This is a genomic window from Alteromonas sp. ABE4_545, assembly GCF_056161325.1.
The window spans coordinates 57672-115342 of the sequence record NZ_JBSWYY010000008.1 but is presented as its reverse complement, the minus strand read 5'-3'; the positions used below and the strand labels follow the sequence as shown (position 1 = coordinate 115342).

Annotated in this window: 47 protein-coding genes and 1 tRNA gene (1 of these 48 only partly in view); 10 read left to right on the top strand and 38 right to left on the bottom strand. The window is 45.3% G+C overall.

The window, feature by feature from the left end; translation table 11 throughout:
- From sucA to sdhC, 5 genes are all read right to left on the bottom strand, one after another.
- Positions 1-1580, bottom strand: partial view of a 2-oxoglutarate dehydrogenase E1 component gene (sucA, locus tag ACXAH6_RS09995; protein WP_474876521.1) — the 5' portion only. The gene continues 1240 nt to the left of window position 1, outside the view; 1580 of the gene's 2820 nt are visible here — the first part of the coding sequence; the start codon lies at positions 1578-1580; its stop codon lies off the left edge, out of view.
- 148 nt (positions 1581-1728) lie between these two features.
- A complete protein-coding gene (locus tag ACXAH6_RS09990) occupies positions 1729-2439 on the bottom strand; it encodes a succinate dehydrogenase iron-sulfur subunit (protein ID WP_474876520.1) in 711 nt (236 codons plus the stop codon).
- A 15-nt stretch (positions 2440-2454) separates the two neighbouring features.
- Positions 2455-4227 carry a succinate dehydrogenase flavoprotein subunit gene (gene sdhA / locus ACXAH6_RS09985; protein WP_474876519.1) on the bottom strand — a complete coding sequence of 591 codons (1773 nt, stop codon included), beginning with the start codon at positions 4225-4227 and terminating at the stop codon, positions 2455-2457.
- A 1-nt stretch (position 4228) separates the two neighbouring features.
- A complete protein-coding gene (gene sdhD / locus ACXAH6_RS09980; protein ID WP_474876518.1) occupies positions 4229-4576 on the bottom strand; it encodes a succinate dehydrogenase, hydrophobic membrane anchor protein in 348 nt (115 codons plus the stop codon).
- On the bottom strand, positions 4570-4944 hold the full coding sequence (sdhC, locus tag ACXAH6_RS09975) for a succinate dehydrogenase, cytochrome b556 subunit (protein ID WP_474876517.1): 375 nt from the start codon (positions 4942-4944) through the stop codon (positions 4570-4572). The genes sdhD and sdhC overlap by 7 nt, the downstream gene beginning before the upstream one ends.
- A 443-nt stretch (positions 4945-5387) precedes the next feature.
- On the opposite strand from sdhC, the gene ACXAH6_RS09970 reads away from it, so the two are divergent.
- Positions 5388-6668: a citrate synthase gene (locus ACXAH6_RS09970; protein ID WP_474876516.1), complete on the top strand. Its 1281-nt coding sequence runs from the start codon at positions 5388-5390 to the stop codon at positions 6666-6668.
- Positions 6669-7084: 416 nt separating this feature from the next.
- Positions 7085-7495 (top strand): DUF3429 domain-containing protein, encoded by a 411-nt coding sequence (locus tag ACXAH6_RS09965; RefSeq protein ID WP_474876515.1) that lies wholly within the window; start codon positions 7085-7087, stop codon positions 7493-7495.
- Between the two features lie 76 nt (positions 7496-7571).
- Here the strand turns inward: ACXAH6_RS09965 and ACXAH6_RS09960 are convergent, their stop codons facing one another.
- The 5 genes from ACXAH6_RS09960 to lhgO all read right to left on the bottom strand — a co-directional run bounded on the left by ACXAH6_RS09960 (position 7572) and on the right by lhgO (position 13613).
- Positions 7572-9032: a phosphohexomutase domain-containing protein gene (locus tag ACXAH6_RS09960; RefSeq protein WP_474876514.1), complete on the bottom strand. Its 1461-nt coding sequence runs from the start codon at positions 9030-9032 to the stop codon at positions 7572-7574.
- Between the two features lies 1 nt (position 9033).
- The gene (locus ACXAH6_RS09955) at positions 9034-10446 is read right to left on the bottom strand and encodes a mannose-1-phosphate guanylyltransferase/mannose-6-phosphate isomerase (protein ID WP_474876587.1); all 1413 of its coding nucleotides are present in this window, start codon (positions 10444-10446) and stop codon (positions 9034-9036) included.
- An 87-nt stretch (positions 10447-10533) separates the two neighbouring features.
- Positions 10534-11382 (bottom strand): pirin family protein, encoded by an 849-nt coding sequence (locus ACXAH6_RS09950; protein WP_474876586.1) that lies wholly within the window; start codon positions 11380-11382, stop codon positions 10534-10536.
- Positions 11363-12319, bottom strand: coding sequence for a glutathione S-transferase family protein (locus tag ACXAH6_RS09945; protein WP_474876513.1), 957 nt, complete (start codon positions 12317-12319; stop codon positions 11363-11365). The genes ACXAH6_RS09950 and ACXAH6_RS09945 overlap by 20 nt, the downstream gene beginning before the upstream one ends.
- An 85-nt stretch (positions 12320-12404) precedes the next feature.
- On the bottom strand, positions 12405-13613 hold the full coding sequence (gene lhgO, locus ACXAH6_RS09940) for an L-2-hydroxyglutarate oxidase (RefSeq protein WP_474876512.1): 1209 nt from the start codon (positions 13611-13613) through the stop codon (positions 12405-12407).
- Positions 13614-13685: 72 nt separating this feature from the next.
- Between lhgO and tcdA the strand changes: the two genes are divergently transcribed.
- Positions 13686-14462, top strand: a complete 777-nt coding sequence (tcdA, locus tag ACXAH6_RS09935; RefSeq protein ID WP_474876511.1) for a tRNA cyclic N6-threonylcarbamoyladenosine(37) synthase TcdA — start codon at positions 13686-13688, stop codon at positions 14460-14462.
- Between the two features lie 73 nt (positions 14463-14535).
- Positions 14536-14943, top strand: coding sequence for a hypothetical protein (locus ACXAH6_RS09930; RefSeq protein ID WP_474876510.1), 408 nt, complete (start codon positions 14536-14538; stop codon positions 14941-14943).
- Positions 14944-14994: 51 nt separating this feature from the next.
- On the opposite strand, the gene ACXAH6_RS09925 is transcribed toward ACXAH6_RS09930, so the two are convergent.
- From ACXAH6_RS09925 to ACXAH6_RS09915, 3 genes are all read right to left on the bottom strand, one after another.
- Complete coding sequence (locus ACXAH6_RS09925) at positions 14995-16599, bottom strand: PepSY-associated TM helix domain-containing protein (protein ID WP_474876509.1); 1605 nt, start codon at positions 16597-16599, stop codon at positions 14995-14997.
- Positions 16599-16886, bottom strand: a complete 288-nt coding sequence (locus tag ACXAH6_RS09920) for a hypothetical protein (protein ID WP_474876508.1) — start codon at positions 16884-16886, stop codon at positions 16599-16601. Before ACXAH6_RS09920 ends, ACXAH6_RS09925 begins: the two co-directional genes overlap by 1 nt.
- 409 nt (positions 16887-17295) lie before the next feature.
- Positions 17296-17760, bottom strand: coding sequence for a DUF2919 family protein (locus tag ACXAH6_RS09915; protein WP_474876507.1), 465 nt, complete (start codon positions 17758-17760; stop codon positions 17296-17298).
- Positions 17761-18001: 241 nt separating this feature from the next.
- Between ACXAH6_RS09915 and rimO the strand changes: the two genes are divergently transcribed.
- Positions 18002-19462 (top strand): 30S ribosomal protein S12 methylthiotransferase RimO, encoded by a 1461-nt coding sequence (gene rimO, locus ACXAH6_RS09910; RefSeq protein WP_474876506.1) that lies wholly within the window; start codon positions 18002-18004, stop codon positions 19460-19462.
- 63 nt (positions 19463-19525) lie between these two features.
- Here the strand turns inward: rimO and ACXAH6_RS09905 are convergent, their stop codons facing one another.
- The 6 genes from ACXAH6_RS09905 to ACXAH6_RS09880 all read right to left on the bottom strand — a co-directional run bounded on the left by ACXAH6_RS09905 (position 19526) and on the right by ACXAH6_RS09880 (position 26403).
- Positions 19526-20185 carry an SDR family oxidoreductase gene (locus tag ACXAH6_RS09905; protein WP_474876505.1) on the bottom strand — a complete coding sequence of 220 codons (660 nt, stop codon included), beginning with the start codon at positions 20183-20185 and terminating at the stop codon, positions 19526-19528.
- Between the two features lie 20 nt (positions 20186-20205).
- Positions 20206-20958 (bottom strand): 3-deoxy-manno-octulosonate cytidylyltransferase, encoded by a 753-nt coding sequence (gene kdsB / locus ACXAH6_RS09900; RefSeq protein WP_474876504.1) that lies wholly within the window; start codon positions 20956-20958, stop codon positions 20206-20208.
- Between the two features lie 8 nt (positions 20959-20966).
- Positions 20967-21161, bottom strand: coding sequence for a Trm112 family protein (locus tag ACXAH6_RS09895; RefSeq protein ID WP_474876503.1), 195 nt, complete (start codon positions 21159-21161; stop codon positions 20967-20969).
- Entirely contained in the window at positions 21151-22191 is a 1041-nt protein-coding gene (lpxK, locus tag ACXAH6_RS09890; RefSeq protein ID WP_474876502.1) for a tetraacyldisaccharide 4'-kinase, read from the bottom strand. Before lpxK ends, ACXAH6_RS09895 begins: the two co-directional genes overlap by 11 nt.
- The gene (gene msbA, locus ACXAH6_RS09885; RefSeq protein ID WP_474876501.1) at positions 22191-23939 is read right to left on the bottom strand and encodes a lipid A export permease/ATP-binding protein MsbA; all 1749 of its coding nucleotides are present in this window, start codon (positions 23937-23939) and stop codon (positions 22191-22193) included. The genes lpxK and msbA overlap by 1 nt, the downstream gene beginning before the upstream one ends.
- An 82-nt stretch (positions 23940-24021) precedes the next feature.
- Complete coding sequence (locus ACXAH6_RS09880; protein WP_474876500.1) at positions 24022-26403, bottom strand: DNA internalization-related competence protein ComEC/Rec2; 2382 nt, start codon at positions 26401-26403, stop codon at positions 24022-24024.
- A 39-nt stretch (positions 26404-26442) separates the two neighbouring features.
- On the opposite strand from ACXAH6_RS09880, the gene ACXAH6_RS09875 reads away from it, so the two are divergent.
- Positions 26443-26973 carry a DUF2062 domain-containing protein gene (locus tag ACXAH6_RS09875; protein ID WP_474876499.1) on the top strand — a complete coding sequence of 177 codons (531 nt, stop codon included), beginning with the start codon at positions 26443-26445 and terminating at the stop codon, positions 26971-26973.
- A 25-nt stretch (positions 26974-26998) separates the two neighbouring features.
- Here the strand turns inward: ACXAH6_RS09875 and ACXAH6_RS09870 are convergent, their stop codons facing one another.
- The 4 genes from ACXAH6_RS09870 to smc all read right to left on the bottom strand — a co-directional run bounded on the left by ACXAH6_RS09870 (position 26999) and on the right by smc (position 36903).
- On the bottom strand, positions 26999-29887 hold the full coding sequence (locus ACXAH6_RS09870) for a ligand-binding sensor domain-containing diguanylate cyclase (protein WP_474876498.1): 2889 nt from the start codon (positions 29885-29887) through the stop codon (positions 26999-27001).
- 160 nt (positions 29888-30047) lie between these two features.
- Positions 30048-32087, bottom strand: a complete 2040-nt coding sequence (gene ligA, locus ACXAH6_RS09865; protein ID WP_474876497.1) for an NAD-dependent DNA ligase LigA — start codon at positions 32085-32087, stop codon at positions 30048-30050.
- Between the two features lie 57 nt (positions 32088-32144).
- The gene (zipA, locus tag ACXAH6_RS09860) at positions 32145-33416 is read right to left on the bottom strand and encodes a cell division protein ZipA (RefSeq protein WP_474876496.1); all 1272 of its coding nucleotides are present in this window, start codon (positions 33414-33416) and stop codon (positions 32145-32147) included.
- 19 nt (positions 33417-33435) lie between these two features.
- Positions 33436-36903, bottom strand: a complete 3468-nt coding sequence (smc, locus tag ACXAH6_RS09855) for a chromosome segregation protein SMC (protein ID WP_474876495.1) — start codon at positions 36901-36903, stop codon at positions 33436-33438.
- A 256-nt stretch (positions 36904-37159) separates the two neighbouring features.
- On the opposite strand from smc, the gene cysZ reads away from it, so the two are divergent.
- On the top strand, positions 37160-37900 hold the full coding sequence (cysZ, locus tag ACXAH6_RS09850) for a sulfate transporter CysZ (protein ID WP_474876494.1): 741 nt from the start codon (positions 37160-37162) through the stop codon (positions 37898-37900).
- On the opposite strand, the gene ACXAH6_RS09845 is transcribed toward cysZ, so the two are convergent.
- On the bottom strand, positions 37897-39384 hold the full coding sequence (locus ACXAH6_RS09845) for a tetratricopeptide repeat protein (protein WP_474876493.1): 1488 nt from the start codon (positions 39382-39384) through the stop codon (positions 37897-37899). The two genes, cysZ and ACXAH6_RS09845, sit on opposite strands and share 4 nt — an antisense overlap.
- A 3-nt stretch (positions 39385-39387) precedes the next feature.
- Complete coding sequence (nlpI, locus tag ACXAH6_RS09840) at positions 39388-40275, bottom strand: lipoprotein NlpI (protein ID WP_474876492.1); 888 nt, start codon at positions 40273-40275, stop codon at positions 39388-39390.
- Positions 40276-40384: 109 nt separating this feature from the next.
- On the opposite strand from nlpI, the gene cdd reads away from it, so the two are divergent.
- Entirely contained in the window at positions 40385-40807 is a 423-nt protein-coding gene (cdd, locus tag ACXAH6_RS09835; protein ID WP_474876491.1) for a cytidine deaminase, read from the top strand.
- 49 nt (positions 40808-40856) lie between these two features.
- On the opposite strand, the gene ACXAH6_RS09830 is transcribed toward cdd, so the two are convergent.
- Both ACXAH6_RS09830 and pnp read right to left on the bottom strand, forming a co-directional pair.
- Complete coding sequence (locus ACXAH6_RS09830; protein ID WP_474876490.1) at positions 40857-41150, bottom strand: DUF1244 domain-containing protein; 294 nt, start codon at positions 41148-41150, stop codon at positions 40857-40859.
- A gap of 59 nt (positions 41151-41209) precedes the next feature.
- Entirely contained in the window at positions 41210-43324 is a 2115-nt protein-coding gene (pnp, locus tag ACXAH6_RS09825; RefSeq protein WP_474876489.1) for a polyribonucleotide nucleotidyltransferase, read from the bottom strand.
- 267 nt (positions 43325-43591) lie between these two features.
- Here pnp and ACXAH6_RS09820 point away from each other — a divergent pair, with 267 nt between their 5' ends.
- Positions 43592-44149 carry an HNH endonuclease gene (locus ACXAH6_RS09820; protein ID WP_474876488.1) on the top strand — a complete coding sequence of 186 codons (558 nt, stop codon included), beginning with the start codon at positions 43592-43594 and terminating at the stop codon, positions 44147-44149.
- A 24-nt stretch (positions 44150-44173) separates the two neighbouring features.
- On the opposite strand, the gene ACXAH6_RS09815 is transcribed toward ACXAH6_RS09820, so the two are convergent.
- From ACXAH6_RS09815 to ACXAH6_RS09795, 5 genes are all read right to left on the bottom strand, one after another.
- The gene (locus ACXAH6_RS09815) at positions 44174-45052 is read right to left on the bottom strand and encodes a mechanosensitive ion channel family protein (protein WP_474876487.1); all 879 of its coding nucleotides are present in this window, start codon (positions 45050-45052) and stop codon (positions 44174-44176) included.
- A gap of 140 nt (positions 45053-45192) precedes the next feature.
- A complete protein-coding gene (locus ACXAH6_RS09810) occupies positions 45193-46440 on the bottom strand; it encodes a glutamate-5-semialdehyde dehydrogenase (RefSeq protein ID WP_474876486.1) in 1248 nt (415 codons plus the stop codon).
- Positions 46437-47546, bottom strand: coding sequence for a glutamate 5-kinase (gene proB / locus ACXAH6_RS09805; protein WP_474876485.1), 1110 nt, complete (start codon positions 47544-47546; stop codon positions 46437-46439). The genes ACXAH6_RS09810 and proB overlap by 4 nt, the downstream gene beginning before the upstream one ends.
- Positions 47547-47559: 13 nt before the next feature.
- On the bottom strand, positions 47560-49059 hold the full coding sequence (gene putP / locus ACXAH6_RS09800; protein ID WP_474876484.1) for a sodium/proline symporter PutP: 1500 nt from the start codon (positions 49057-49059) through the stop codon (positions 47560-47562).
- Positions 49060-49585: 526 nt separating this feature from the next.
- The gene (locus ACXAH6_RS09795) at positions 49586-50116 is read right to left on the bottom strand and encodes a DUF2878 domain-containing protein (protein ID WP_474876483.1); all 531 of its coding nucleotides are present in this window, start codon (positions 50114-50116) and stop codon (positions 49586-49588) included.
- Between the two features lie 81 nt (positions 50117-50197).
- Here ACXAH6_RS09795 and ACXAH6_RS09790 point away from each other — a divergent pair, with 81 nt between their 5' ends.
- Entirely contained in the window at positions 50198-51823 is a 1626-nt protein-coding gene (locus ACXAH6_RS09790; protein ID WP_474876482.1) for a diacylglycerol kinase family protein, read from the top strand.
- A gap of 19 nt (positions 51824-51842) precedes the next feature.
- On the opposite strand, the gene ACXAH6_RS09785 is transcribed toward ACXAH6_RS09790, so the two are convergent.
- From ACXAH6_RS09785 to folP, 6 genes are all read right to left on the bottom strand, one after another.
- A complete protein-coding gene (locus ACXAH6_RS09785) occupies positions 51843-51971 on the bottom strand; it encodes an entericidin A/B family lipoprotein (RefSeq protein WP_474876481.1) in 129 nt (42 codons plus the stop codon).
- 9 nt (positions 51972-51980) lie between these two features.
- The gene (locus ACXAH6_RS09780) at positions 51981-54320 is read right to left on the bottom strand and encodes an EAL domain-containing protein (protein WP_474876480.1); all 2340 of its coding nucleotides are present in this window, start codon (positions 54318-54320) and stop codon (positions 51981-51983) included.
- Between the two features lie 211 nt (positions 54321-54531).
- Positions 54532-54617 (bottom strand) — tRNA-Leu (locus ACXAH6_RS09775).
- Positions 54618-54627: 10 nt separating this feature from the next.
- Complete coding sequence (secG, locus tag ACXAH6_RS09770) at positions 54628-54999, bottom strand: preprotein translocase subunit SecG (protein WP_474876479.1); 372 nt, start codon at positions 54997-54999, stop codon at positions 54628-54630.
- A gap of 396 nt (positions 55000-55395) precedes the next feature.
- Positions 55396-56739 (bottom strand): phosphoglucosamine mutase, encoded by a 1344-nt coding sequence (glmM, locus tag ACXAH6_RS09765; RefSeq protein WP_474876478.1) that lies wholly within the window; start codon positions 56737-56739, stop codon positions 55396-55398.
- A gap of 106 nt (positions 56740-56845) precedes the next feature.
- Positions 56846-57670: a dihydropteroate synthase gene (gene folP, locus ACXAH6_RS09760; protein ID WP_474876477.1), complete on the bottom strand. Its 825-nt coding sequence runs from the start codon at positions 57668-57670 to the stop codon at positions 56846-56848.
- Position 57671: the final 1 nt, after the last annotated feature.

Sequence of the window (57671 nt, the reverse complement as noted above, 5' to 3'; positions counted from 1 at the left end):
TCTACCACACACGCACCGTGATCCAATGCTGCGCGGTAGTCTGCAATCATTTTATCCACTTGCTCAGCACTTAACACACCTTCAGCAGCTAGCTGATCGGCATATATCGCGCGAGGAACAGGATGTTTTTTGATTTTTTGATACATCAACGGCTGAGTCGCATTTGGCTCATCCGCTTCGTTGTGACCGTGACGACGGTAACACACTAAATCGATAACCACGTCACGCTTGAATTTGTTGCGGTAATCAAGCGCAAGCTTGGTTACAAACAATACCGCTTCTGGGTCATCGCTGTTCACGTGGAAAATAGGCGCCTGTACCATTTTTGCGATATCAGTACAGTACTGCGTAGAGCGCGTATCGACCGTTTTAGAAGTGGTAAAACCAACTTGGTTGTTGATGACAATACGAACCGTGCCACCTACCGCAAAACCACGGGTTTGTGACATGTTAAAGGTTTCTTGAACAACACCTTGGCCAGCGATAGCTGAGTCACCGTGGATAGTAATTGGCAATACCTTACTGGTGTCGTGATCGCGACGTTCTAGACGAGCACGCACAGACCCCATTACTACCGGGTTTACAATTTCCAAGTGAGAAGGGTTAAATGCCAACGCCAAGTGTACATTACCACCTGGTGTCGCGAAATCTGAAGAATAACCAGCGTGATATTTAACATCGCCTGAGCCTAGGGTATCGTCGTGTTTACCAGAAAACTCGTCGAACAGCACCGACGGGTTCTTACCCAACACGTTAACCAATACGTTCAAACGACCGCGGTGAGCCATACCCACGACCACTTCTTTAGCACCCTTGGTTCCGGCTTCGGTGATCAAACCTTTCAGCATAGGAATGAGCGCATCGCCCCCTTCCAATGAGAAACGTTTAGCACCAGGGAATTTAGCACCCAGATACTTTTCCATGCCATCTGCTGCGATCAAACCTTTTAAGATGCTGACCTTTTCAGATTTGTCGATGGTTGGATTAGCCTGGACCGATTCTATACGTTGTTGCAACCAACGTTTTTGCTCTGTATCGGTAATGTGCATGTACTCAGCACCAATAGAGCTGCAGTAAGTACGATTTAGCGATTTAAACAACTCGCCCAAAGGCATGGTTTCTTGCCCGATAGCATAGGAACCTACGTTGTAAATCGTTTCGAAATCTTCGTCTGAAAGACTGTGATGTGACAACTCTAAGTCGCGAACGCGCTCTTGCTGCCATAAACCAAGTGGGTCTAGATTGGCATGCTGATGACCACGGAATCGGTAAGCATTGATTAACTGCAACACTTTCACTTGTTTAGAGTCAGAAGTACTCACATTTGCTGCCGGAGCAGATGACATTCGTGCCGTTGGGCCGAGTGCTGCGAGTTTCTTAAAATGATCTCGAATTGTAGAGTGCTTGCTTTCTAATTCCACGCCTTCCACTTTGGGAAGTTCATCGAACACCTGGCGCCAGGAATCAGACACACTTTGCGGGTCATCGAGGTATGCTTCATAGAGCTCCTCGACATAGGCTGCATTTGCTCCAGCCATATGCGACGAATCCCACCACGCTTTCATCACGCTTTCTTGCATTATTGTGCCTTGCTACGTTGTCGTAAAACTAATTGTCGATTGGCGATAATATCATCACCGATTTATACAAAAAAATAGCCATCCCCGAGCGGATGGCCATTTAGAGCTTAGCTATCGTTCAAACACGAAGTTTGAAAGAAATATAGTACTAAACAGCCCGTTGTAAAAGCATCGACTTAATCTGGCCGATTGCTTTAGTCGGGTTAAGTCCTTTCGGACAAACACTTACGCAGTTCATAATACCGTGGCAGCGGAACACACTGAATGCATCATCGAGATCATTCAAGCGCTCTTCTGTTGCAGTATCACGACTATCGATTAAGAAGCGATATGCGTGTAACAAGCCTGCTGGTCCGATAAATTTGTCTGGATTCCACCAGAACGACGGACATGATGTTGAACAACAAGCACAAAGGATACACTCATAAAGCCCATCTAACTTTGCACGTTCTTCAGGCGACTGCAAATGTTCGCGCGCTGGCGGCTGTTTGCTGTCGTTAATCAAGAACGGCTTGATCTTCTCATACTGAGTATAAAACTGTGTCATGTCGACAACCAAGTCACGCACGACGGGCAACCCAGGCAGCGGACGAATCACAATCTTACCTTTTCCAAGCGCCGACAGCGGTGTAATACATGCTAGGCCGTTCTTGCCGTTCATGTTCATACCGTCAGAGCCACACACACCTTCACGGCATGAACGTCTAAATGATAATGTGGGGTCTTGCTCTTTTAAAGCAAGTAACGCGTCCAACACCATCATGTCTTGACCTTCTTTCACCTCAAGCGTGTATTCTTGCATTTTAGGTGCGTTATCAACCTCAGGGTTGTAACGATATACTGAAAAGTTTAATTGCATGATACTTAGCCTCTCTTAATATGAACGCACTTTAGGCGGGAACGCTTCCCGAAGCTTAGGCGCCATATTGACATCACGTTTCAACATAGACTCAGACTGCGGACGGTAGATTGAGTGACACAACCAATTCTCGTCATCCCGCTCTGGGAAGTCAAAGCGGCTGTGCGCACCACGGCTCTCTGTCCGGAAGTTTGCGGCTACTGCTGTGCTGTACGCGGTTTCCATCAGGTTGTCTAGCTCTAAACACTCAATACGCTGTGTATTGAAGTCTGAACTCTTGTCATCCAATCGAGCGTGCTGTAGGCGCTCACGGATTTCCTGAAGCTGTTTAAGGCCTTCAGCCATTGCGTCACCTTCACGGAATACCGAGAAGTTAAGCTGCATGCATTCCTGCATATCTTTTTTGATTTGAACTGGATCTTCGCCCTTACCTTTTTCGCTGTTTTCCCAACGATTAAAGCGAGACATTGCGGCTTCAAGGTCAGATTCTGATGCATCGCGAGTTGGCGCGATTTCATTGAGTTTTTCACCCAAGTGAAGACCTGTCGCACGACCGAATACAACCAAGTCGAGCAATGAGTTTCCGCCTAATCGGTTAGCACCGTGTACAGATACACAAGCAATCTCACCACAAGCGAACAAACCGTTAACTACGTGATCATTCCCATTTTCGTCAACTGTCAACGCTTGACCGTGAACGTTTGTTGGAATACCACCCATCATGTAATGGCAAGTTGGGATGACTGGAATTGGCTCTTTAACCGGATCAACGTGAGCAAAAGTACGAGACAACTCAAGAATACCAGGCAAACGAGACTCAAGAACGTCTTTACCTAGGTGGTCTAGCTTAAGCTTACAGTGAGGACCCCAAGGACCATCACAACCACGACCTTCACGAATTTCGGTCATCATTGAACGCGCAACAACGTCACGACCTGCAAGGTCTTTTGCGTTTGGTGCGTAACGTTCCATGAAGCGTTCGCCGTCTTTGTTGAGTAGATAACCACCTTCACCACGACAACCTTCAGTTACTAGCGTACCCGCCCCAGCGATACCTGTTGGGTGGAACTGCCACATTTCCATGTCTTGCACAGAAACGCCTGCACGCAGTGCCATACCAACACCGTCACCAGTATTGATGTGAGCGTTAGTCGTTGATGCAAAGATACGCCCTGCACCACCTGTTGCTAGTACAACAGCTTTCGACTTGAAGTAAACGACTTCACCGGTTTCGATGTCGATAGCAGTACAACCGACTACGTCGCCATCTTGGTTTTTAACCAGGTCAAGGGCATACCATTCAGAGAATACTTTCGTTTTGTTTTTTACGTTCTGCTGGTAAAGCAAATGAAGTAACGCGTGACCCGTACGGTCTGCAGCAGCAGCTGTACGCGCAGCTTGTTCGCCACCAAAGTTCTTCGATTGCCCACCAAATGGACGTTGATAAACGCGACCGTTTTCGAAGCGAGAGAATGGCAAACCCATGTTTTCCATTTCGATAATCGCTTCAGGACCGGTTTTACACATGTATTCAATGGCGTCTTGGTCGCCAATGTAATCAGACCCTTTAACGGTATCGTACATGTGCCATTCCCAGTTATCTTCATGGGAGTTACCGAGTGCCACTGTAATACCGCCTTGGGCAGAAACAGTGTGAGAGCGTGTTGGAAATACTTTAGAAAGAAGTGCACAAGACTTTCCAGACTGCGATATTTGTAGTGCAGCACGCATGCCTGCACCACCGGCGCCGATTACAACGGCATCAAATTCATGAACTGGTAAACTCATATTACACTCCCAACAAAACAAACAGACCAACAACAACGTACGCAAAGGCAATAAGATTCAGAACATACTGAATAACGGTGCGAACGCCTGGCGCTTTTACGTAATCGGTAAGGACTTGCCATAAACCGATACGCACGTGAATCATTACTGATACTAGCGCGGCCATTGTAAAAGTTTTCATTGCCAGACCAGAAAACAGGCCTTGCCAAATTTCAAACGTGATGTTGTCCGTGGCGATAAAATACCACGCCATAAAGATGCTGTAAGCGGCGATAATAACCGCAGTGGCGCGCAAAGATACATAATCTTGAACACCATTACGTTTAACACTTGCCTGATTAGTTACCATAGTGCGACCCCTAATACGACCGTCAGAATTACCCACAAACCGATGATGATTTGTGCACTTAGGTTACCTGACTCCAATTCTTCCCAATGCCCCATATCCATGATGCCATGGCGAATGCCACCAAGGATGTGATAAGTCAGCGCAGAAGCTGTGCCGATGGCAATGACTTTTCCAACAATTCCATCAAGCAATCCTTGCACATTTGTGAATCCTTCTGGAGATGATACCGAAACGGCCCATGCCCAGATCACAAACAAAAGTGCAAAAAACATTGCTACACCGGTAACGCGGTGAAGAATTGAAGAAATAGCAGAAGGAGGAAATTTAATAGTATTAAGTTCTAAATTTACTGGTCTTTGCTTTTTCACAATAAATGCCTGTTTTAATCCGTAGGGATAATGATCAACCTCTATTATAGATGTCCTGAAAGGTTAACCTAGATTATTACCTGTTAATTGCCTCATCCATTGAGTTGTTAACAATTTGTGAATTTTTTATTACTTGATTAACAGAATGATTATTCAAGAAATTCAAGTAGCCAAGAGTATATCCACGGCATAGTATAATTACAATTTTTTGTGCTTTATTAGAACTTTAGTCGTACAAGGTTTCACCAACTGTTGAATTACACTAGTTTAACGATAAATAAACTGGTTTATAATTAGTAACAATTTAGAATATTTATTGTGTATATACGCATTTAAATTGACTTCGCACCGTAGAATAAAGTAAAACTACGCCACTTTTCCCAACGAGGCAGGCAAATTTCGCCTGTGATCGCTGCAAACAGAAAATTCTGAGGAGAGCATTTATGGCAGATCAGAAAGCCATCTTAAAAGCAGGCGACAAGGAAATTGAACTTCCAATTTTAGTCGGTACTGAAGGTCAAGATGTTATTGACGTTCGCGCATTAGGTTCACACGGCTACTTCACCTTTGACCCTGGTTTCATGGCCACTGGTTCATGCGAGTCTGAAATCACTTATATCGATGGGGCAAAAGGTGTGTTGTTACACCGCGGCTTCCCTATCGAAGAGTTGGCGCGTGATGCAGATTACCTAGAAGTATGCCACATGCTACTTCACGGTGATGCGCCAAACAAAGAAGAGTACGAGGAATTCAAGGCAACTATCACTCGTCATACTATGGTCCATGAACAAATTAACATGTTCTTCCACGGCTTTAGAAATGACGCTCACCCTATGGCAATGCTATGCGGTACGGTAGGTGCGATGTCGTCTTTTTACCACAGTGATTTAGACGTAGCTAACGCTGATGAGCGTATTCGCAGCGCCCATCGTCTTATTGCGAAAATGCCGACATTGGTAGCAATGAGCTACAAATACAACATAGGTCAACCTTTCGTTTACCCACGTAACGACTTGAGCTATGCGGCTAACTTCTTGAACATGATGTTCTCGGTACCTGCTGAAGAATACAAAATCAGCCCTGCAGTAGAACGTGCAATGGACCGTATCTTCACGCTTCACGCTGATCACGAACAGAACGCGTCAACGTCTACAGTACGCCTAGCAGGTTCTTCCGGTGCAAACCCTTACGCATGTATTGCCGCTGGCGTAGCATCGCTTTGGGGGCCTGCTCACGGTGGTGCTAACGAAGCGTGCCTTCGAATGCTAGAAGAAATTGGTACCGTTGATCGCATTCCTGAGTTTATCGCTCGCGCGAAAGACAAGAGTGACCCCTTCCGTTTGATGGGCTTCGGTCACCGTGTGTATAAGAACCACGACCCGCGCGCCACAGTAATGCGTGAAAGCTGTCACGAAGTACTGAAAGAGCTAGACGTTAAAGATCCACTACTTGAAGTAGCAATGGAACTTGAGCGCATTGCACTGGACGACCCATACTTCGCCGAGAAGAAATTATTCCCTAATGTAGATTTCTACTCTGGTATCGTATTGAAAGCTATCGGTATTCCTACCAACATGTTTACCTGTATTTTCGCGCTTTCTCGTACTGTGGGCTGGATTTCTCATTGGCACGAAATGATGAGCCAACCGGGACAGAAAATCGGTCGCCCTCGTCAGCTTTACACTGGACACTCTCAGCGTAAATACACGCCAATTAACCGTTAATTAATCCGGTTAATTCAAAAATAGCGCCGCTTAAGGCGCTATTTTTTTGTCTTATGTTCAGTAGATTGGCTTAATCGATTAAAGCAATCGTCTTTAACGATTAAGCCAATAGTCAATAAAGCCATGAGTGAGTTGGTATTGTTATGAAAACGCACAAATGATAAACAAATTAGAAATGGGTGTTTTGAACGAGATGCTAATACCGTTTAAGAAGTTTTACGATATGTTTAAATAATGTAAACAACAATTCATATATGGAATTAATCTCAAAATTGTTTAGCACTAAAAAACACCATCAAATTCAATTTGTTTCAAATATTAATTAATTCACTTCGACTTTACATGATCTATTTTGAACGCCTTCGTCTAACCAAAGCTATTACGTTAAAATTTTACTAATCAAAATGAAAAAACACATGACAATATTAGCCTATGCAGGCTTATTTCCTTTCTTAGTGCTTAGTTTTACTGCGATTGTCTTTCCAGACCTGACCTCACAAGCGGTACACCTGTTTTCCCTCTACTCAGCGGTTCTACTGTCATTTTTTGGTGGTATTCACTGGTTAGATGCACTCAACCACAACAGAACGCCACATCAAGGCTATGTTGCAATGATACCGACGCTACTAAGTTGGATATGCCTGATATTTCAACATCATACTTGGTCGTTAGGATTATTATCGATAGGGTATTTATTGATTTTACTCTACGACAAACAGTTCTTGATGCTAGATAAAGCGATTGTGGTGGAATACACAAAACTACGTATGATATTAACCACTGTAGTTGTTCTCACCCACGCTCTGTTAATTTTTATCGTAACTTAACCTGACAAAGAGTACACGCCAGACAAAAAAAACGAGGCTAGCAGCCTCGTTTTCAAAGATATGAACAAATTGATGTTTATTCAGCTCTAATTAACGCCAGTAACTCTTGGGTTTTTGCTTGCATTAATGCTACATCCCCCTTCGACTCAACATTTAGGCGTATCACTGGTTCAGTATTTGATTTACGGAGATTGAAACGCCAAGTATCAAACTCTAACCCAATGCCATCGGTATCATCGATGACACTCGCTTGAGGCTGATATTCAGCTAGCACTCGCTCTAGGGCCGCATCAGCATCTTTCAACTTACTATTTATTTCACCTGAAGAAGGGAATGCAGCAATCCGCTCTGCGACCATAGACGCGAGGCTTTGACGTTTCACACACAAAAGTTCAGCTACCAATAGCCAAGGGATCATACCTGAATCACAGTAAGCGAAATCTCGGAAGTAATGATGCGCACTCATTTCTCCGCCATAAATCGCGTCTTCTTTGCGCATCCTTTCTTTGATAAACGCATGACCAGTTTTACATTTAACTGGTGTACCACCCGCGCCTTCTACGATATCTTCAGTATTCCAATAAACACGAGGATCATAAATTATACGGTTATCTGCGCCTTTTTCTAAGAAAGCCTGCGCCAATAGACCCACAATGTAGTAACCCTCAATAAAGTTACCATCGGCATCAAACAAGAAACAACGATCAAAATCACCGTCCCATGCGATACCGAAATCAGCGCCGTGCATTTTCACCGCTTCAGCCGTATCCGCTCGGTTTTCTTCTAACAATGGATTGGGAATACCGTTGGGAAAAGTGCCGTCTGGTTGATGGTTTACCTTGACGAATTCAACTGGGATGTTTTTGGCTTTGAAAGCTAGTTCGATTGCATCTATGGCTTTACCCGCAGCCCCATTACCGGCGTTAACGACTAACTTCAAAGGAGTAAAGTTAGCGAGATTCACGTAAGTCAGGATATGATCAACGTAATCAGCCTGTACATCTACGCTAGAATAAGCACCTGAGGCATTTAGTAAAGACAAACTGATGTGGGCTTTTCCGTTAAAAAACGCGTTAGGATCGATATCTTGCCCTTCACAATAAAAGCTCAGTCGCTCTTTTACTCTTGTGTCGTCTAAGCGCTCTGCCGCGTATTTGATTGCATTTAGGCCTGTATCACCGCTAATAGGGACTGATTGGGCCTTAACGAGCTTCATCCCGTTGTAATTAATCGGGTTGTGACTTGCCGTTACTTCGATACCACCGTCAACATTTAAATGCTTGGTCGCAAAATAAATTTCCTCAGTACCGGCATCGCCAATATCCGATACAACCGCACCACCATCAATCAAACCTGCAGCCAAAGCTAACTTTAGTGGTGTGGATGTCAATCTGACATCACCACCAACAACCACAGTTTTAGCTTGGAGTTCTTGCGCAAAAGCATAGCCGATACGATACGCCACATCTTCATTCAACTGCGTATTTAACTCACCACGAATATCGTACGCTTTAAAACATGTAATAGGAGTAGGCATATTATTTTTTCTCTGTGCGACCGTAACGATCAGAGAAACGAACAATATCGTCCTCTCCTAAATAGGCTCCAGACTGAACTTCAATCAGCTCCAGTGGGATTTTACCCGGATTTTCAAGGGCATGAACGTGACCAATTGGGATATACACTGATTCGTTTTCGGTCACCAATTGGGTTTTCTCACCAATAGTAACATTCGCAGTGCCTGAAACCACTATCCAATGCTCGGCACGATGATGATGCATTTGCACAGATAATTTCTCGCCAGGTTTCACCGTAATGCGTTTAACCTGAAAACGTGCACCATTATCGATGGAATCGTAGCTTCCCCAAGGACGAAATACTTCTCGGTGAAATTCAAATTCGGGACGGTGCTCTGCTTTCAGTTTATTAACGACTTTCTTGATGTCTTGAACTTTGTTTTTGTTCGCTACCATTACTGCGTCTTTGGTTTCAACAACGACAACATCGTCCAAGCCAATAACAGAAATCAATCGTTGCTCTGCATTGATGTAGCTATTGCTCACGCCTTCTAAAATCGCGTCACCAACAATCACGTTCCCATTGTCATCCCTGTTATCAGCGGTCTCCCACAGCGAAGACCAGCTGCCTACGTCTGACCACCCCGCATCAAGTGGCACCATGGCTGCACTATCGGTTTTTTCCATCACCGCGTAATCAATGGAATCGTCTGGGCATTGCGCAAATGTTTCGGCATCTATTCGAATAAAATCCAAATCATGGGTTTCGCTGTCAACGGCGTTACGACATACGCTCAAGATATCTGGCGCATATTTTTCCAATTCTTCAATATAACGGCTGGCCTTAAACATGAACATGCCACTGTTCCAGAAATACTTTCCAGAGTTAACATAGTTTTGTGCCGTTTCTAGGTCAGGTTTTTCGACAAATTCAGCCACTTCGAAGCCATCAGACAAGGCATTTCCTGCCTGAATATAACCATAGCCGGTATGCGCTTGGTCTGGCACGATGCCAAACGTCACCAACTTACCCTCTTCCGCTAGTTTTTTGGCTTTATCAATCGCTTGATGGAACGCACTTTGTTGCTTGATAAGATGGTCTGCCGCCAGCACCAATAATACGGGATCGTCACCACCGGCTGTAGCGTGCAAGGCTGCAAGTGCTATCGCCGGTGCGGTATTGCGCCCCACTGGCTCTAGAATAATCCCGCTGTGCGATGTACTCGCAACCCGCAATTGTTCCGCTACGAGAAAACGGTGATTGTCATTACAAATGACGATGGGCGCTTCGTGTCGTTCTTTTGGTAGGCGTGATATCGTCTCTTGCAACATCGTTTGTTCTGACGTCAACGACAAAAACTGCTTTGGTAGTGCCGCTCTTGACTTTGGCCATAATCTTGAACCGCTTCCACCAGCGAGTATTATTGGCAGTATTTGCATCCTTCAACCATATTATCTATCAAATAAATATGAGTTTAATAGTATACAAGCCATATATGACAATCAATTGATTCCCAATTATTAATCGGTCAACATACCCCGCTGATAATCGTCTATAGCGCGATGAATTTCAGCTTCTGTGTTCATCACAAACGGGCCATATTGAACAACAGGCTCATTGATTGGCGCACCTGAAACTAGGATACATTGGCAACCACCGTCACTTTCAATTGCGACAAAGTCACCGTTGCTTAATACCGCCAATTGTCCCGTCGTTAAAGGCTGGCCATCAATCTTAGCACTACCGCCATAAACATAAACAAACGCGTTGTGTCCTTCCGCTATTTCAAGCTGACTTTGAGCCGAGTGCTTTATCGAGAGGTCTAAAAATTGCGGAGATAACGCCGTGGTTTGTACTGGTCCAGTAACATTTTCCACAGTACCCACTAACACTTTAATGTCATTGCCGTACCTATCCGTTACCACAGGTACATCCTCAGGTTTAATATCTTGATACCCAGGTGCAGACATTTTGTGTGCAGCGGGTAAGTTCACCCATAACTGAAACCCCGAAAGTACACCTTCAGTTTGCTCAGGCATTTCCTCATGAATAATCCCTCTACCAGCATTCATCCATTGGATACCACCAGCTTCGATCACCCCTTCATTCCCCACTGAATCACGATGACGCATTTTGCCTTCGAGCATATAAGTCACAGTTTGAAAACCTCGATGAGGATGCGGAGGAAAGCCAGCAATGTATTCCAGCGCTTTATCAGAGCCGAAGAAATCTAACATTAGAAAGGGATCTAGCCGTCGCAATTGTGGCTGCCCGATAATGCGTTTAAGTGCAACGCCAGCACCATCTTGCGTCGGCATACCTTGTACAATTTGTTGAACCTTACGCGCTTTACTCATGAGCACCTCTATTGTGCGGTGATAACAGATCTTGGTCAGGCCCGACGGGAACTACCTGTGTGGGGTTTATCATCGTATGGCTAAAATAATAATGCCGTTTGATATGCTCAAAGTTTACGGTCTCAGCAATGCCAGGCATTTGATATAGCGATTTCATGTACTGATAAATATTAGGGTAATCTGCGATGCGTTTACGATTACACTTAAAGTGCCCCACATACACAGGATCAAAGCGAATAAGAGTGGTAAATAAACGCCAATCGGCTTCAGTGACCTGCTCGGCGACCAAATACCGCTGTGTCGACAATATCGTTTCAACGCGGTCCAACGAGGCGAATAAGTCATCAACTGCCGCCTCATAAGCAGCTTGGGTAGTAGCAAACCCTGCTTTGTATACACCGTTGTTAATATCGTGGTACACCCATTGATTCACTTCGTCAATTTCAGCTCTCAAAGCGTCTGGGTAATAATCGGCGTGATTCCCAGTTAATGCATTAAATTGAGAATTAAACATACGAATAATATCAGCCGACTCATTACTGACGATAGTCTCGGAGTCTTTATCCCACAACACAGGCACAGTTACACGGGTAGTCACGTCTGCTGAGTCTTTGGTGTAAAGTTGATGCATGAAATCAGATTGATACAATTTATCGCCGGTCGCACCGGGATAAGATTCAAATGTCCAACCATTCTCCAGCATATCGGGCGAGACAACCGACACATCAATGATGTCGGTTAATGATTTAAGTTTGCGGAAAATCAGCGTTCTGTGTGCCCACGGGCAAGCCAGAGACACATACAAATGGTAGCGACCACGCTCTGGTTGATACTGACCTGACGACGATATGTGATGCCGAAATAAAGAGTCCTGACGTTCAAACTTACCTTTCGATTTATCAGTATCGTACCACTTATCTTGCCATTTACCGTTTACGAGTAGTCCCATATCACCTCCGATTCGTTTATCGTGCTATTTGACCATAGTTAACGAAACGAAGAGTGGATTTTAGTTGGACTCATTATCCTATTTATTAGGACAAAATAGAGTCGACAACATATTTAGCAATAGGCATTGCACTGGTTGCCGCTGGCGATGGCGCATTACCTACGTGCAGAGACATGGGAGAACGTACGAACTTAAAATCATGCAATAACGAGCCATCGTTGCTCACAGCCTGGGCTCGAATACCTGCTCTGTAGGGTAAAAAGTCGGCCGCGGTGACCTGCTCACAGTATTTTTTAACCAACGACGCATAATACTGTTTACTGAGACTTGACGCTAATTCACTCGCCACACTGCGTTTGTGTTGCCATAGGAGCTTCCATGTGCCAAAAAAACCCCACACATGATTTGCTTCGGTGATTGAACGAGGGAGTATTCCCTCATAACTCTCCCGTCCCGGTGCGAGTACCGCGTTAGGCCCAACGGTAGTAAAGCCACCAATCATTTTTGTAAGGTGAACCCCTAAAAATGGCATCGCAGGATCGGGAACGGGATAAATCAAGCGCTGGCTTATATGATCAAACTTTTCGGACAAACGATAATATTCACCGCGAAACGGCAAAATCCGAAAATCACATTCGAGGCCTTGTTTCCTTATCAAATGATCAGCATATACACCTGCGCAACTCACGAGGTACTGCCCTTTTACATGCTTAATTTGATGCCCTTGGAAACACGTCAGTTCAATGCCATTTCCGCTCTCAACAATCTCATCAACTTCACATTGAAAGAAAGTATCGATAACACCATTTTGTTTAGCGATTTCCAACAGACAAGCAGTGACTTGCTGATAATTCACAATCCCGGTTTTATCGACATAAACAGCAGCCTGCCCTTGAATATTCGGTTCCCAAGCTTGAATATTGTTTTGGTTCAACTTTTGTGGTGCTAAGTCGTTGTCTTTACACCGTTCATACAAGGCTTCCAACCTTTCGGTTTCTAATTCAGACGTCGCCACGATTAACTTACCACACTGTTCAAATTCGAGACCGTATTGCCGACATAGCCCTAGCGTTTGATCTAAGCCTTCACGACAAAACCTCGCTTTCATACTCCCAGGCGCATAATAAACCCCAGCGTGTATCACGCCAGAATTTCGCCCTGTTTGGTGTGTGGCCGGAGCGTTTTCTTTGTCCACAATAGCAACGCGCGCACCTGGTCTTTGCTTAGTGAGTTCATTGACAACAGCGGCTCCGACAATACCCGCGCCAATGACAATAAAGTCATATTCTTGCATCACACATACTTGAAAAATGTTAACCTACACCGATATTACCAAACCTTTCTGATTTATTTGCAAGAGAAAACAATGTCAGTAGATAAACAACGTTTAGGCGGCGTCGCACGCCTGTATGGTGAACAACAGCTCAATGTTTTATGGGGCAGCCATGTTTGCGTTGTAGGCATTGGCGGCGTCGGCTCTTGGACGGCAGAAGCCCTAGCGCGCTCGGGAGTAGGCACCATTACATTGGTCGACCTCGATGACATTTGCGTTACCAACACAAATCGCCAAATCCACGCATTGTCCGATACCATAGGAAAGGCAAAAGTCGATGTGATGGCAGAGCGAATTAAATTGATCAATCCCGCTTGCAAAGTGAATGTCGTCGAAGATTTCGTAACAGAAGACACGATTAACGAATACATCACCACAGCATTCGATGGTGTGATTGACGCGACTGATAGTATTAAAGCAAAAGCAGCCATTATTTATTATTGTAAACGCAATAAAATCCCCGTAGTGACGGTAGGTGGTGCGGGTGGGCAAATCGATCCAACCCAAATCACCAAGGGCGATCTTGCCAAAACAATTCAAGATCCATTGGCGGCAAAAGTGCGCAGTGAACTGCGCCGAAATTACCGTTTTAGTAAAAACCCCAAACGACGTTTTGGTGTAGAATGTGTGTATTCCACAGAACAGCTCAGATATCCTCAACCAGATGGTAGTGTATGCTTTAATAAATCGGCTATGGACGGCTCTACACGCCTAGATTGCGCCAGTGGCTTTGGTGCCGTAGTAACCGTTACTGCCACATTCGGCATGATAGCCGCAGCGGCGATCATCAATAAATTGACGAATAATTAAAGAAATCATAGGTTAAGCCGTTAACAGGAAAATCTTAAGCCAAGCTCATAGCGCTTAGACAAAGGAACAAAAGATGAATCAAGCAGAACTCGATAAATTGATGGCAGACAGTGCGAATGATGCGGTTGAAACTACGCGCTCAGAATTTCAAATAGCGCTAGACTACTCGGCTGATAGCATCGCCCATATCGACAATATCCTGCTCGCGTTTGTAGAACGTTATCAAGACAAAGCTCTGGAAGACAACGCCGTTTTCACGCTGTGTAACATCTACGGCGCATACATTGGCGAAACCTTTAAACGTCTGTGCGGCGGAAATTGGCGCTATGACCAATCGAACCCCGAGGCACCTTACGTATTACTGGACATGATCAATCATTCCTACGCCTTTGCTGGTATTTGCTATGAGCGACTAGTGAACGACAGTCAGGTAAGCGTAAAAAATTACTTCGACCATGCCATCGAGCAGCACAGACAATAAAACCAGCAAAGGGGCAACAATGCCCCTTTTTAATACCCCAAATTAAGCCAATCAGGCCGCTTGTTGCTTGCCTATCCACACTGACCCAGAGTCGACAACCCGCAGGCGCTTTCTAGATACGCGTTTTAGCCATAACAAACACAAAGCTACAATTAGTGCCATCATATCAACACTAATAGCATTAAGATTAACCCAACCAATTTGATTATTACTGATCACTGCAATACACGCCGTAACAGGGATCAACAACACAGATACAAAAGCTACGCCTAACAAATCAAGCCCTGCTCTGCCACTTCCGACAGCAATGGCGTAAACTAAACTGGCGATAAACACACTGTAGTAAATAGGAAAATACAAGGTATCTGCCACTTCCCCCCATTGCGCGGCATAACGAGTGGCCACCATACATAACGCAACACCAATAACAGAGCCCAGCGTGCACGATATCGTTAACACACTTAATACTCGATGCCCCAAGGGTATTGCGCCATGTTTAACCTTGCGCTTTTCAAGCCACAACAAGTTACCACTAAAAAATAAGAAGGCTCCAGAAAGCCCAAGTATAAAATAGGCAAAACGCGTCCCCATGCCACCAAAGCTCCCAAAATGGGTAGCGAACAAACCACCTACAATACTTGACCATGCGTTGTCATCACCTGGTAACCCACTGGTAAACATTAGCTTTCCGTTGTACGCGTGAAAATAAGCATAATCAGTAATTGGGCCACGCATTGTTGCCTGCTCATTAAACATACCTACACGAGCAATTGCGCGCGCTGAAGTCAGGCCAAAATATTCAATATCCATTGCTTGGTAACCCGGTGCGACTTCTTTTGCTTTTTCGATTAACGCAGACGGCAGCAAAATACTCCCTCTGTCTGTTGGTGCTGGACGAACATTACTCGAGGCGACCTTTTCTGGATACACAACGTCATCAAGCATCTCGTAAATTTCATGGTGAAACGCAAACACGATAGCCGTAAAACTGATTACAATATGAAAAGGCAAACTAGTAATACCAACCAAATTGTGGCTGTCTAACCAAAACCTATGTTGTGTTTTATTACGACGAAGGGTAAAAAACTGTTTTACCAACGTGGGCAGTAGTACCACGACACCAGAAACCAAGGCGAGAAAATACAAAATAGCCACAATACCTAACAGGTAAACACCCAGAAAATCATGCCCTAGAGAGCCGGGAATACCCGCTGTTCTGTGAAGAAAATCTACCAGTATTGCCAAATTTGAGGGTGTCGTTTGCGTCACGACCAATTTTCCATCTTCGATGCTGGCTTGGCGCAAAGGCTCGTTTAAACGCAGTTCTGATCTAACATCGCTATCGCGCCATGTAACTGGGCTTTGCCATGTATCTTGAGTAATTAAGTTAACTTGAAACCCCTTACTCGCGCCAGCGACATCAGGGGAAGCATGCTGAGTAACAGACTGCCACAATTGCTCAACTGTACTATCAATTTGTTGTACAGACAGCGCCTGTGTATTGTCACTAGGTTGTCGAGCCCATTCATCGAGCTGGGGCTTAAACATAGTTAACGCTCCCGCGTAAAAGGCAATAAACAAGAAAATGCCCGAAATCACGCCAGTCCACGTGTGTAAACTCTGATAAACCCTTAAAATATCGCCACGAACTCGCATTAAAGCATCCCTAACTTCAACATCATATTAACTCCAATTAACACCGCACCGATGCAACCAAAATAGCACCAGGCCTTTATTCCCGTTTTAAATAAAAATACGCCTGCAAAAAGCGGTAACCAAATGGGCGCCACCATCCACATATTGAATTGCCCTTTAACTGGAGCATCAAGGCCACCTGGTCCGAACCAAGCGAACAGCCCTACACATCCGAATGCAATTGCCAACCCAGCTATTGCGCCTGCGGAGATTTTTAACCACCAATCGGGCTGAACTTTATCTCGCATGACGCTTTCCTTGTTTAGAGTACGGCGGAAAAAACAATGCTAAGGTCGGTAGGAGACCAAAAAACACCATGCTATAAAGAGCGATTGATAAAACTGCAGTAGCAATGTTCATGATGAAAAAAAACGAAATGCAACCGAATAAGAACGTCAACATACCGAGCCAACGGTAAGTAGTATTGAGGGGGGCAACAAGCCAAATTTGGTTGCGATGAGTTAAGTACAACAAACCACTTCCGACCAATAGGCCACAGAGTCCCAGTAAATACATAGTACAAAACCTCGTGTCCAACGCACTGCTCAGGCTGCAGTACATGTTCCTTGGAATAAAAAAGGGGAATTGTAGGGACTTAAATAAGTTTTGTAAATGATAACAATTAGCAATTACATGTAACTTACAAAATAGATCAGCTTAAGGTTGAACCCAATCGTTCAACATGAATTTAACGTGTTGGCTACGCAACACTACCAACAGACAAGTTGCAGACAGAAACACCAATAGCCCACTGGATAAATTGAAAACTCCGCCCGATTGTACGACCGCACTGAGATTAAAAAGTACTTGCGCGAGCAATGCCAGAACCATAGTAGGCTTAATCAACACAGCCCAACGAATCCATCCCCTATCCCACAGTTTTTGTCTAAAACCAAAGATGAAAAACAAAACAACAAAGGGCACTGCTAGTCCTAAGTTAATTTCAAACAAAACTGGGTCTGGATAGAACAACCGCATCAAAGTGTCTGTGTGCTCTCGGCTTGCCAGCGCAAATACAAGCAGCACCCAGTCTTTTAGCCCCAATGCTAAGATCCAAAACAGCCATTTGGGCGGTTTAATTCTTCCCGCTTCATCGTAACAGTGTAAAGGTAACGCTAACATTGGTGGGGTTATAAACTCATAGCAAAATGACGACTGACGTTACACATTTTATGTGTCAGATAAAAACGCCAATCCTAAGTGAGTAGTGGTAAATGTCAAATGGTTAGTGTTTTCGCCTGATTATGACATACTTGAACAAAGCTTTATCCCCTTTTAAAGCGTTATCGAAAGTCGCAGTTAACATTTTGTTCCTGTATAATTCGCCGCCTTAAAATCCCCATACACATAAAGTCAGGCCCTTATGAGTGTAGAAAAATTTGACCCCAAGCAAACGACCACCTTAGATACCCCGCAAAAGGTGTTGTCAGAGCAAGTAGAAACCCAGCAGTCGACAGGTAACGCCAAAATTGGCTTTGTCAGTTTGGGCTGCCCGAAAAACTTGGTGGATTCAGAACGTATACTCACTCAACTTCGAACCGAAGGGTATGACGTAGTGCCAACGTATAACGACGCCGAACTGGTTATTGTCAATACCTGTGGCTTTATCGATGCCGCGGTTCAAGAATCGCTCGATACTATCGGCGAAGCATTAGCCGAAAACGGGAAAGTGATTGTCACTGGGTGCCTAGGGATAAAAGAAGACGAAATTCGCGAAGTTCACCCTAATGTTCTTGCTATTACAGGGCCGCACGCATACGAGTCAGTGGTGGAACAAGTGCATGAGCATTTACCTAAGCCACAACACAATCCGTTTAGCCATTTGATACCTGACCACGGTGTAAAACTCACGCCACGCCACTACGCTTATTTAAAAATATCCGAAGGCTGTAATCACCGTTGTACGTTCTGCATTATTCCCTCCATGCGCGGCGATTTAGTGAGCCGCCCTGTAGGAGAAATTATTGATGAAGCTAAACGACTAAAATCCGCTGGCGTCAACGAACTGTTGGTTATTTCACAAGATACCAGTGCTTATGGTGTTGATGTAAAACACCGCACGGGTTTTTGGAACGGAATGCCGGTGAAGACTCATCTAAAACAACTGTGCGACAAACTTGGTGAACTAGATATGTGGGTACGATTGCATTACGTTTACCCCTACCCTCATGTCGATGACCTCATCCCACTGATGAACGAAGGGAAAATCCTACCGTATCTGGATATTCCCCTACAGCACGCCAATAAACGTATATTGCGCCTAATGAAACGCCCCGGCAGTGCAGAGCGCACGTTAGAGCGTATTCAAAAGTGGCGAGAAATCTGTCCTCAATTAATTATTCGCTCTACATTCATAGTCGGTTTCCCTGGTGAAACCGAAGAAGAGTTTGAAGAATTACTCACTTTTATTCGGGAAGCACAGTTAGATCGCGTAGGCTGTTTTGCATATTCTCCAGTCGAAGGCGCTGTGGCCAACGACTTACCAGAGCCTGTACCAGAAGCAGTCAAACAAGCTCGCTTAGCTCGATTTATGGAAGTACAAGGTGAAATCAGTGCCGAACGCCTGCGTCAACGCATTGGTAATGAATATCAAATCGTGATCGACAGTGTTGATAGCGAAGGCGCAGTAGGACGATGTTATGCTGACGCACCAGAAGTTGATGGTGTTGTACACCTCAATGGTGCCTATGACCTAAAACCGGGTGAACGCGTTTGGGCTGAAGTGATTCATACCAACGAACACGATATGTGGGCGGTTGTTTCTCAGGATGAGGAAGATGAAGAGTTTGATGAAGAAGATTCTGTCTCTGGTGATACAGCCTAACGCTAACGGTTAAGTGCAACCACTAAGAAAAAGCCAGTCTAGCTAGACTGGCTTTTATTCTATTTACCAAGGTAGCACTTCACCATTTGAGTGAATAAAGCGCCCAGCGTTGTCTAATGTCATTTCATCAATACGCTGGATTAATCGACTTGCCGATGTTTGCGCATCAATATCACCATTCCCATTCACCATTTCTGTTTGCACAAATCCAGGATGAAATAGGCCTACCGCGATTTTTTTCGGTGCCAAATCCTTTGCCATCGATACGCCAGCAGCGTTTAACGCTGCTTTTGACATACGATAACCATAGTAACCACCAGAACCATTGTCAGCCATAGAGCCCATACGACTGGTAATCATGGCAATCTTACCATTTTCTACTATCTGGCTGGCCAATACTTGCGATACTAATAACGGCCCCATAGCGTTTACACGAAACTGGTGCTCAATAGTACGAGGGCTCCATTCATCAAACGCTTCAGCGGCCAGTACACCTGCATTATTGATTAACAGGTCGATTTTGACGTTTTTAATCGCAGCCAAACTTGCCGGTAGTGTTTCAGGGTTAGCTACGTCTACTCCAGTGATAACATTTGCGCCAGATGCGGTCAGTGCATCTGAGGAATGACGGCACAACGCATACACTGTGTGCCCTGCATTAAGATAAGCCTCAACAAACGCTATACCAATACCGCGATTCGCACCTGTGATAACAATATTCACATCACTCTCCTTTTTCTGTCTTACCCTTGGGTACTCGCCAACAATCGAGCGAGATCATCCGGTGTATCTATGCCAACCGGAGGTGGCGCAACGGCGTCGTCTACATGGATTAAGTCGTCGTACCAAAGGGCGCGTAACTGTTCTAACGACTCAATACCTTCTAATTGAGACGGCGCATAACCTACGTATTGCTTTATGTAAGAAGCTGTATAGGCATAAATACCGATGTGACGACGATAACGGCTAATGTTAACCGTTACGGGTGATTGCATCATCGTCTCGCGTTCAAATGGGATCACCGAACGTGAAAAATATAAAGCTCTGCCCGTTGATGATGCTTGAACTTTTACCACGTTAGGGTTTAACACCTCATCTGCATCATCAATGGGGGTCGCTAACGTCGCCATGGCGCAGTCTGGGCGGGCGCGTAAATTATCCGCGACTTGCTGAATGTTGTCGGCTGGAACAAATGGTTCGTCACCTTGCACGTTCACAATAATCTCATTATCTGCAATATTGAGTTTTTCTATGACTTCCGCCAAACGTTCTGTACCAGAGGTGTGATCTTCACTGGTCATGCACACCTCAGCATAAGACGTGATGGCCGCTGCAATTTCATCGTGGTCTGTCGCAACAATCACTCTACTCGCACCGGCTTCTTGCGCGCGCTCAACCACATGGCGGATCATGGGCTTTCCATGAATATCAGCCAAAGGCTTACCGGGAAATCGAGTAGATTGGAAACGCGCGGGAATAATTACCGTGAATGCCATTTAAGCCTCTACTTAATTGCTTCAATCGCATCTAACGACAATTGTTCAGCTTCATTTTCAATCAGCACTGGGATCCCTTCTTTAATGGGATAACTCAAGCGGTCGTAGCGACACACCAAACTGCTGTTTTGCGCTGAGTAAAGCAACTTCCCTTTACAAACGGGGCACGCCACTATATCTAATAATTTTTTATCAAAGGCCATGATGTTTTCCTTTTGGTTGATAACCTGCTGCTATCAATAAATCACTTAACTGGTTATAAAACGCCTCTGGCAATTGTGCATCAATAGGCTGATACCAACAATTATCATGGGCTAACTTCCCAAGTTTAACCGCGTCTTTTTCTGTCATTACGGTGCACCCTCCTGGTATATCGCCTGCTTCATAAGGGTGATGATCGGGAAAGGCTTTACAAGCCTTGAGTGGGATGTTCATCCCCGAAAGTTGTTCGAAAAAACGTTGTGGATACCCAATCCCTGCTATCGCATGTGCCCCGCCGCTTTCATTGGCAATCGCTATCATATCGCCTACGGTTGCTGTTCTCTCACTATGTTGCACATGCCGAAAACCATTGGGTTGTAACCCCATTTGCCATTGGGGAGAGCGAATAAATGCCAGTGCTTGGCTATCGATTTCGGCGTTATTGTGAATAATGGCGTCGACCTTGTTCAGTCGCCACTTACCTTCTCGCAGCGGCCCCATGGGCATCAATGCCCCGTTCCCCCACAGGCGCTTGTCCATCACAACAAGCTCAATGTCCCGTTGCAGCGCATAGTGCTGTAGGCCATCATCACAAATCACTAGATTACAACCAAACTTGTTAACTAAGGCATCAGCGCCTCGTGCACGCTTGGGGTCGATAACAACAGGTAAACCAGTGCGACGTGCTAACAATAAGGGTTCGTCGCCGACTAAGGTGGCGCGGTCGGAAGCTAAAACAAGGTGAGGAAAATCTGTCGCCTTTCCACCATAACCTCTGCTCAACAGTCCAACCTGATAACCTTTTTTTGTAAAATAGTCTGCAAGTGCAACTACCACAGGGGTTTTTCCGTTCCCGCCTACCGAAATATTACCAACGACTATTACACCAGCATCGACTTTAGTGGCTTTTTTTAGGCCGACAGCAAACAAAAATCGCCGACATGAAGAGACCAACCAAAATAATAAAGCAAAGGGCAACAGCAGCCATTTGATGGCCGAGTTCTCATACCATATATGATTGATAGTGACCATTACGCCAGCTCTTCACCGAATTGCATTTGGTGAAGTTGAGCGTATGCACCGCCTTTCTGCAGCAGTTCATCATGCTTGCCCTGCTCAACCAACCGACCTTGGTCGACAACAATAATGCAGTCTGCGTTTTCAATCGTCGACAAGCGATGTGCTACTACAATGCTGGTACAGTTTTGTTGTAATTTATGCAATGCGTCTTGAATCAAACGCTCAGATTCAGTATCTAGCGCTGATGTTGCTTCATCCAATATCAAGATTGGGGCGTTGAGCAATACAGCTCTGGCAATGGCTATACGCTGGCGCTGCCCACCGGACAGTTTGCCACCGTCTTCACCAATCACTGTATCAAGCCCGAGTTCGAGATCTTGAGTAAAGTCCAACACGTGTGCCATACGCGCCGCTTCTTCTATTTGCTCACGACTAAATTGATTGTCTGAACCATACGCAATGTTGTTGGCGATAGTGTCGTTAAATAAGGTCACTTGTTGAGAAACGAGGGCAAACTGACTACGCAAGTTTCGCAGTTCGTAATCATTGATATTGTGGCCATCCAGTGTTATTTGCCCTGACTGAGGCATATAAAACCGAGTGAGTAATGACGAAATGGTCGACTTCCCACTACCAGAACGCCCGACTAGCGCAATGGTCTCGCCAGGTTTCGCAGTAAAAGAAATACCTTGCAATGCCGGACGTTCGGCTTGGGGATAGGTAAAAGTAACATCGTCAAAAACCACTTCACCTTGGGCTTTATCAACCGATAACTTACCTTTATTTATCTCAATATCTTCATCTAACACGTCAAAAATACTTCCGCATGCAGCCATACCGCGCTGGAACTGCGTGTTAATCGTAGTCAATTGTTTCAATGGCTTTAACAACATCACCATGCACACTACCACGTTGATGAATACACCTGCGGTTAACCCTTCAATCATGCCCGGAGTGCTTGCAATGTATAGCACAACAGCGAGCGCAACAGAGGCGATCACTTGAATAGAAGAGACGCTAAGAATTTGTGACACTGAGAGCTTCATGGTTTGCTGGCGATTGTGGTTGTTTTTCTTAGCAAAACGCGTTTGTTCCACGTCTTGTGCACCAAACATTCTTACCACTTTATGCCCTTTCACCGCTTGTTCAACAGCCGAGGTTAAATTCCCCATCGCCTTTTGAATATTGCGGCTCACTAGTCGGAAACGCTTGCTCACATAAGACACAATTAACGCAACCGCAGGACCAATAAGTAAAAACACCAATGATAACTGCCAAGACTTCCAAAACATCACAACTAGCAAACCAATAACAAACGCACCTTCTCGCACTAGCGTTAACATGGCCTTACCTGCAGCGTTCGCCACTTGCTCAGTATCAAATGTTACTTTTGATATCAGTGAGCCTAAAGATTCTTGGTCGTGATAACTCACAGGCAAATGAATGTATTTTGAAAAAAGCTCCTGACGCATTCGCATCACAACTTGTGAGCCGATCCATGCCAATGAATAGGTGCCCATAAAATTGAAAACACCCCGCAGTATAAAGATCGGTACAATCAGATAAGCGCCCAGGCGCAAATAATCGTAATTTTGATTTCCCAATGAGTCGTCGATAACTGGCTCTAATTGCGAAAAGATAAAAGTATCAATGGCCGCATACCCCACCATTCCAAGAATAGCCAAGGCGAAAACGGATTTAAAATCTTTCAGGTAGTTAACAAAACGTCTGAAATTAGAAGGGGACGGCTGTGATTGCATATTTATGTAGTAAGACTCCTAAAACCACGTTTATTGTACCTGTATATGAACCAAAACCCTACTTTACGTACAAATAAATCTGTTATTCAATCACCGCCGACTTAGCACTGTGCAAAGAATCATCAATATCTGACCGGTGCGCAAGCGGGCGTTGAAACCAAGGGGTTGCTGGGGCATTTCTCATTGTATATATGTGGGGTAATTCCGATTTTTCAAAGTCAAAGCGCAGATACCCATGATAGCTGGTCAGCAATGGCTTGATATTGTTGTGGTGGTAACGTGCGAGTACCTCTGAGTGGGGAAAGTTCCAGCGATGCTGATAAGCCTGAGTAAACACCACCCACTCAGGGTCAACGGCGTGGATAAATGCAGGTGTTGATGAACTTTTACTCCCGTGATGTGGGGCCACTAGAATATCGGCTTTAAGCTCAGTGTGCATGGCAATTAACGCCCGTTCACTCACAGCTTCGATATCGCCGGGGATCAATATCCGATACCCCGCAATCGTGACCAACAAAACACAAGAGGCATTGTTCTTCGGTTTTTTATTCGGAGCAAGCGGCCACAATGCCTGTAAATGAATCCCTTCCCAAGTTCGCGAGTATCCAGCAATACAGTCTTTTTCAGGTGTGATGACATCTGCGTGTGGATAGGCGCGTGTTATCGCCTCAACGCCACCATAATGGTCATTATCGAAATGGGACACGTAGATCGAATCGAGATGCTCGACACCTAGCCTATCCATAGCTGGCAGTATATAACGTTCTGCTGCAGAGCCGCCCTGATAGAAACTTGCCCCCGTGTCGATCACAATGCCCTTTCGACCATACGTCAACAGGAACGCCGAGCCTTGCCCCACATCGAGTACATGAAATTGCCACTTTACTGGAGGCCAAGTTATCAAATGACTTGCTACGCTGCCCATTAACACTGCTAATGCGAGTGTTTTAAAGTAAAATTTCGGCATCATGACAATCAATAGAATGACACCCACTAGCCACCACACTTCAACCGGCAAAAATTGCACATCAATCCCTTGCCAAGTATCACTCACACATACCTGCACCAGACTCATCAGGCTTTCGATTGTCCATCCCGACCAGACCAAAAGCCGTACGCTATCGAACAACCAAAATATTCCATTACCCAACAGTATGCATGGCACCAACACGAGTGCAATCAACGGCGTAACAAACAAATTAAGCACAACACTGAGAACACTCACCAACCCAAATTGGGCAGCGGTTAATGGCACCATCGCTAAAGACAAACACAACTGAAGCTTAAACGCACTTTTGAGTTTGTCTTTAAACGTTTGAAAAGGCAGCCCAAACCGCCAATGAATCAACCAAATGACACAGACCGCAGACACTGACAACCAGAAACTGACGCCAAGTACCGCAAATGGAAACAAGACTAAACACAGTGTAACCATCCATAAACATAAATGGCGAATAGCCCAGTATGAACTTGCATGAAAAACCAAGGTGGAAAGTAACAACAGTAACCATGCTCGAGCTACAGGAATTTGTGCACCCGCGAGGTAGGTAAACAAAACGGTAACCAGTAAAAGAGTGCCACCTGTTAATCCTCGTAAATCAACAGGCTTAGAGAATAAACATCGCGGCCCAAATGTCATCACGCGACACAAATAAATCGCCCAAACGGCCACTACCCCAACATGCAAACCGGATATACTCATCACATGAGCCAACCCAGAATGCTGAAGAACGCGCCAATCCTCTGAGGTCAGGGCGCTACGGTCTCCATAGCCGAGCGCAAGTATCCATTTTAGCCCAGGCACTTTGTGTTGTTTTAGGTTGTCGAGCCATCGCTGACGCCAACTGTTGCTCACTGTCAGCACGCGGTTGTTGGCATCGGGTTTAATGTACCCAGTGGCACTAAGCCCTTGACTCAATGCACTTTGACGAAAATCCCACCCGCCGGGATTGAGTGGACTATGAGGCCGCCGCAGCTTAACCTTAAGCATTACCCGCTGACCGGTTAAAAAACGTTGTGTTAGCTGATAAGCGTTTACACGCACGTTAATCGCTGGTTGATAGTGGTCATTATCGAGCTGTGTTACCGCAATGGTGTAATTATCAACCTTGTGTGTATGGGTATGAACCGTAATTTGGCCGATAATTGTGACATCTCGTTGAATTTTATCACTCGGCAGTTGCCAATGTAGCAGCCAATGCCATACACTCGCCATCCAGATTATCCCCACAATAAAGCCAAATAATAAACTGAGTGCTTGGGCTTGATACCCAGAACCAGCAAAAGGCAGGGGGATGCCACGAATATCTGTATAAATTTTTGCCTTTATCAGCATTATCATTACAGTAAATAACAATAACGCCAAGATGACCATGGCCAATGAATTAGGCAGCATGGGCCACCAACGCGAAGATATAGCGCCCGTACAAAATCCGACGAGGCCTAACGTGGTATTACATTGCATTCCATTGCCTAAAAAGAGCCGAGTTTGTTTTAAGTTGCTATGCCAAAGAATTTTATAAAACGTATATTGCCAAGCCACGAGAAGGTTAAAAACCACAAGGGCCTAAAGATTTTTGGTAAGATTCTCCACGAACCAAACCTGTGGCACCTTAACCGACGTTCGGCATCAGGCGCGTTTGCTATTGGGCTTTTCTTTGCCTTTTGCCCGCTCCCCATTCAAATGTGGCTAGCCGCAGGCTGCGCCATTATTTTTCGCGTCAACCTCCCCATATCAGTGGCAACGGTGTGGTTAACTAATCCTATAACTATGCCTCCGGTATTCTACGCCTGCTATGTCGTAGGCGCGACTGTACTAGGGGTCGAATTAGGCTCATTTAAATTTGAATTAAGTTGGGACTGGATAATCACAAGTTTAGAAACGATCGGCCCAGCGTTTTTGGTTGGCTGCCTGATATGCTCGGTTGTGTCGAGCATTCTTGGTTACTATATTTTAAATTGGTTGTGGCGTCGGTCGGTCAAAAAAGCCTGGCGAGACCGCCAGTTGGAACGAGCAACCTCACACACTAAGTAAGGTTGCTCAAATAAGCTGTTTAGGCCTATTCAAAAATAACCACACGGTCGCGACCTTGATGTTTGGCTCGATAAAGCGCCTGGTCAGCATGTTTTAACAAGGTGTCGTAATCGTTTGCAGTGTGAATGCTAGCAATCCCAGCACTGACTGATATCGATAATTGCGGCGCAATATCATGAAAATCATGAGATTTGATCACTTCCCTGACCATTCCAACACACTGTCGTGCCTGAGCAATATCTCTGTTCGGAAACAGCAACGCAAATTCCTCTCCGCCCCAACGCGCGCAAACCGCGTCTTGTGGCGCTATTTGAGACATCTGGCAAGCCACTTCTGCAATCACTTTATCGCCCACCAAATGGGAATATTGGTCATTCACTTGTTTAAAGTGGTCAATATCAATCAGTGCTAAACAAAGCGGTTGCTGTTCGAGTTTGGCCTGTTCAAAACAATGAACGAGCTGTTCGTCAAATGCTCGACGATTCGCAATGCCCGTCAGCAGATCGTGTGTGGCCTGATACTCAAACAATTTACTTTGTTGCTCCAAAGACTGTGTTTGTTGTTTTACTCTTGCCTTGAGTTTCGCTTCTGATTTTTTGAGGTGTGCAAAGCGAGCTTTATATACCAAGTATATCAGGCAGCAAAATGCCGAAAACATCACAATTTTAAACCAGCTTGTTTGGCTAAAATGCGGTTTCACAACTACTGAAATAGGGTTGACCTGTTCGTGCCACTCTCCATCAGGATACCGAGCCCGTACTCTAAACCTGTATTGCCCTGGCATTAAGTTGGTGTATTCCGTCACCCTTAGTTGGCCGCGATTAACCCAGTGTTTGTCAAACCCTTCAAGCAAAGTCTGATATTCAATACGTGTAGGCATGGCAAAGCCGAGACCTGCATATTTAAACGACAATCGATCAACAGCGGAAGAGACCACGACGTCTTCGTTTGCTGTTGAGCGAGACTGTATCTCACCATCTAACAAAACGTTCTCAATACTGACTGGAATGGGAAACTGACTAATTTTGGCTAAATTATGCGGTTGCGTTGTCGCTAGCCCTTTGGCCGAAGCGAACCAAAGATCGCCCTTGTCATCAATAAACTGAGAGGGTTGAGAGCCACCATTCATCTGAATACTCATCAAGCCGTCTTCTTCTTTAAACCACTCAAAAGTGAGCTGGACTGTTGGATCAGCCAAACTCGCGGTTAACGCATTCGACGTAGTCTGAATAATACCTCTGTTAGACGTGATCCATACCTGACCTTGAGCATCAAAGTTAATAGAAAAAATCTTATCAACCGGCAACCCTTGTGCTTTACCGACAAGTTTGACTGAGGATGTTTTATTTTCGTAAAACGCTACACCGCGATCAGTCGCCATCCATGTGCCATTATCATCAACATAAAAGCTGAATGCATATTGTGCATCTGACTGCTTGGGAAACGTGATTTGGTGAATTACGCCCTTGTCGTAATATGCTACACCTAATCCAGTTGCGATCCAAACACGGCCAAATTTGTCTTCAGCAAGCCCCATGGTAAAGTGCGCTTGTAGCCCATTACTTTCATCATATGACTCTAAGTGTCCATTCGGCAATTGCCTGATCAGGCCTTGCGCCGTGCCTATCCAAAGGCTGCCATCATGGGCTTCCAACGTTGCCCTCACTTCATTACTTGGCAAACCATTGTATCTGTCTAACCACGGCCTCAGTGCACCGTTTTCATATATCCATACTCCATCGGTATAGGTACCAACAAGCACACCACCGCTGCTACGCTGCATCAAACTCAGTACCGACAAGGTTCGCCCATCGTCAGTCGGAATTGCCATAAATTGGTCATGTTCAAGTAAGTCTAAGCCACTGCTACTGCCAACCAATAAGCCCCCATCCGCTTGTTGCATAACCGTTCTGATATAATTACCACTCAATCCTTGTGTTGCAGTAAAGGTGGTAAACGGCGCTCTGCGCAAACGGAACATGCCGCCGTTGGTGCCCACCCAGATATTACCTTCTAAGTCTTGTAACAACGAAAAAATACGATTATTGGGGAGGCCTCCAGTAGCGTCGAGTTTCTCCAAGCCCCGTGTGCTATAGCGATACAAACCATGATTGATAGTTCCAACCCACACGCTGTTCTGATCATCCACTAAAATACTCGTAATAGTGACCTTTTCGAGGGCTTCGTGTAGCAAAGAAAAACTGTCACCTCGTTGTATCCATATACCTTTTTCGGTACCGACCAGTAACTGGCCGTTGACATTTAACCCCAGAGCAAAGGTCGGCTCTGACAATGCGTTTAGATTGGGTTGGGCGCGGCTAAATTGATGATTTTGATAAACAAATAGCCCCTGATTTGTGGCGAACCAGATCCGCCCTGCATGATCTTCGGTAATTTGATAAGCACTTCCTTGCGCTAAATATTGTGCATGTGAACCGTCAGCAAACCTGACTTGTATCCCCGCATCTTCCAACGCTAACCACAATGCGTTGTCAGCACTTTTAAAGGCGTAATTAACCATAGAGGTAGTATTGGGCAGCGCTTGCCAATGCTGACCAGATACCAAAGAGATGCCTCCTCTCCCTCCCCCTACGATCAGTGCATCGCTACCAGGGTGATAGTACAAGCTACGAATACCCGAATCTGGTAAACCTGTACGTTCGCCTCGGGTATACACCTCAAACTCAATACCATTGTAACGCGCAACCCCTTCCCATGTTCCTGCCCAAATATAACCGTCGGGCGTTTGCTCAAGGGCATTGATACTGTTATGTGGCAAGCCATCTTGTGTGCCCCAAGTTTGCGTAAAGTACCGATTCAAAGGCACAACGTCTGCAGCAAAAGCCGCGCCTACATTTACCACACAGGCACATAACACGGTCAGGACAAGGATGAAATAAGATACAGACTTCAAGTTTTTTCGCTTTTTAATAATGTTCACTTATTATGCTACTGGCTTCGCTTCCTGAACACAAAAGTAAACGCCCTTGGGTAATTGTCATCATAAACACAACAACGCCCGACACATCATATCGGGCGTTGCTACATTATACTTTTTGCGTTGAGCTATGGGGTTATCTTAACCCGTGGGTTTGTAATATCTCGATTAACTTACTTTCGTCCCATACTTCAACACCGAGGTTTTCCGCTTTGGTCAACTTGGAGCCTGCTTTTTCGCCGGCAACAAGAAAGTCCGTTTTGGCCGACACGCTACCGGTCACTTTTGCGCCCAGTTGTTGTAATAGGGCTTTTGCTTCATCACGTGACATAGCCGACAACGTGCCCGTTAGCACACAAGTTTTGTCTGCCAACGGTTGTTCGCCCGTATTCTCGTTTACTTCTACTACAGGCCAGTGCAAGCCCGCCTCAAGCAAGCCCTCGATCACCGTTTGGTTATGACTTTCTGCAAAAAAGTGCGCGATATGTTGTGCCACTACATGCCCCACGTCTTGTACCTCTTGCAACGCTTCGACACTCGCCGCCATTAAACGGGTTAGATCACCAAAGTGATCTGCCAGATTCATCGCCGTCGCTTCTCCTACTTCACGTATACCTAACGCATAGAGAAACTTTGCAAAGGTAGTGGTTTTGGCCGTATCCAAGGCACGTAGCAAGTTTACCGCCGATTTTTCTCCCATACGTTCAAGGCCAATTAATTGCCCCAGTGTCAGATGGAAAAAATCAGCAGGCGTTTTCACTAATTCAGCATCCACGAGCTGCTCAACTAGCTTGTCACCCAAACCGTCGATATCCAAGGCTTTACGTGATGCAAAGTGCTTTAACGCTTGCTTGCGTTGCGCTGCACATATTAGCCCCCCCGTACACCTGGCAACCGCTTCATCTTCTAACTTTTCAACATGTGACTCACAAATAGGGCACGCACTAGGAAACACAATGTGAGTCGCGGAAGCTGGACGTTTTGCTTCAACTACAGAGACTACTTGAGGGATCACATCGCCAGCACGACGTATCACTACGGTATCACCTACCATCACGCCTAGCCGTTCAATTTCGTCCTGATTGTGTAACGTCGCATTCGACACCGTCACACCACCAACAAATACAGGTTCCAACCTAGCGACCGGCGTAATTGCGCCCGTCCGCCCCACTTGAAACTCCACATCGAGTAAGGTTGTCATTTCTTCTTGTGCAGGAAACTTATGTGCTATCGCCCAACGCGGCGCGCGTGCAACAAAACCGAGTTGTTGTTGAACCGCAATATCATCAACTTTAAACACCACACCATCAATGTCATACGGTAAGTTATCACGCGCATCCATGATACGTTGGTAATAGGCTAAACAACCTTGTGCGCCATTCGCAGTATCAACCTCAGGGCTCAATGGCATTCCCCACTCTGCCAACTTACGCAACCGCTCGCTGTGAAAAAGTGGCAAGGCAAATGTATCAGGTGTTACTACGCCCAAAGAATAGGCATAAAACATAAGGGGGCGTTTAGCTGTTATGCGCGAATCGAGTTGTCGCAAACTACCGGCAGCCGCATTACGCGGGTTGGCAAACACTTTGTCGCCTTGGGCTTTCTGCCGTTCATTCAGTGCATCAAACCCTTCTTTGGGCATAAATACTTCACCACGCACTTCCACTCGCGCAGGCCAATCAGAGCCTCGTAATGTTAATGGTACGTTGGCGATAGTACGTACATTAGCGGTAATATTCTCACCCACTTGCCCGTCACCACGGGTGGCAGCGCGTACTAGCTTGCCTTGTTCATACAAAATACTCACTGCTAACCCATCAAGTTTGGGCTCACAGCTGAAAGTGAGTTCACGAGTATCTTTTAATCGGTCTGATAAACGCTTTTCAAATGCCAACAATGACGCTTCATCAAAAGCATTGTCTAACGAAAGCATCGGCACTTCGTGTGTGACCTGTTCAAATGCACTTAATGGCTGGCCGCCCACTTTTTGTGTCGGCGAATCATCGGTAACCTTATCTGGATGCGCTTTCTCCAGCGCCTGCAACGTTTGCATTAACCTGTCGTACTCAGCATCCGGCACGGTAGGGTTATCCAGTACATAGTATTGGTAGTTATATTCGTTGATGGTGTCTCGCAACGTTTTCAGTTGAGAGTCTACTGAGTTTGAGTCAGTCATGGTGTTACACTCTAATTAAAAAGGCAGGCCTTGTGGCCTGCCTGTCTGTCGATGGGGTTAATGGCGGGCAATCATGCGTTTTCGTTCAAACTCTCTGATTTTCTCTACGTATTGTTGTAACCCTTGTTTGGTTAACACACTGCGGCGACCATCGAGTACCTGCCCGCTAAATTCGTCAGCCAATTTCCGTGCAGCATTATGCATCATATTGAAGACCTGATGTGGATCGCCGTCAATGGGCAACAACATAAACAAAGATACGCCTTGTGTGGTAAAGGTTTCTAGATTGTCGATATCAAACACGCCAGGTTTGAACATGTTCGCCAAGCTAAACAATACTGGGCCTTTGCCGTTGAGGTTAGCATGGCGATGAAAAATGTCCTGATCGCCAAATTTAAACCCTAGCGTCAACAACATAGGCAACAGAGCCGCACCACTGATTGGTTCTTCATCAGGCACTCGCACATTGAGTACCAAGACCTCTTGTTCCACGTTACCAGACGCGGGCGCAGGCGTAGATGAAGGCGTATCCTGAGGCTGGTCTGCAATACGGGTATTCTCCGGCACCTCAGAACTAGGATCAAAGTCGATTCGCATTTGCTCGTCATCACCAAAATTGGGTTCCTGACGACGGCGAGGAGCGCTTTTTGTTTTACGGCGTAATGTACCGCGTTTTTCAGGTTGTACCTCACCGGCAGACGTGGCGCTGTCTTGATTTTCCTCAACCTGAATAGGTGCCATTGCTTCGCTGTCTAGTGCAAAGTCTGGGGCTTGTTCTCGCGCTTGGTCCAACTGTGACGGTACGGCCTCCGGCTCTGTTTTCAACAAAAACTCTGGCGGCTCTGGCACTGGCTCGGCTGCCGGCGTGTCGACCTTAGTCACATGGCTGCGTTGTGAAACCATATGAGGCTTAGGGTTAGATACCACTGAGCCATACAATTTAATGGTTTCTTTTTCTGGTTCTTGAGGTTCGTCATCTAAACTTGATGGTTCAATCGTCGTCGCGTCTGTATCGTCCTCCGCTTCATCGGCGTTGGATGCAACCTGACCACTTTCAACAACACGTACTTTCCCCACACCCAATTCGTCATACTCATCGGCGGTGTGTGCGGTTTCGTCGTCTTGTAATACTTCGCGATCGTCGCGCTCAGCATGCTCGTCATAGTCATCGTATTCGGCGTCGTTTTGCTGCTCCCAACCTTTGGGTTCAACACGATTTGGCTTCTTGCGCTGATTGTTCTTGCGAACATTCCACATACCATGAGCCAGAATACCAATAATAAAAACACTACCTATTAGCAGTAATGACAGACGTAATTCTTCTTCCATCTACTCTTGTCGCCCTTTCTTATGCTTCTGCGAATGCAACAGCTTCATCAACGTCCACAGCGACCATTCTAGATACGCCAGGCTCCGCCATTGTCACCCCAGTGAGATGATTCGCCATTTCCATCGCTATTTTATTGTGGGTGATGTAAATAAACTGTACCGTTTTCGACATTTCAGACACCAACTTACAAAAACGCCCAACGTTGGCATCGTCGAGCGGCGCATCCACTTCATCCAAAAGACAAAACGGCGCAGGATTGAGTCTGAAAATGGCGAACACCAATGATAAAGCGGTTAACGCTTTTTCTCCACCGCTTAACAGGTGAATTGTACTATTTTTCTTGCCAGGTGGTCGCGCCATAATCGTTACCCCGGTTTCAAGTAAGTCGTCGTCGGTGAGATCAAGATAAGCAGACCCACCACCAAAGACTTTAGGAAACAGTTGCTTCAAGTCTTCATTCACTTGCTCAAACGTGTCACTGAAGCGACTTCGGGTTTCTTTGTCAATTTTCCTAATGGCACTTTGCAAGGTGTCCAACGCCTCTTGTAAGTCGTCGAACTGGGTATCGAGATGAGATTTGCGTTCTGCCTGAATATCATACTCTTCAACGGCCGCCAGATTCACCGCACCCAATCGTTGAATGGCTGATGTGGTCTTTTCTAGTTCAGCTTGCCATTGCTTTTCTTCAGCGTCTTCACTCAAACTTTCTAAAATCGACTTTAGTGAAAGCCCGGTTTCTTGCAATTGCTCCAATACCGACGTTGCCCTAACTCGAAAACCTTCGGTTTCCAGTTTCAACGCATCAATTTGCTTCTGACGCTGTTGAATTTGCTGCGTAACACCGTGTTGATCCTGCTGTGCTTGCTGCAATAAATTGTCTAATTCTGACAGTTCTGTTTGCAACACAATTCGCTGTTCTTCGTATTCTTCACGCTCTAATAAATAAGCTTGTAACTGCTCATTCTGGGCTTCTGCTGGCACAGAGAGCTGTTTAGCTTCTGCATCTAAGTTGGTCTTTTTATCCTGCCATTGGCCAACTTGCTGTTGCAGTCGTGCTTGCTGATTGCGCACATTTTGTTGTTCACTTTGTGATTGCTGAACTAACAATACATGTTGATGTTGTTGCTGGGTCAAACGCTCAACATTCGCACGCGCCTGTTCTACTTCTCTTTGTAAGGCTTCATACTGCGTTTGTGATTCTTGTTGTTGCTCGGTATACGTTTCTAATTCAGCTTCGAGCATTTCGAGTTTGTCAGACAAGCTAGTGAGTTGCTGCTCTTCTTGCAGCATCTGGTGTGATTGCCGTTCAATGTCGTCAATCAATTTTTGCTTGCGAGATTGAGCCTGCTGCTGTTGCATTTGCAAAAGCTCGCGCTGGCCCTGACGTTGTTGGGTTGCCGTATCGTGTTGTGAGAGCGCCGCTTTGTTCTCATCGACACGATTTTGTTTCTGACTCAACACTTGCTCTTGATGTTGAAGTTGCTCTTGAATCGCCTCAGATTCCAGTTCGAGCTCATCAATACGGTAAGACAACTGGTCAATTTTAGCGGCTCGTTGCAATACTCCTTCATCACTTTTAGCGCCTGTCGATAGCCAATCTTCTCCTAACCAATGACCATCTTCCGTCAGTATTGCAACAATATCGCTACTGTCTTGTGGCAATAGCGAGTCGGCCTGTTGGAGGCTTTCTGCTATGTGTATTTGATTGAAAACACGTGGCACAGTGTCATTTTCGACCAGCTTCGCCAAGCTATTTTCGCGCTTATGCGTGGTAAATTTTTGCGGGTCAAAATAACGTACTCCTCGTGCCAACTGCGACACCGACTGAGTGAGGTTTTCCAGCCCAATTTCCTCAGAAACTTGAGGATTACCCAACCAACTTAGTGCCGACTCGACAACGGCTTCAGCCCCTGCAATTGGAACAACCCATTGCCACATTGGATTCGCTCCTGCCAACACTTGTTCACTAGGTTGTTCAGCTTGCTGCATTGTTTGCAACGCCGCCAAACTGGAGCGGGCATTTTGCAGTAATTGATTAACCTCGGCCATTTGTTGACGCACGTCTTGCACCATTACCTTCGCGTCATCAACCTCCTCAAGGCTGTTAGCTAAGGTTATTGCCAGTTGCTCACTTTTTTCTTCATCAATTACAAGCGCGTCTGTCAGCGCCTCTATTTGTGTTTGTAGCTCTTCATCTTGTACATCGTTTTGCTCTTGCTTTAGCTCATTCAGCCGTTGTTCCGTGCGCAATTGCATGGCCATTGTCGACTGAATTTGACTATGACACGCTTGCACTTGCTGTTTCAGTGAATGATAGGCTTGCTCCTGATCACGAAAAGCCCGAAAGTGACTATTAAGCTGAGTTTCAGCCGTGTCTCTATGCTCTTGCGCTTGGAACAATTGTGCTTCGATAAGTGCTTGTTCAGGCTCGCGAGCTTCGAGTTGCGCGTCAACGATGTCGCTGCGTTCGGCCAAGCTCAACAATTCAGATTCAGCACCATCTAGCAACTGGTGTAACTCTTGGAGTTCTTGGGCTATTTGGTCGCTGCGCTGCTTACTGTGCAAGGCGTTTTGTTCTAACCGAGTTATTGCGGTTCCCACTGAAAACAACGCTTGCTGTGTGGTATCTAACTTGGCCTTTAAATCTAGCTGTTGTTCGCGATACTTAATAATACCTGCTTCGTCGCCCCGCTGTTGGGCAACTAATGCGTCTAGTTCACTCTGCAGTTCTCGTTGCTGTTGCTCTAGCTTATCAGCCGCATCACTGTGCTTTAACCAACGTAACGCTGCAAGCTCACTCTTTAACGTGCGCTCAGTTGCTTTGAGCGATTTGTAACGCATCGCTGCTGCGGCTTGACGCTGTAGCTTTTCGAGCTGCTTACCCAACTCACCTCTTACGTCTTCTAAACGCTCCAAGTTGTCTTGGGTATGCCGAATACGGTTTTCTGTTTCACGACGCCGCTCCTTGTACTTGGAAATACCAGCGGCTTCTTCTATAAAAACACGCAGTTCTTGCGGTTTTGACTCAATAAGGCGCGAAATCATGCCTTGTTCGATAATGGCATAACTACGAGGGCCTAGCCCAGTTCCCAAAAACAAGTCGGTTACATCGCGACGGCGACACTTTGTTCCGTTCAGAAAGTAGGTCGACACCGCCTCTCGTGTCACCAATCGCTTTATTGACAGTTCGTTGTACTGTGCATATTCGCCAGCAATGCGCCCAGCACTGTTGTCGAACACCAGCTCTACGCTGCATTGCCCAACCGGCTTTCGTGCAGAAGAACCATTGAAAATCACGTCTGTCATGGCGTCGCCACGCAGGTTTTTGGCAGAGCTTTCCCCTAATACCCAGCGTACAGCATCGATTACATTGGACTTTCCACAACCGTTCGGACCAACAATGGCCGTCATATCGGAAGGAAACGGAATAGAGGTAGGATCGACGAAAGACTTAAACCCAGCCAGTTTAATTTTCTTTAGACGCATCGACACTCCTGGCACGGGCGGCCATGAATGCGAGTAGGCGGTGTGCGATAATGCTGTCGGTCATTATCGATAAATAGCTGAATGTCCATATTGAAACGTCGTGTGCGCACGAAATGTTGTTGTTATTGTCTGAATGTAACAAAGTTCATGAAGCGTAACAATTAGGATTTAATTTCTGAGGATTGCCTCGATATACTTAAGGCAATGCGCAAACCCAATTGTAATGCGCTCAGCCACCAGTCACTAAGGAGTACCAATGGCAACAAAAAGCGGCGTAGGCTACTTTCTACAAGGCATCGATCTTATTTCCACAAAAGGCTTGAAACGTTTTGTGCTCGTGCCTTTATTTATTAATCTGGTCTTGTTTGCCACTGCTTTTTACTATCTCTATGGAGAAATTAGCGTGGGTATTACCAGTTTGGTCAACATGATCCCAGATTGGTTAGGCTGGATAAAAGACGGCCTCGCATTTATTCTTTGGCCGCTAGCCATTATAAGTGTATTACTGGTTTTCGCGTTACTTTTTGGTACGTTGGCCAACTGGATCGCTGCCCCTTTCAACGGGTTATTATCAGAAAAAGTAGAGCGTTATCTCACCGGGCAAGAAATGGGAGACGAAGGCCTGATGTCGATTATCAAAGACATCCCGCGTACGGTAGGCCGAGAGTTAACCAAGCTGGTGTATTATATTCCTCGTGCAATAGGCTTTTTGCTATTGTTTTTTTTCGTCCCGATATTTGGGCAAATACTGTGGTTTTTATTTAATGCGTGGATGATGGCGGTACAGTATTGTGATTATCCATTTGATAACCACAAAGTGCCATTTAAACCTATGCGTCACCATTTATCGCAACGCAAAGGGTTGGCTTTCTCTTTTGGCACTATGGTCAGCCTCACATCCCTCATACCAGTGGTGAACTTTATTGTGATGCCCGTTGCTATCTGCGGCGCCACCGCCATGTGGGTGGAAGAATTTAAACAAGACGCACTGAGCTAATCGGCATAATCCTCGGGCCGCACAGTGTCTTGCGATACTGTGCGATCAACACCTTGAATACGCCTAAATTCATTCAACCAATATTCCGCCTTAGCGTTATTTCCTTGCTTTTCAAACAGCTGAAAGAAGTTTAAAGCAATGGGGCGCTGGGCCTTAGGGTTAGCCAGTTGCCACTGCCATATTTTTTTATACAAGCCGGGAATAGTATGGCTATCGTGGTTTTCCATAAAGGTAATATCGCGGCTTGGCTTATAACTAGGTACATCAATATTGTTACAAGTACGGGCAGGATAAAGCTGTACTGGTTTCGCATACTCTGACCAGCGACGAATATTAGCCAATGGCGCATAAGTAATTTGCCCGTTAAACACTAGGTTTGGTGCAGTTCTACGTTCGCAATACACTTCAGCCAAGGCCGCACTCATCGGATATTCATCAACAAAGCCGGCAAAATGCGCCAGTTCGTGTATAAACACACTGTAGGTGTCTCCCACATCCAAATACATCACGCCATTGTGAACATTTGCCTTACCTTGGGGAGCGAAAATCACCGCATGGGTGAACTGGCGAACTCGGGCAAATGTTTCAAGAGGTTGTAGGTCACAACCCAGCCGCCCCGAGCCTTGCCAATTATCGTCACACGCTACACTGCCCTCTTTTAACCATACGGGTTGAGACAAGCAAATGGGCAGTGATTGTAGACGCTCATCTTGATGAAACGCTTGATAAAAACGGTGGGCTTGCTCAATACTTGCAATGCCTGTTGCGATCAATTGAATACGTTGATGGCAGGTTTTCGCGCTCACCCAAGGATTGGTCAGCGACAACGCAGCAAGGGATTGTTCAGAATAGCGCTCTAACGCCACCTCGTAGCGTTGAGCAATGTCAAACCCTGCATCTGCGGCCAATTTGATATATTTTCTTGCCTCGTCATGTGCTTCTTCGCGCCACAATAAACGACCAAGCTGAAAAGCACTTTTTGCGTCTGTTTCGGCAGTATTGAACAGCCAAGGTTTTGCTTTGTCCGGTTGCTGATGTAATAAATACCAGTCAGCCAACGCTAGCTCAGCAGGACGATAACTTTGCTCTGCCGCTTTTTTTAACCAAGATTCACGGCGCTCGCCGTCTTCCAAATTCATTGCATATTGAAATTGGGCCTCGGGCACATCACCGTAAGCCGCGACTTGTACCCAACGGTTAGCAGCACGCTCACTATCGGTGTGTTTTACTAAAATCCACGCTGCACGCGCATTGCCCAAGTTAACCAGTTTTTTGATCCAGCTAATTTGTTTGGCTTTATCCGCTAAATCCAACAATTGCTCGGCCGCTTCCTCACTGCCTTGTTTAGCCGCTTGAAATAATAGCGATTGCGGGTTTACAGCACGCTGTGCGTTAAATAACAGCTGACTGATACTTCGGCCTGAATCTGCACACAAAAAAGGTACTGCGAGCAGTACCAATAACACTACTTTAATTTTATGCATGTATTAATTCATTGAAGCCGAAGACTGACGTAGCCGGTCGAGCTCAAGCCGCGCGTAGCGATGTTCAACGTATTCAAACACGTTGGTGCTCAGCGCAAACTTAAAGTAATTAGATGCAACACCACGGTTGTCGCGTTCACTGTGATACTTACCAAGGTAGAAATAGGCCTCACACAGTCGATCGGTAAGTTGCTTTTCATTGGTTACACCAACAATGAGATTGTTGAGCAATGTTTGTTCATCAATTGTACCTAAGAACAAATCCACGAGACTCGTGGCCCAATGATGATTATTCAATGCTAATCGATTTTCAGCCAAGTTTGCTAAAGCCTCTTCATGGTCGACATCGTGTTGAGCGAAATAACGCCACAACACTCGAAAAGGGTCTGACTCGTCTTTGGCTAAAAAGCGGCTAAAGTCTTCTAATGCTAACTCGGGTCTACCACCATAGTACAAGGCGATGCCTCTGTTGAGAAAAGCAAACTCATAGTTAGGGTTAATTTCTAACGTTGAGTCAAAAGCTTCATACGCTTGAACAAACTCTCTTTGCTGTACCAAATGCACACCAATAGAATTAAACGCTTCTGCCATATCTGGCTTTAAGTTCAGCGCTTGAGAATAGTCAAACTGAGCCATACCAGCAAGCCCAACACTGTCATACAAAATACCGCGCTGATAATAAAATTGCGCTCGGTCAGACTCTTTTAACTTGGCATTAGCCAAGATCTGATTATAACGGGTTATCGCTACTTGAGAGCGCATATTCATGGGTGTTGGCTCGGGCACCAACAAATTCGACATCTGTGTTTGCGCCTCAGGTTCTTGAACTGACGCACAGCCACCTAAAGCTAAAAAAACAGTAAAAAAGATGAGACTAACGAGTTTGCGCATGTTAAAACTGTATTCAAATGAAAAATAACGATTCAAGCCGCACATCACCGACGTGCTAAGAGCCGTCACCTTCTCGCATTTACGATAAAATGTAAAGTCCGACGCGGTAATGGACGTCTTTTTTACGGAGAATAAATTGCAACAAAGATTAACAATCCTCGCTTTAGAAGCACAAACTAAATCCTATGCGCCCTATTCAAATTTTCGTGTTGGTTCCGCCATTTTGGGCGACAACGGCCAAATGTATAGTGGCTGTAACGTTGAGAATGCTGCGTTTCCAAGTGGGCAATGTGCCGAAGCAACCGCCATTGGTATGATGGTGATGGATGGATGCCAAAAAATTAAGTCAGTGGTAATCGCCAGCCCGAATGATGACTTTTGTTACCCTTGTGGTAATTGCCGCCAAAAAATCAGCGAATTCTGCGACCCAGACACTACAGTAACCATGGTCACCCAAAGCGGAAAAAGCCAAACGGTTACGATGGCAGAACTCCTGCCCTTCGCGTTTACGCCCAGCGATTTAGACAAATAACCATCAGGGCGTTAGCGCCATTACGTGCCATTGCGCCCTGCTTTTCATCTTACGCTTTTTTCTTCGCTGCCATGGCGTCTAACTGCGCTTGTGTAGCAGGCAACTGATGCTTGTCTTTCCACTCGCTGTAAGGCATCTTATAGACAATTTCACGAGCCGCTTCATAGTCGATTTCTTCCCCCTGCTCTGCGGCTGCAGCACTGTACCACTTAGCTAAACAGTTACGGCAAAAATCGGCCAATATCATCAAATCGATATTTTGCACTTCTTTATGCTCGTCTAAATGCTGTAACAAGCGTCTAAACGCCGCGGCTTCTATCTCGGTTTGGGTTTGCTTATCCATGATTTTCTCCGACAAAAAAGGGAGCTTTCGCTCCCTTTTAGATAATTACTTAATGACCATTACTCTGCAGAAGTGTCTTCTTTAGGTGCTGGCTTTTCTAGCAATTCTTTGATGCTCAAACGAACACGGTTTTGACGGTCAATTTCCATTACTTTCACGTCAACCATTTCGCCTTCTTTCAGGTAGTCGGTTACTTTGTTCACACGCTCGTGAGCGATTTGTGAAATGTGAACCAAACCTTCTTTACCTGGCAATACTTCAACGAATGCACCAAAGTCTACGATACGGGTGATCTTACCGTTGTACACTTTGCCAACTTCGATTTCAGCAGTAACCTGCTCAATCATTGCAATGGCTTTTTCAGACTTCGCACGCTCTGTTGCGAAAATCTTAATTGTACCGTCGTCTTCAATTTCGATGTTGGTGTCTGACTCTTCAGTGATCTGACGAATCATTGCGCCACCTTTACCGATAACTTCACGGATTTTGTCTTGGTCAATTTTCAGCGTGTAGATACGCGGAGCGAATTCGCTCAACTCTTCACGTGAACCACCAATTGCATCATCCATTACGTTAAGGATATGAAGACGTGCTTCTTTCGCTTGCTTAAGCGCGATTTGCATGATCTCTTTGGTGATACCTTCAATTTTGATGTCCATTTGAAGTGCAGTCACACCGTCAGAGGTACCTGCTACTTTAAAGTCCATGTCACCCAAGTGATCTTCGTCACCCAAGATGTCTGAAAGTACAACGAAGTTTTCGTCGCTCTTCACCAAGCCCATTGCGATACCAGCAACAGAGGCTTTAATCGGTACACCGGCATCCATCAATGCCAATGACGTACCACATACTGAAGCCATTGAAGATGAACCGTTAGATTCAGTGATTTCAGAAACCACACGTACTACGTACGGGAATTCTTCTTCACTCGGCATTACAGCTTGAATACCACGCTTAGCCAAACGACCGTGACCAATTTCACGACGCTTAGGCGAACCGATCATACCTGTTTCACCAACACAGTATGGAGGGAAGTTATAGTGAAGCATAAAGCGGCTATCACGCTTACCAGACAATTCATCAATCATCTGTGCGTCGCGCTCTGTACCTAGTGTAGCAACAACTAGCGCCTGAGTTTCACCACGGGTAAACACAGCAGAACCGTGAGTACGTGGCAATACGCCAGTAGCAACGTCAAGTGCACGAACCATTGCAGGATCACGGCCATCGATACGTGGCTCACCAGCAAGAATACGTGAACGTACTACGTCGCTTTCAAGGTCGTGAAGTAGCTCAAGGACTTCTTTCTGGTCTTGCTCTTCGTTCTCAGCAAGGATGTCAGCTAATGCTTTTTCTGTTACAGCAGTTACCGCATCTTTACGCTCTAGCTTATCAGAAATTTGGTAAGCGGCTGTCATGCCCGCTTCAGCAAGTGCTTTGATTTTCTCTTTAAGCTCTGTGTTTTCAGCTTCTGGCTGCCAATCCCACTTCTCAGTACCAACTTGAGCAGCGAATTCGTTTACGTTGCTAACAACAGTTTGAAGTTGCTCGTGACCGTACATAACCGCACCAAGCATCACTTCTTCAGAAAGCACGTTGGCTTCTGATTCAACCATCAATACCGCGCCTTCAGTACCAGCAACAACGAGGTCTAGCTCGCTCGCTTCTTGTTCTGTGTTACGGGTGTTCAATACGTACTCACCGTCGGTATAACCAACACGAGCGGCACCGATAGGACCGTTAAACGGAATACCTGAGATTGCCAAAGCAGCTGATGTACCGATCATGGCAATGATGTCAGTCGGGATTTCAGGGTTAGCAGAAACAACTGTCACAACCACTTGAACTTCGTTCTTGAAGCCTTCAGGGAAAAGTGGACGGATTGGACGGTCGATCAAACGTGCGATTAGGGTTTCGCCTTCTGAAGGACGGCCTTCACGTTTGAAGAAACCACCAGGAATTTTACCTGCTGCGTAGGTTTTTTCCTGATAGTTCACAGTAAGAGGGAAAAAGTCTTGATCAGCTTTTGCTTCTTTTTTACCAACAACAGTCACTAGTACAGAGGTATCGTCCATGCTAGCTAGTACTGCTGCTGTTGCCTGACGTGCAATAACGCCAGTTTCAAGTGTCACAGTATGTTGGCCATACTGGAAAGTTTTAGTAATAGGAGTCACTATTTGTCCTTTATTTCAATCTTTATTTTATCGCTTTTCAACGCGGCCAATAGTATAGCGGCGAATGTCAACAATACCAAGACAAACCACCGCGATAATTTTATCGAAAAACGCAATTGATTGCGGATAACACAATATTGTGGCTCGTTGTCAAACAAACCGAACGCTTGTAGGGCGTTGAGCAATGCCTTTTTTGTTCACTTTTTCATCACTTTGTCATAAAAAGCGGTATGCTAATAGAGGAACAAGCTTTGAGTTGGACACACCATGTTAATTTTACGATTAAACAAAGCGGGAATGCCACTGGACTGGCTAAATGTGTATGAGGCCGCACGCTATTACGCACAAGACAAAGTACTGTTTGAGCTTGGTGCAAATTACCATACCTTAAAAGGTGGCTGGAATCGTTGGGGCGAACAAAGCCAACTGCACATTTCATCGATCATCGGCTGTGATGGCCGAGTGACTTCAGGTACCGGTAAAGTGGCTTTGTGCAATCGCTATTTGTTTCGCAGAGACAATTATCTGTGCTTGTATTGTGGTGAGCGTTTTCCCGTTGGGCAATTAACAAGAGACCACATTATCCCCCGCTCCAGAGGTGGAAAAAACGTGTGGACCAATGTGGCGAGCGCCTGTTCGCGTTGCAACCACCACAAAGGGGCGCGAACGCCTGAAGAAGCAGGAATGCCGTTACTGGCAGTGCCCTTTCAGCCCAATCGGTACGAACGTTTTTACTTGATGAATCGCAAAATACTCGCCGACCAAATGGATTTTTTAAGTAACCACTTTACGGCTAATCGGAATTGGCTCACTCAGGCAGGCTAGTATTCGGCGCGCCACAGTTCAATATTAATGCACCGCTGGCGGAGCTGGGCTCAATTTTTGCGCGTCCAATTCCTTGTACCATAGGTCCATCCAGTCGTTACAAATTTTCTGCTCTAGGTCTGATGCTTCAACCGTTGGGCAAAACAATGAAACCTTAACCAATAGTTTGGCAAATTTATTGGTCTCGATCACAATCACAGGGTCTATAGCAATAAACTCAGCGTCTAAGTGACGCTCAATCACGCTCTTATAACGTTCGGCAACGTCGCGATAATATTCACAGTGGGCTTTGGCTTTTTCAGAAAACTCAGGGAGCAGTTTATAGCCATTCACCAATGGTTCCATGGTGATAGTAAACTCATGCATGGTGTAACGACGCAAGAAGTTTAAGTTTTTAATAGACTGCGTAACCAATTGACTATTTGGCATGTACACGTGTTTCCCTGTGTACGCAAAAGACTCGGTTTCTACCTCTAGCAAGGTGGTTTTCGCCCAATCCATTTCCACCACTTCGCCAACCACGTTGTTCATTTGTACCCAGTCTCCCACTCTAAACGGGCGTGCACTCATATAATAAATAAAGCCCATAAAGCACTGGATAAATTCACGTGTGGCAAAAACAATGGCCACCATAAATGCGGCAATAGAAATAGCTAAATTTTGCACTTCTGCCGACCAGAACATAAGCAAGCAGATGATTAAAAATGCATTGGTCAGTTGTTCGATCAGGTTTATTTGATGTCGACGATCTTCGCCTTTACGCTTACTGCGTTTTTTTATTACCCGTACTACGAGTTGGCGAAACGTTAGAAACAACACCACAAAGACAAACGAAGAGAACAGTTTGTACTCTTGCACAAAGTGTACACTCTCAAACCACAATTTTTGGATGTTGATTTCCACGCAAACTCCGAATTACCGCTAGTCGAATCTATAAAAAAAGGCCGCTTCACATGCCGTGAAGCAGCCTTCTCTATTATGACTAAGAGTTGACCCGCCTGCAATGCCAGTTTACACGGCGTATCAACGAGTTACTCTTTTGTTTAGTCTCGTACTTGTCCTTCGCCACAAACCAAAAATTTCTCTGTGGTGAGTGACTCTAATCCCATCGGGCCATACGCGTGTAATTTCGTTGTTGCAATGCCTATTTCGGCACCTAGCCCCAACTGACTTCCATCAGAAAAACGTGACGACGCATTGACCATCACAACCGATGCATCGACAGCACGCTGGAACATCTTCGCTGCGTCTTGGTTTTTAGTGCAAATCACTTCGGTATGGTTGCTACCAAATTGGGCAATATGATCAATGGCGGCATTAAAATCATCAACTACACGCACCGCCAGCTCTAACCCTAAGTACTCTTCACCATAAGCATCTTCGGCAATGACGTCAGGCGTGGTGAAGTAAGCCTTACCCGCTTCATTCACATGAATTTTCACATCTTTTGCTTCTAATGCTGCGGCGGCTTTGGTCAAAAAGTCACCGGCTACCGCTTGGTGAACAATCAACCCCTCTAGTGCGTTACACACACCTGTTCGTTGCGTTTTACCATTCAACAATATTTCTAACGCAACATCGAGGTCGGCGTCTTTATCAACATATAAGTGGCATACACCTTTAAAGTGCTGAATAACCGGTACTTTACTGTTGTCGGTAACATAGTTGATTAAGCCTTCGCCACCGCGCGGAATAATCACATCAATGTAATCGCGCTGCTCCATTAGCTCTTGCATTAATGCGCGATCTGGGTTGGGTACAACCGTAATCAGTGCACGAGGCAAACCATGTTGTTCCAGCACATCTTGCAATAGACCTGCAATCGCTAAACTAGAATCAAGCGCCTCTTTACCGCCACGCAGGATCACCGCATTGCCTGATTTAAAACACAAGGCGCCCGCGTCAGCCGTCACATTGGGTCTAGCCTCATAAATCATGCAGACTACACCCAATGGGATGCGCATTTTGCGAATTTCCAAACCATTCGGGCGAGTACCAAAATGGCGTTCTTGGCCAACTGGGTCGTCTAGTTCAATAATGGTTTCGATCCCAACAGCCATATCTTCAATACGCGCATCGTTAAGAATTAAACGATCGACCATAGCGGCATCAAGATTGTTTTCTTTGGCTCGCGCCACTTCAGCCGTGTTCACTTCGATAATTTTGTCTTTATTGGCGCGAATTGCCGCTGCCATGTCTGTGAGTACCGCGTTTTTCTTCTCAGTATCCAGTACAGCTAGTGTACGAGCAGCGTGAGCCGCATCTTTTGACAATTGACTAATTAAACTCATTCTTTCTCCATTACTGCAATATGTTGTTTAGAAATGATAGGTCCTGTCTTCTCTTCAAATTCAGAGGCGAACTCATCACTCTCCTGGTTAGCAATAAAATTCAGTAAACAACTACTGTAATTCGATTTTGCTTTTGCCAGTTTTGTTCCATCATCTTTACGCACAAGGATCGTATCTCCTACAGAGAACTCACCTTTTACGTCTATAATCTCGCTACTGGTTAACTGCTCAGTTTCAGTGTCTAACTTGGCGGTAAAGTCACCATTTACGATCACTTCGCCTTGTGCGTTAGACGTGTGGCGCATCCAGTGCACGTTTTCTTTCATCGGCTTGTCGTACGGTTTGAAATGGGTACCGGGGTTTTTCCCATCCATCAGCATATTAAACGACAATTCAGTAAAACCGTTAATAATGTATGTGTCTATACCATGCGAAACGGCTTTTTCTGCGGCTTGTATTTTTGTGCGCATGCCCCCCGTGCCTACGCCACCAGAAACCGCGCCGCCGGCCATAGCATAAATTTCTTCAGTGATTTTATTCACTTCAGACAATAACTCCGCGTCGTCATGCTCATGTGGGTTTTTGGTGTATAACCCATCAATATCTGAACAGATAATCAACGCATCGGCATCCGCGGCAGCCGCCACCATCGCCGACAAATTATCGTTGTCACCCACTTTAAGTTTATCTGTGGTCACGGTATCGTTTTCGTTCACAATCGGTAAAATACCGTGTTCGAGTAAACTAAAAATCGTTTCGCGAATACTCACATATCGTTCGCGTTCACGTAAATCTGCGTGAGTTAGCAACATCTGTGCTGAGGGAAAATCAAACAAACGATCCCACGTGGCCATCATCTCGGTTTGACCGGCTGCGGCCATCGCTTTTTTTACACTGATATCGACTTTTTCAAATTCTGGAAACAGATGGGAACCTGCCGCGACAGACCCCGACGACACGAGGACAACTTGTGTACCTTGCGCTCGGCAGCGAACAATAAATTGTGCAATGCTCAGTAAGTAATGACTACTGCACCCTTTTTTGTTCGGTGCGATCAACGCACTCCCGACTTTAATTACTATGCGTTTCCAATCTGGATGACTCATGTTACTCATAACCTTAAGAACTTTGTTCTGTTAACGTTTGTGTAGCTTTTGAAAAGGTAGCGGTCACTTCCTGACTCGGCGCTTCATCAAATTTGGCGACCAACCAAATTGTTACCGTACTCACAATGAAACCAGGAATAATTTCATACATTACGCTGCTCAATGTTTTACCGTTGTCGAGCACTGGAGCGTATATCCAAAACAGTACAGTTACTGCACCGCTGACAATGCCTGCCATCGCCGCTTTATGCGTGAGGTTTTTCTTGTACAAGCAAAACAAAACTAGCGGTCCAAAAGCAGCACCGAACCCAGCCCAGGCGTTACTCACCAACGACAAAATGGTATTTGACTGGTCCAAAGCTAAAAGCAAGGCCACGACAGCCACCCCAGCTACGCCCATTCGACCAATCGACACGGTTGTTTTTTCTGCCACTTCTTTGTTTGACACTACGCGGTAGATGTCTTCCGTTAATGAACTTGCAGACACCAGCAATTGAGATGAAATCGTACTCATAATTGCCGCTAATATTGCCGCCATTAAAAAGCCACTGATTAATGGGTGAAACAATATTTGTGAAAACAAGATAAAAATAGTCTCTGGATCATCAACTGCCAAACCAAATTGGTTTGCATATGCAATACCAACAAACCCTGTACCTAGCGCACCAATAATGGTGACTGACATCCATGACATACCGATATTTCGTGCCACTTTTATGTCTTTCACCGAGCGAATCGCCATAAATCGAACAATAATATGAGGCTGACCAAAATACCCAAGCCCCCACGCTAAGCTCGAAACCAGCCCGACCAGTGTTAAGTTCTCCAGCGACGCCGATAAGCTCGGAATCGACATGTAGGCGGCATCTGCCATCTGCGACGCCGAATCAAATTCAAGGTAAGCCACAAGAGGCACCAAAATAAGTGCAACGAACATAATGCAACCTTGAACAAAGTCGGTCATGCTGACCGCTAAAAAACCGCCGAGTAAGGTGTATGACACAACTACGCCTAAAGTAATCACCAAACCCCATTGGTATTGCACATCAAAAGCACTTTCAAACAATTTACCGCCAGCGACTAACCCCGCCGACGTATACAAGGTGAAAAACATCACGATGATCGCGGCTGAAACAATGCGTACCGAAGCACTTGATTGCCCGAAACGCTTGGCGAAAAACTCTGGTATTGTCAGTGCGTCGTCAGCAACTTCGGTATAAACCCGTAATCGTGGCGCCACCAACAAATAATTGGCTAATGCTCCAACCAATAAGCCAATTGCGATGTACATGGCATCGAACCCAGATACAAACATAGCACCAGGCAGCCCCATTAACATCCAACCACTCATGTCAGAAGCGCCCGCAGACAAAGCGGTAACCTGAGGACTCACTTTACGACCCCCAAGGATATAGCCAGAAATATCACTGGTAGATTGACGATAAGCGAACAACCCTATTCCCAACATCGCTAAAAAATAAATGGCGAGTGATATATAACCTTCAAATTCCATAATGAATCTTGATAACCCCTACTTGTTTTCACCGACTTTCCACAACACGGTGTCTTTCGGATTTCTGTATCAGCAAGATTTATTATTAATTTTATTTGCCGATCAATTAATTTGTACTCTAATTATATTCAGATTATGCAGTTAATTGCAACACCCTATCAAGATGAGCTTTGTACTGAGACTTTCCCTATCAAGATTTTTGACCGGAGAACTCAATAACATAAAACGCAATAAATTCAACATAATTACAAATACTTATCTGTTTAATCACAAACCAAATCAAGTCGTTCAAATACATAAAAAGCAAAGTAGAATTAAATTTTTGATCCGCTTTGCAATCGAGAAGCCGCAAACAAAGCCGATTTTCGAATAACTATTCACCAAAATTGCATAAAATCAAAAAGTGTTACGACGATGAAGTAATGACTGTGTTTATCGCAATTTCCATTGTAGCCAATAACACTATCCTACCCGGTAAAACATGACATTTTAGTTACAGATGAAATTATTACTCTTAAAATTACTTTTATTCGGTGGACGCATATTTTTTCGTCGAAACGCCCTTCGACTGCTTAGCCAACCCTATTGAGAGCGGAAATAAGATTGCCCAAAGTACACCCAAGCAAAGAGCGGTAATCAAAGAAGAATGAGAAAAAGCCACAGCGCCTAATCGCTCTCCGGCTAGATAGCTTGCCGGCCCGCCGACCATACCCGCACACACACTCAGCCAAAATCGTGAGTGGAAATACGATAAGCTGTGTGTCAGCGTTATTGCGAATCCGCTCCACACAACGAGCAGCCACAGAGGTATCATCAGTGTGTGTATTGGATCATAAAAAACAAACACCTCAGCATGGGCCAACACACTATCGACCAAGGTGCCCAATGCCGTAATGATACCAACTAGCTTGAGTTCATTTACCGCGTCTTTCACGAGATAAAAGTGCAAGCCCAATAGCAATAATGCAATAAATAAGTAATCGTTTTTCCCTAGGATGAGTACAAACCATATAACTTGGAAGATTACGAAGTTGATGAGATTAAAATACTTATTCATATATCTGGCTCAAAAAGAGTATTAATGCTGTTACGCGCCAGCGGTGAGTAAGTTCAAAAAACTATCAAGGAGAAGAGACGAATGAAAATGGTAAAGTACTATTTATTACTTGTACTTTTATCTGTAATAGGCGCGGTCCTCATCCCTTTTTGGCTAGTAAAAGTGCTATTGATATGGGTAGCACTGTGTTTCGCTTCCGTCTCGTTTGCCTATGGATTCGCATACCCATCGTTATTTCGCAAGCGACACGACGGCCATATTCCCTTTTACATACGATGGATATTTTTCCCATTCTTGTTAGGCGCCCAAATTTACAATCAATGGCAACGCGCCCACGACCAAGTCCCTCACGTTCAAAAGATAACTGAGCATATTTACCTCGCGGCGCGTTTATTACCAAGAGATGTCGAAACATTAGATGCACATGGTATTAATGCCATTTTAGACGTCACGGCTGAATTTGACGGCTTAGATTGGTCTGCATCATCGAGAGATTTCGACTACCTCAACGTGCCAGTACTAGACCATATGCCACCGACACAAGCGCAGCTTAATCAAGCCATTAACTTCATTGAGCAACACAAGCAAAAAGATCAGAAGGTGGTCGTGCATTGCGCCTTAGGCCGTGGGCGTTCGGTGTACATGGTTGCAGCCTATCTACTCACACAAGACGATACCCTTTCAGTGGTTGACGCTATGCAAAAAATAAACGCCATACGTTCAACCGCCCGACTGAACAAACATCAACTATCGACACTGAAGCGCATCAAACAAGGAGGAAAGCTATTTCTCCCTCCGAGACTGGCGTTAATCATGAATCCCGTCGCTGGCGGCGGTAAGTGGGGCAAATACCAAGACGACATCGTCGCCAGACTCACCCCCCATTTCCAGGTCTCTATATTTGAAACCACTGAATCGATAAGCGCTCAGCAACTGGCACACAAAGCACTAAAACAAGGGTTTGAAATTATTGTCGCCGGTGGTGGTGATGGTACGGTAACCGAAGTAGCAAGTGCCTTAGTTAGGCAACCACAGACCTTGGGGATAATCCCACTTGGCACTGCCAATGCGCTGGCTTCCGTATTTCATGGTTTAAGCAGTAAAGTATCGCCTATTGCTACCGCTTGTGACGTTTTGATCGAAGGGAATTCACATCAAATAGACGTTGCTTATTGTAATGAAAAGCTGATGCTACTTGTTGCAGCTGTGGGTTTTGAGTCGCAAATGATTGAATATGCCGACCGAGAAAATAAAAACGCAGGAGGCCAGTTCGCTTATTTATCTGGACTGTGGCAGGCACTGAACAAAAATAAAATTCTTGATGTCACTCTAGTAACGGAAGGAAAAGAAACCAGAATAGAAACACCCAGCGTGGTGATCGCCAATGCCGCACCAACAGCAACCGCGTTAGCCCAAGGTGGTGGACAACCCGATGTTAAAGACGGAAAGGTGGATATAACCTGGTTACCAAAAGAAGCACACCGCTCAGCCAATTTCTTTTCTCTGGCTGAGCTGGTACTGAGCGGGGCAACCGACACGGCACTCTCATCGCGTATCGTGCATCAGCGTGTCGCTGAAGTCACCGTTAAATTAGCGAGTACAATGGCTTATGCCATAGACGGTGAAATTTATGAGAGTGACGAACTACGAATAAAAACGGTCCCGCAGGCTTTAAATGTTATGGCTAACAGCACACAATTGAATTAGCACTAACAAAGAGCAGGAATTATTCCTGCTCAACCGCTTCTTGAATCGCTTTACCCGCTTTTTCTATGTCTTTTCCAGCGCCTTCAATCGTCGCACACGAAGCGGTGGCCAAAATCAACGCGACAATCAGTAAACATTTCTTTTTCATTTTAATCTCCTAAATATTACTGGTAATACTATGTGGTGCATTGTTTTTTTCATAGTCTCCCAACCAATCTATCAACTCACAGCACTTAACTGGACGACTGATATAATACCCTTGTGCGATATCACAACCAAAGTCAGATAACATGCGCATGGCATCTTTATTTTCAACACCTTCGGCAACCACAGACAAACCGAACACATTTGCCAGCGCAATAATGGTTTTCACTATTTGCTGGTCATCGTGGTCAGTTGAAAGGTTAAGGACAAAGCTCTTGTCAATTTTCACCGTAGATACCGGCAAGTGCTTCAAATAAGCCAGCGACGAATACCCTGTACCAAAGTCATCAATAGCCAACGCAAACCCCTGACTTTTCAAGTTGTTCAAATTATTAATCGCCGTATCGGCATCTGCCACCAAATCGCTTTCTGTTATCTCCAGTACTACGTCATTAGACGCAAAACCCGCGTCCCGTAACCGTTGAGTGAAGGTTTCAAGTAACTCAGCATTTTGTATATCTTGGGTAGAAAAGTTGATCGCAGCAGTAATAGGATACCCGGCTTGTCGAAAACGGCGCAAATCTTCAATTACCTGTTGTGCCACCCACATAGTTATTTGGTCGATAAGGCCGGCATTTTCGGCAATACCAATAAACTCATCAGGCGGAATAAAACCCAAACTACTGTTTACCCAACGGATAAGTGCTTCAACACCTGTCACTTGATTTGATTTTAAATCGACTTTTGGCTGGTACACCATATAGAGCTCATCTTGCGCACTGGATAGCGCGCGTTTTAGCTCTGTGATAATCGTCAAACGTCGTATGTATCGATTTTCTATTTCAGGGTCATAAAACGTCAACGCATTAAACCCATGTTCACCGTCATCGATAACAATATTAATTTTTCGAAAAATTTCTTCCGCGGTCGCCGCTTGTTCAGGGCAGTTCAACACCCCTAATGTCATTTTGATTGGAATAACCAAACCATCGGTTTCAACCGGCGTCTCAAGCAGCGCTTTCACTTCCAGAAGTTTGTCGTGACTCAATATTGTTGCGGGTATCCACAATAATTCCCCACCCGACAGTCGTGCCGCCACTCCGTCCATGGTTTCCAACCGCGCCGACGTTGTTTTTAAACACACATCACCGTTTGCAAACCCGTATAAGTCATTAATAGTGCGAAAGCCTTGTAAGTTAACGGCAATCGCTTGAAACGGGCGCCCTGCGGTCAATGCGTCATTGACCCATTGCTCCACATAATTTCGATTGTAAAGGCCTGTGAGCATATCGTGTTGGGCTTGGTATCTTATACGTTCTTCACGCGAGCGGATGCTGTCTCTCATACTCGTGAATGCCGTACCTAAGCTACGAATTTCCCTCAACCTGCCCTTTACTGCTATTTCTTCGTGGTAGTTGCCTTCGGATATATATTTAACTGCATCAACCAATGAAGCCAACGGCTGACTGACGCGACGAGATAACCAAAACGTCATGAGCAACGTCACTAAAATGGCGAGAATAGAGATACCGATAATGGTGATTTGTAATTGGCTAAAACTTTCATATTGCTCTGTGGCATCGGCTGCTAATAAAATTTTCACATCAGCATTAACCATTTGAGACCATTGCAAAGGCTGTGTAATGTACGCGCCTCTGTTTTTTACTGTCACGTCTAACCAACTAATAGAAGATTGTTGATTTTGCACCACCGACAGGGCTTTGTCTTTTGGCATGCTGGCATTCATTATCTGTAATTCACCAGACGCGGTAGTGATATACATGATGATATCAGCCTGCATAGAGGTTTTAAGCAATTCAAAAAAATCATCATCTAGGGCAAAGCCTAAACAGGCCACACTTGAAGGCGTCGGCGTTAATATAGGCAACATTACTACTTGATACAGTTCGTCATTCACAGTAATTGCGCCCTCAGCACCACCTTGCAAAGCATCTTGAATCATATCGGGATAGGGAAATTGATGATTGCGTGTAAAAAATGCAGAATCACTTGTCACAACATCACCATTAAGATCGACAATAGTCATGAAATCGGCGCTAATTCGACGCTTGAAGCTCTCGAATGTGCTGGTGATCGTTGGTTGGTCTTTTGAGGCAATTGCTTGTCTAAAGCCAAAATCACGTAATAATACGCGTGTTGTATCTAGCAACGCCTTACGGCGGTCATCTACCACGCGGTTAAACACGCTTTGAGCAATCGCAATGTCTTTATCTAATTGTTTTCTAACGACACCTGAAGTCGCTGTCCACACGTTGATCAATATCAGCGAAGCAGTGATCAATATACCGGCAAGTACAATTCTGAAAATACGTTGTCGCAAAGAAACTAACATCGCGCGTTAGCCACCAAAAAGTTTCATTGAATACTGAATAACAAACCCTACCCTGTTACTTTACCGGTCCATGCTACTGATAATTGTGATAAATGAATAGTGTTTATTAGTGTAGTCTGATGTTAATGCATTGCCTATTTAAAGGGAATTAAATACCGTATTCGGTGATGTCGAGACATAAAAAAACCCGGACAAAGTCCGGGTTTCGATTTGGTGCGGAAAGCGGGACTTGAACCCGCACGAGCTATGCTCACCACCCCCTCAAGATGGCGTGTCTACCAATTCCACCACTTCCGCGAAAACTGTTTTAGTTTGGAACGTCTGAGTTCGTATCATCGTCTGATGCTGGTACATCAGAAGCGGGCACGTCAGTATCGTTCGCTGGCAACGTTTGTACTTCAGCTGGAACGTCTAGGTTTTCCCATTCGTCAGTGGCCTTTTCATGGTTAGCAGACATGCCACCTAGCCACAAACTAATAACGAAAAACAACGTTGCAAGGATCGCTGTAGCTTTGGTCATAAAATTACCAGAACCGCTTGACCCAAATACAGTATTAGAACCACCGCTACCAAAAGATGCGCCCATATCTGCGCCTTTACCTTGCTGAATCAGTACAAAACCGATTAAAAGCAAAGCAACAACCAGATACACGACAAGTAGCACTTCGTACAAATACATAGTTACCTCAATTAACCTGCCAATTTTTACGTTGGCGTAAATTCTTCCATTTTTAGGCTATAGCTTTATTGCCACTATCGCCTGTCTTTCCTGTGTAAACCGTGTGCTGCGTTTTTTGCTGTCACAATCGCACTGTGAAAACTAATGAATACCAAATGCGATGCTTGAATATTTTTCTGCAATATTTACACAAGCTAAATCTTAAACGCTCTCTGCGTGATTGACTTTTTACTTAAAATCACCGCCAATCTCAGTTGGGTATCAAGCCCGCTATGACAATTATCAAGGTGCTAATTCGCACTCTCAAGCGTTTACTGCTCTTTCGAAGCGGGCGTGATATTAACGATTCCGATTGCAATATACAAGTAGAAAAATCAATTTCCTAGCCTACACGGTTTAATTGGTGACTTTGCGTACAACCTCGGCGATATTTTCTGCCCACTGGTTAGAAACTGACTCATCATCAGACTCTACCATTACACGGATAAGTGGCTCTGTACCACTCTTACGCAGTAATACGCGCCCCTTTTTCCCCATCGCTGCTTCGGCCGCTTTTACCGCTTCTTGTACATCTGTATGAGTAAGCGGGTCTTTGCTGCTTGCTTCAAAACGCACATTAATGAGAGTTTGCGGATATTTTTCGAAACCCGCCGCCAAGTCGTGGAGTGTCATACCTGCGCGCAACATGGCAGCAATCACCTGCAACCCAGCAATAATACCATCACCCGTTGTGCTCATTGCCAAATTAAGCACATGGCCAGAGTTCTCTCCACCAATGGCCCAGCCCTTCTGTTGAAGAAGTTCCATCACATACCTGTCGCCTACTTTGCTGCGCGTAAAGGGTACCGCTAATTTAGACAAGGCCACTTCTAAACCGAGGTTACTCATGAGTGTGCCCACGACACCACCCTGTAAACGCCCGCATTTCAATTCGTTTCTTGCGATGATGTAAATCAGCTGGTCGCCATCAATCACATTACCCAGATGGTCGACCATCATGATCCGGTCGCCATCGCCATCTAACGCAAAACCCAAATCTGCTTTGGTTTCGATAACCTTGTTAATGGTCGCCTGTATCGCGGTCGCTCCAACACCATCGTTAATATTCAGCCCATCTGGGTCAGTACCAATTTCAATAACTTTGGCCCCCAGTTCTGATAGCACATTGGGTGCGATGTTGTACGTTGCTCCATGTGCACAATCAACCACAACTTTTAAGCCAGTGAGGGAGAGGTCCGATGGAAAAGTGCCCTTACAAAATTCAATATAGCGACCGGAAGCATCGTTAACCCGACTCGCTTTACCTAACTGATCAGAAGCCACACAAACCATAGGCTCATCCATCATGGCTTCAATGGCCAATTCAATACTGTCATCCAATTTGTAACCATCAGATGAAAAGAACTTAATGCCATTGTCGTAATACGGGTTGTGTGACGCACTTATCACGATACCCGCTTCAGCCCTGAATGTTTTAGTTAAATACGCAATGGCAGGTGTAGGCATAGGCCCGAGCAAACTAATGTGGATCCCTGCTGCTGACAAACCCGCTTCTAGTGCCGATTCGAGCATATACCCTGAAATTCGCGTATCTTTGCCAATTAATACCTTGTTGGTACCTTGGCCCGCCAACACTTTACCTGCGGCCCAACCCAACTTGGTCACAAACTCAGGATTAATGACGCTTTCGCCGACCTTACCTCGAATACCGTCGGTACCAAAATATTTGCGTTTTCCCATTACAAAAGGGTCCCTTACTTATTTTATTTAACTATATTGTATTGCAATACGGAGCAGAAGAAATAATAAATTCAACCTAAATAACCTGTTAGGTGCGAGTTTGTCGTTACGACACTTGCTTCAACATATTGACTATTCGCACCGCGTCCATCGTTTCTTCCACATCGTGTACCCTGATAACATGTGCGCCTTTTTGAGCCGCTATTGTTGCTACAGCAATACTCCCAGCTAGGCGACGGTCAACACTTCGGTTCAACAAATTGCCAATCATAGATTTACGTGACATGCCTACCAAAACAGGAAAGCCAAGCGCCATGCAAGACTCTAAATTCGCTAGCAATTCGTAATTATGAGTGACCGATTTTCCAAAGCCAAAGCCAGGATCAAGCATGATTGCATTTTTTGCGATTCCAGCGTCAACGCAAGCTTGTACGCGATTGAGTAAAAACGCGTTCACATCGTCAACTACGTTTCGGTAACTCGGGTCCATTTGCATCGTTCGAGGTTGCCCTTGCATATGCATTAGACAGACAGGTACCTGTAATTGAGCGGCAATGGCTAACGCACCAGGTTCTTGTAAAGCCCTTACGTCATTGATCAAATCTGCGCCAGCATTCACAGCGTGTTCCATAACTTTTGCTTTACTGGTATCAATGGAAATATACACATCGCTGTTAGCGCGGATCTTTTCAATAATGGGGACCACGCGCGCGAGTTCATCTTCTTCAGAGACTTCAGGGGCACCTGGGCGTGTCGATTCGCCGCCAATATCGATAAACTCTGCGCCAGCTTCAACCATTTTCATCGCTTCGGCATATGCTTTGTCTAACGTGTTGTGTTTGCCGCCGTCAGAGAAAGAATCAGGGGTTACATTCAAAATTCCCATCACTGCGGGAGAAGAAAAAACGACGTCTTGGTTTCTAATTAACATA

Bases quoted from the DNA above. Each gene is read 5' to 3' on its own strand.
- ACXAH6_RS09990 (WP_474876520.1), bottom strand. From the start codon at position 2,439: ATGCAATTAAACTTTTCAGTATATCGTTACAACCCTGAGGTTGATAAC.
- sdhA (WP_474876519.1), bottom strand. From the start codon at position 4,227: ATGAGTTTACCAGTTCATGAATTTGATGCCGTTGTAATCGGCGCCGGT.
- sdhD (WP_474876518.1), bottom strand. From the start codon at position 4,576: ATGGTAACTAATCAGGCAAGTGTTAAACGTAATGGTGTTCAAGATTAT.
- ACXAH6_RS09970 (WP_474876516.1), top strand. From the start codon at position 5,388: ATGGCAGATCAGAAAGCCATCTTAAAAGCAGGCGACAAGGAAATTGAA.
- ACXAH6_RS09965 (WP_474876515.1), top strand. From the start codon at position 7,085: ATGACAATATTAGCCTATGCAGGCTTATTTCCTTTCTTAGTGCTTAGT.
- ACXAH6_RS09960 (WP_474876514.1), bottom strand. From the start codon at position 9,032: ATGCCTACTCCTATTACATGTTTTAAAGCGTACGATATTCGTGGTGAG.
- ACXAH6_RS09945 (WP_474876513.1), bottom strand. From the start codon at position 12,319: ATGGGACTACTCGTAAACGGTAAATGGCAAGATAAGTGGTACGATACT.
- lhgO (WP_474876512.1), bottom strand. From the start codon at position 13,613: ATGCAAGAATATGACTTTATTGTCATTGGCGCGGGTATTGTCGGAGCC.
- tcdA (WP_474876511.1), top strand. From the start codon at position 13,686: ATGTCAGTAGATAAACAACGTTTAGGCGGCGTCGCACGCCTGTATGGT.
- ACXAH6_RS09930 (WP_474876510.1), top strand. From the start codon at position 14,536: ATGAATCAAGCAGAACTCGATAAATTGATGGCAGACAGTGCGAATGAT.
- ACXAH6_RS09925 (WP_474876509.1), bottom strand. From the start codon at position 16,599: ATGCGAGTTCGTGGCGATATTTTAAGGGTTTATCAGAGTTTACACACG.
- ACXAH6_RS09920 (WP_474876508.1), bottom strand. From the start codon at position 16,886: ATGCGAGATAAAGTTCAGCCCGATTGGTGGTTAAAAATCTCCGCAGGC.
- ACXAH6_RS09915 (WP_474876507.1), bottom strand. From the start codon at position 17,760: ATGTTAGCGTTACCTTTACACTGTTACGATGAAGCGGGAAGAATTAAA.
- rimO (WP_474876506.1), top strand. From the start codon at position 18,002: ATGAGTGTAGAAAAATTTGACCCCAAGCAAACGACCACCTTAGATACC.
- kdsB (WP_474876504.1), bottom strand. From the start codon at position 20,958: ATGGCATTCACGGTAATTATTCCCGCGCGTTTCCAATCTACTCGATTT.
- ACXAH6_RS09895 (WP_474876503.1), bottom strand. From the start codon at position 21,161: ATGGCCTTTGATAAAAAATTATTAGATATAGTGGCGTGCCCCGTTTGT.
- lpxK (WP_474876502.1), bottom strand. From the start codon at position 22,191: ATGGTCACTATCAATCATATATGGTATGAGAACTCGGCCATCAAATGG.
- msbA (WP_474876501.1), bottom strand. From the start codon at position 23,939: ATGCAATCACAGCCGTCCCCTTCTAATTTCAGACGTTTTGTTAACTAC.
- ACXAH6_RS09880 (WP_474876500.1), bottom strand. From the start codon at position 26,403: ATGCAATGTAATACCACGTTAGGCCTCGTCGGATTTTGTACGGGCGCT.
- ACXAH6_RS09875 (WP_474876499.1), top strand. From the start codon at position 26,443: ATGCCAAAGAATTTTATAAAACGTATATTGCCAAGCCACGAGAAGGTT.
- ligA (WP_474876497.1), bottom strand. From the start codon at position 32,087: ATGACTGACTCAAACTCAGTAGACTCTCAACTGAAAACGTTGCGAGAC.
- zipA (WP_474876496.1), bottom strand. From the start codon at position 33,416: ATGGAAGAAGAATTACGTCTGTCATTACTGCTAATAGGTAGTGTTTTT.
- smc (WP_474876495.1), bottom strand. From the start codon at position 36,903: ATGCGTCTAAAGAAAATTAAACTGGCTGGGTTTAAGTCTTTCGTCGAT.
- cysZ (WP_474876494.1), top strand. From the start codon at position 37,160: ATGGCAACAAAAAGCGGCGTAGGCTACTTTCTACAAGGCATCGATCTT.
- ACXAH6_RS09845 (WP_474876493.1), bottom strand. From the start codon at position 39,384: ATGCATAAAATTAAAGTAGTGTTATTGGTACTGCTCGCAGTACCTTTT.
- nlpI (WP_474876492.1), bottom strand. From the start codon at position 40,275: ATGCGCAAACTCGTTAGTCTCATCTTTTTTACTGTTTTTTTAGCTTTA.
- cdd (WP_474876491.1), top strand. From the start codon at position 40,385: ATGGACGTCTTTTTTACGGAGAATAAATTGCAACAAAGATTAACAATC.
- ACXAH6_RS09830 (WP_474876490.1), bottom strand. From the start codon at position 41,150: ATGGATAAGCAAACCCAAACCGAGATAGAAGCCGCGGCGTTTAGACGC.
- ACXAH6_RS09820 (WP_474876488.1), top strand. From the start codon at position 43,592: ATGTTAATTTTACGATTAAACAAAGCGGGAATGCCACTGGACTGGCTA.
- ACXAH6_RS09810 (WP_474876486.1), bottom strand. From the start codon at position 46,440: ATGAGTTTAATTAGTCAATTGTCAAAAGATGCGGCTCACGCTGCTCGT.
- proB (WP_474876485.1), bottom strand. From the start codon at position 47,546: ATGAGTCATCCAGATTGGAAACGCATAGTAATTAAAGTCGGGAGTGCG.
- putP (WP_474876484.1), bottom strand. From the start codon at position 49,059: ATGGAATTTGAAGGTTATATATCACTCGCCATTTATTTTTTAGCGATG.
- ACXAH6_RS09795 (WP_474876483.1), bottom strand. From the start codon at position 50,116: ATGAATAAGTATTTTAATCTCATCAACTTCGTAATCTTCCAAGTTATA.
- ACXAH6_RS09790 (WP_474876482.1), top strand. From the start codon at position 50,198: ATGAAAATGGTAAAGTACTATTTATTACTTGTACTTTTATCTGTAATA.
- ACXAH6_RS09785 (WP_474876481.1), bottom strand. From the start codon at position 51,971: ATGAAAAAGAAATGTTTACTGATTGTCGCGTTGATTTTGGCCACCGCT.
- ACXAH6_RS09780 (WP_474876480.1), bottom strand. From the start codon at position 54,320: ATGTTAGTTTCTTTGCGACAACGTATTTTCAGAATTGTACTTGCCGGT.
- secG (WP_474876479.1), bottom strand. From the start codon at position 54,999: ATGTATTTGTACGAAGTGCTACTTGTCGTGTATCTGGTTGTTGCTTTG.
- glmM (WP_474876478.1), bottom strand. From the start codon at position 56,739: ATGGGAAAACGCAAATATTTTGGTACCGACGGTATTCGAGGTAAGGTC.
- folP (WP_474876477.1), bottom strand. From the start codon at position 57,670: ATGTTAATTAGAAACCAAGACGTCGTTTTTTCTTCTCCCGCAGTGATG.